Consider the following 55043-nt stretch of genomic DNA (forward strand, 5'->3'; position numbering starts at 1 on the left):
GTTTGCTTTACAGCTGCAAAGACTTAGGACGGGCCGCCGCTCAGACCACGGTCATAACGTCTAGAATCCATGCCGTTACCCACGCCGAAGAATGCAGCGGAGCAGAATTCTGCACCGTTGCAACGCTTACAGGTAACGGAATGGATTCTATGGTCTGCGCCGCGTCGCTTCGCTCCTTGCTTCGCCATAGAATGACGAAGCGATCGGCGTTTCAGCCAAACGCCAAAGCATCTGCCAACGCAAACATTTCGGCCTTAGGCCGAAATGCCCTTGGGGTGACGGTCGGCGATCAGGCCAAGCGTCAGCCCCTGTTCCAGCCATGCCTTGGCGCCGGCAAGCACCAGCGCAAAGCCTCCGGTGGATTCGACCGCCTGCTTGACCTGTTCGTCGCCGGAGCCGGCGAAGCCGAAATTGCGGACTTCGAGAAAGGTCGCGTCGTCCGGCATTTCGGTGAGCGACCAGACGACGGTGGTCGGCGGATCGCTCCATTGCATGACGATCTTCTCGTTGGGGACGATCTCGCTGACCTCGACCCTGGTCGAGACGTCATACATGCGCCACTCCCACTTTACCGTCATGCCTTCGTCCAGTCGGCCGCTCGAATGCGTGAACCAGAATTTCGTGGTGATCGCCGGATCGATGATTGCTTCGAAGACGTCGGCGACCGGCCGTCGGATCAGCATGGCGGTTTCGGCGGTGGGGGCGCGTTTCAATTCCACAGTACCCTCCTCGATGTCAGGGCAAGTTGATCTGCCAGGAGACGCCAAAGCGGTCGTTGAGCCAGGCGAAACGACGGCTGAAGCCATAATTGCCGGTCGGCATCAGGAAGCCGCCGTCCTTGGAGAGAACGCCGACGATCCGCTCCAGTTCCTGTTCGGAAGAACAGTCGACAAAGAAGGAGAAGGATGGCGTGAAGGTGAAGGCGTGATGGACGGGGCTGTTGTAGATCCTGACCTCGACGCCGCCGACCAAAGCGCGCGCCAGCTTGAGCGTTCCTTCCGCCCCGTCCTCGCCCCGGCCGTGGCGCGTGATGTCGAGGACACGGCTATCGGGAATGGTCCCGCAATAGAGGGTCATGGCCTCCTCGCCCTTTCCCTCGAACATCAGGAATGGTGTTGCTTTCGTCATCGGGCGACCTCCTCCTGCCGGATATCGGGACTTGAACGCAGGCTCAGATATCGGGACTTGAACGCAGGCTCAGATGTTGGTCTCGTTGGCCGGCTCGCCTTTCATCTCGCTGCGGTAGTAGCCGTCGCGCAGATTGATGCCGTATTCGAGATAGGCCTTCATGCAGGCGAGCATCTGCGACCAGCCCTCGCAGTTGAGGTAGGACTTCTTCAGGCCGACCTCGCCTTCGCGCCAGCCTTGCTCGGCGATGGTGACGAAGGTGCCGCCGTCCTCCAGCGGCTCGAAATTCATCTCGATGCGGGTCTTGTAAGCGGGCTTGCCGTCGGCATCGGTGGCGTCCCAGCGCAGCACGATGCGCTCGTCCTTGGTCACTTCGTCGACCTCCACCGGCACCATCTTCCACCAGGTGACGGTGGTGCCGGCGACAAGCGGAGCCGAAGCGCCGCCAATAGTGGTGAAATAACCGCTGAGCTTCGTCGGGTTGACGACGGCGTCGAAGACCTCGGCGACCGGTTTGCCGACGCGCCCGGAAATCCTGAATCCAAGGGACATATCCACAGCTCCTTCCTTGCTTGACCAAATGATATGTTATAAAAACATAACATGTCAAGTCAAACCGCGGACGATCATGTTTTCAAGGCCTTGGCGCATTCGCGCCGGCGCGAATTGCTGGATCGCCTGAAGGACCAGCCGCAGACCACCGGCGCGCTGTGCGAGGCTTTTCCGGACATGGACCGCTGCACGGTCATGATGCACCTGAAAGTGCTGGAGGAGGCCGACCTGGTCGTTGCGAAGCGTGAGGGGCGCGAACGCTGGAACCATCTCAATGCGCTGCCGATCAAGCAGATCCACGACCGCTGGATCAGCCAGTATGCCGGCCACGCCATCAGCATTCTCGATCGGCTGAAGTCCGATCTGGAGGGGTGAGCGGCCATCTTCGGCGTTGGCGTGATGGTGCGTCTGGACGAATTGAGCCGATTTATCTATAAGCCGGCCATTCCGACAAAGAGCGCCGCGCGCCTTCGCAGGCATGTCCGGGACGTTCTGAAAGATTGAATTCGAGCATTTTGCCGAAGACGAGGTGATGACACCCCGCTTCGAGATGCTCTAGCCGAACACGACAGGGGTGCCATGGCTGGCCATTCGCAGTTCAAGAACATCATGCACCGCAAGGGTCGCCAGGACGCGGTGCGGTCGAAAATGTTTTCCAAGCTGGCGCGTGAAATCACCGTCGCCGCCAAGAGCGGGACGCCTGATGTATCGATGAATCCGCGGCTTCGCCTCGCCGTGCAGAACGCCAAGGCGGTGTCGATGCCGAAGGACAACATCCAGCGCGCCATCAACAAAGCCTCCGCCGGCGACGGCGAAAACTACGAAGCCGTGCGCTACGAGGGCTACGGTCCCGGCGGCGTCGCGCTGATCGTCGAGGCGCTGACCGACAACCGCAACCGCTCGGCCTCCAATGTGCGCGCCGCCTTCACCAAGGCCGGCGGAGCGCTCGGCGAAACCGGCTCGGTGTCGTTCATGTGGAACCGCGCCGGTGAAATCTACTACCCGGCTTCCGCCGGCAGCGCCGACAAGGTCATGGAAGCCGCGATCGAGGCCGGCGCCGACGACGTGGAGTCCGACGAGGAAGGCCACACCATCTATTGCAGCTTCGAGAATCTCGGCGACGTTTCGAAGTCGCTCGAGGCCGCGCTCGGCGAGGCGGAATCGGTCAAGCCGATCTGGCAGCCGCAGAACAACGTCCCGGTCGATGAAGAGCGGGCGCAGTCGCTGATGAAGCTGGTCGCCACCCTCGAGGACGATGACGACGTGCAGAGCGTCTACGCCAATTTCGAGGTCGACGACGAGACGCTGGCCAAGCTCAGCGCGGCGTAAGATATGAGCGATGCTCAATCCGTGATGAGCGAAAAGCCGATGCCTGTCATCCGCATCACCTACTGCACACAGTGCCAATGGCTGCTCAGGGCCGGCTGGATGGCGCAGGAACTGCTTTCCACCTTCGGCACCGATCTCGGCGAAGTGACGCTGGCGCCTGGCACCGGCGGCATCTTCACCATCACCTGCAACGATCAGCTGATCTGGGACCGCAAGCGCGACGGCGGCTTTCCGGATGCGGCGAAGCTCAAGCAGCTGGTTCGCGACGTCATCGATCCCGACCGCGACCTCGGCCACGCCGATCGCAAGGATCGTAAAAAAGACCCCGCCTGATAAACTGACTCCCGAAAGTTGGATGCAACCTTCGGGAGCTTTGCATTCGCGGGCTGCCGTCTTCAGATCAATGCCATGATGAAGCAAGCCATCGCCACGATCGCGGTGACGGTACGGACGTGGTTCCACATCACCCACTCGCTCAGATGGTTTGCCCACGCGGCGGCGCCGTTGGCGCTGGCAGGATCGACGGCGGCTAAAGCATCGTTGAGCGGCACGTTGAAGACCATGGTCACGATCGGATTGCCGACGAAATAGATCACGGCGCCGGCAAGCAGCCAGTAGGAGCCTGACTGGCTCCAGCCGAAGAGAACCGCGGCAATGAGCACGAGGCAGATGAGGCCGGTGCCGAAAAGCGCCGTCATGAAGGTCGGGGTGATTACTGTGATGTTGATCGAATTCATCGCGGCGATGCCGCTTGGGACGGGCAGCCGGGCAAGCGCCGCCATGATGAAGTTCGAGAAGGCGAAGAAGACGCCGCCGACCACGCCGGAGCCGATCGCGGCGATGAAGGTGAGGGTGGGAAGAAGTTTTATCATGTCGGTTGCTCCAGATTGGTCGACGGTTGCGATAGAAATATGAGGAACACTCATGTTTGCAAAACGTGATAAACACTCATATCTTGCGAGTCAAGCCGGTTCCGAAAAATCGCCCGGAGTGAGCCATGGATGACAAAGTCGCCGCGAAGACCGACCAGGGCGCAATTGCTTCGCCGCGCCGCGCGCCGACCCAGCAGCGCAGCCGCGAGCGGGTCGAGCGCATGCTGGCCGCCGCCGCGGCGCTGATTGCCGAGCAAGGCAGCGATGCCATGCGCATGGGCGAGGTGGCGGAGCGGGCAGGCGTGTCGATCGGCTCGCTCTACCAGTTCTTCCCCGACAAGCGGGCGCTCGTCTGGGCGCTGGCCGAGCGCTACACCGCCGAAAGCCAGGCCTGCATCGCATCAGCGCTGCAGGATGTCACCGACGCCGAAGGGCTGCGGAGCGCGTTTTCGGAGCTTGTCGACATCTATTATCGGATGTTCCTGGCCGAGCCGGTGATGCGCGACATCTGGTCGGGCACGCAGGCCGACAAGGCGCTGCGCGAACTGGAGCTCGCCGACAGTCGCGCCAATGCCGACTTCCTGGTCGCGGTGCTGAAGCGGATTCGCCCCGATGCCGATCCGATCGAATTGGAGACGGCCGCGTTTCTCGTCTGGCAGATGGGCGAGGCCGCGGTGCGGCTCGCGATTTCCGTCGAACGGGAAGAGGGCGACAGGCTGGTCGCGGCTTACAAGCGCATGGCGCTGACGGAGTTGCTGGGCGAGTGACCAGCGTCGTCCCGGCGGGCGCGATCTCAAGTCACGACGTTTTAACGGCTTCGCATTAAAGTGTTTCCATGAAACTTCCTACCTTTGGCCGCAAGGTGTCATCGTCGCAGCAAACACCGCCACCTCCGCCACCAGAAGACGGAGATGGCGGAGGTCCTTCATTGTTGTCAATGCTTGCAAATCTGCGACCGCTGATGAGTACAGCAGACATTGCAGTCACCCTCGGACTTAAAGAAGCTGAAATAACTTCGAAACTTCTGCAAAAATTCGATTATGACGATGGCGTCATGATATACCGAATTCATCCTGAGAACATTATTGATCAGATCGTGTTTACGTCGAAATTTCCGGAAAGGATTTCGATATGTGGCTTGTCTATGGGGATGAGCGCCTCGATGATGTTCGGCGTCATGCCCAGTTTAAGCCTGCCGGCAGGGGCAACAGGCGAACCTAATGGGCAAGGCTGGATTAGCTATACTGCAACGATCGCTCCAGAGGGTTTCGAAATCACCGCCGGTTTGAGAAACGGCGAGCTACGCAGGATAGGTCTGACAAGACCACATTATCAGGAAGTCCTGGCGGAACGGCAGCGGCGTGAAGACGACCGAATAGAAGACCTGAAGCTGGCGCAGGAGCGAGCCAATCGTTGGAAGTCCATCGATGACCCTGGTGGGATGCTGGAGAGCTGGGCAGCACATTGTTCGCCTTTGGGAAAGCCGCCAGACAAATTTGTCGCCTATGCGAAATGGCTCAGAACATCGTCAACGCCGGATCAGCGGCATGTCGCGGCTGACCTCTGGAACTGGGATTATAGCCACGCGCCTTTGCTGTGGATGATAAGGCAAACCGACTGCGACAAGGCAACGGCCCTCAGCATCTTCTTCAAGGGCGAGCCGTTCTTTTACCTGCAATTCGCCGCGGATCGCTCGGCAGTGCCAGGTCACGCTGTGGAGGTGTTCGATCTTCTGACTGAAATCCGGCTCCGCTTTGCAAAGGGCTTCTATACAAGGTCGGAGATCGCCTTTGACGGCGAGCGCGAGATGTCAGGCGTCCACCGCTCGGGAGCGAGCCCGATGTCTATACAGGCCTTCTATCCGCCAGAGGCCGGACAGAGGTTCTCAGGCCGCGATTTCTCGTATCAAAACAATTTCGGCGGACTTCGGCTTCCTGATTTCGGTATCATCTGACTGACAGGCCGCCGGGGTCTCCTGTCACGGGAACAAGATCGGGGGTGGGCCGCGTAGGCGTCATAAAAAACCCGCCACGAAGGCGGGTTTTTTGATCTGCGACAAAGCGGAAGAAGGCTTAGAGGCCGAAGCCTTCGAAGCGCTTCTTGAACTTCGACAGGCGGCCGCCGCGGTCGAGCAGGGTCTGCTGACCGCCGGTCCAGGCCGGGTGCGTGGTCGGGTCGATGTCGAGGTTCATCGTGTCGCCTTCCTTGCCCCAGGTCGAGCGGGTCTGGTATTCGGTGCCATCGGTCATGACGACCTTGATGGTGTGGTAGTCGGGATGGATATCGGCCTTCATTGTCGTGTTCCTGGCTTGCCGGCGCTGGTGACGGGCCTAAAGGCCTGCGTCGATGCGCCCCTTTTTAAAACTCGAAGCCGCAGCTAATGAAAAGCCACGGCTTCTAAAACGGTCGGCGAGCCTATACATCAGCCGGAATTGAATCACAAGGCCGCGGCAGGCGCATATTGAAGCACGGTGCCGGCAAGCGGCCGGAGGAAACGCTTATGGCGGAAATCGGTGGCAGCGCAAGCGAGCGCACACGCTCGGTCCGGCCGCTCCGCAGCCTCTTTCCGTACGTTACCCGCTACCGGAAGCTGGTAATAGGGGCCGTCGTCTCGCTGATCGTGGCGGCGGTGACGACGCTTGCCTTGCCGATGGCCGTGCGGCGCATGATCGATCACGGTTTCCAGGCATCGGGCTCCACCTTCATCGCGGAGTATTTCGCGGCACTGGTTCTGATGGCGGCTTTGCTCGCGGCCGCGTCCGCCAGTCGGTACTATTTCGTCATCACGCTCGGCGAGCGGGTCGTCGCCGACATACGCCGCGACGTTTTCTCCCATGTCACGACGCTGTCGCCGGCGTTTTTCGATCGTTCGCATTCGGGCGAGATCGTGTCGCGGCTCGCCGCCGACAGCACGCAGGTGAAGTCGGCGGTCGGCGCCACCGCCTCGGTCGCGCTGCGCAATGTCATCCTCGGCCTCGGCGCCGTGGCGATGATGGTCGTCACCAGCCCGAAACTTTCCGGCCTGGTGATCGCGGCCATTCCGGTGATCGTGCTGCCGCTGGTCGCCTTCGGCCGCTCGGTGCGGCGCAAGTCCCGGCAAGCACAGGACACGCTCGCCGAGGCCACCGCCTATGCCAGCGAACAGATCGGCGCGGTGCGCACGCTGCAGGCCTTCACCAACGAAAAGCTGGTCACCGGCCGCTTCGCCGCGGCGGTCGACGCTGCCTTCGAGGCGGCGCGCGCCTCGGTGTTCGCGCGCTCCTTCCTCACCTTCTTCGCCATTTTCATGATCTTCTCCTCGGTGGTCGCGGTGCTGTGGTTCGGCTCGCGCGACGTGCTTGCCGGCACCATGTCGGCCGGCACGCTCGGCCAGTTCCTGCTCTATTCGGTGTTTGCCGCCGGCGCGCTCGGCGCGTTGTCGGAGGTGTGGAGCGAGCTGTCGCAGGCGGCGGGCGCCGCAGAGCGGCTGACCGAGATCCTGGCCGAGACGCCGGCGATCCAGCGGCCCGCCGACCCCATTCCGTTGCCGGCCACGGCCAAGGGCGCGATCGACTTCGACGACGTCTCCTTCTCCTATCCGGCGCGGCCGGACCGTGCCGCCGTGCATGGCCTGAGCTTCCAGGTGAAGCCCGGCGAGACGGTGGCGATCGTCGGGCCTTCGGGTGCGGGAAAAAGCACCGTCTTTTCGCTGATCCTGCGCTTCTACGATCCCGAGGGCGGGCGCATCATCATCGACGGCGTCGATGTGCGCGAGGCCGACCCCGCCGCCATCCGCGAGCGCATAGCCATCGTGCCGCAGGACGTCACCATCTTCGCGGCGAGCGCTGCCGACAACATCGGCTTTGGCCGGCCGGGCGCCAGCGAGGCCGAGATCGAGGCCGCGGCCAAGGCGGCCCTTGCCGACGAATTCATCGCCAGGCTCGACAAGGGCTATGACAGCCAGGTCGGCGAGCGCGGCGTGACGCTGTCCGGTGGCCAGCGCCAGCGCATCGCGATCGCCCGCGCCATCCTGCGCGACGCGCCGATCCTGTTGCTCGACGAGGCAACCTCGGCGCTCGACGCCGAGAGCGAGACGCTGGTGCAAAGGGCGCTGGAGCGGCTGATGCGCGGCCGCACCACCATCGTCATCGCGCACAGGCTGGCGACGGTGCTCAAGGCCGACCGCATCCTGGTCATGGACGGCGGGCGCATCGTCGAGGAAGGCACGCATCAGAGCCTAGTCGCCAAGGGCGGGATCTACACGCGGCTCGCCAAGCTGCAGTTCGAGACCGGAGCCAGCGCTTTCAAGGGCGCGGCGGAGTAAGGCCCTCGAGACAATCGAGTGAGCGGCCATCCCAGTTCATGCGCTGGATGCGCAGAAAATCGGTTGTGCTTTCGCCTCTTGTGCCGGACACACGCGGCAATTCATCCAGCATTTTCTTGAGGCGCTTGACTGCAATCGCACGCGATACCTGCTCGACTGACTTTTCCACGAAACAACCTCTTGCGTCGGCGCTGCGTCCTCAACCTCGGTCTCTATGCCTGCCTCGATAGAAAGGCAATCGAGCGCGTTATGCCTCGCCGTAACGCCGGCGCAGATGCTCGGTGAAGTAAGCTGCGTTCAGCTTCTCGCCCGTGGCACGCTCGAGCAGCTCGGGGGTGGACCACCGCGAGCCTTGCGACCAGATCCGGTCGCGCCGCCAGCCATTGATGGCTCTGAAATCGCCCTTTGCCAGGTCCTCGTCGGCGGACGGATGCTTCGTGGTCAGCGCCGCCCATTGCTGCGCGGCCATCATGGCGCCCAGCGTGTAGGAGGGGAAATAGCCGAAGGCGGCGCCCGGCCAATGCACGTCCTGCATCGGGCCGTCGGCCGGATTGTCGATGGTCGAGAGGCCGAGATAATCGCGCATCTTCGCGTCCCATGCTTCCGGCAGGTCGGCGACCTCCAACCGGCCGGACACGAGCTCCTGCTCGAGCTCGTAGCGTAGGATGACATGCAGCGGATAGGTGACCTCGTCGGCGTCGACGCGGATCAGGCCGCGCTCGACATGGTGGACGTGCGGCAGGATGTCGTCGAGCAACCAGGCTTCGCCGAGATGTTTTTCGACCACCGGCAGCGCCCAGCGCCAGAAGGCCGGATTGCGGCCGATCTGCTTTTCGACGAACAGGCTCTGGCTCTCATGCACGGCCATGCCGCGAGCCTTGCCGAGCGGCCAATGCGACCAGGCTTTCGGCAGGTTCTGCTCGTAAAGCGCGTGGCCGGTCTCGTGCAGCACGCCCATCAGCGCCGACAGGAAGTCGGAGGTCTTGTAGCGGGTGGTGATGCGCACGTCGGTCGGCACGCCGCCGCAGAAGGGATGGTGCGACGCCGATAGCGAGCCGTGGGTGAGGTCGAAGCCGACGGCCGCCATCATGGCAAGTCCGAGCTCGCGCTGGCGGTCGACGGCATAGCTGCCGGAGAGCGGCTTTCGCGGATGCCTGGCCAGCCGCGCATCCTGCACGGCAAGCGCGTGCGGCAGGAAATCGCGCAGGAAGACCTTCAGCTCGGCAAACACCGGCGTGATGTCGGCGGCGCGGTTGCCGGGATCGTACTGTTCCATCAGCGCGTCATAGGGGGCGAGGCCGAGCGCGTCGGCGCGAAGTGCTGCTTCCTCGCGCACCAGGGCCACAACGCCTTCCAGCGCCGGCAGGAAGCCGGCCCAGTCGTTCTTGGCGCGCAGGTCGCGCCAAAGCTGCTCGGAACGCATGCGCGCCACCGTCTGCCGCTCGACGAATTCGACAGGCAGGCAGGTGAGGTTGGTGTATTGGCGACGCAGTTCCCGCACCGCCGCCTGTTGCTCTTCGCCGAGCGGTTCGGCTTCGGCCGCCGAAATCCAGTCGCCGATCTCGGGCGCCGTGGCCTGGCGGTGCAGCATGCCGGCAAGCGAGGACATCGCCTCGGCGCGCTTCTCGCCGCCGCCGACCGGCATATGCGTCGCCTCGTCGGCGCCGAGGATGGCCAAAGCATGCTCCAGCGCTTCGAGCTTGTGGCCGAGTTGGTCGAGTTTCTGGAAGGACATGGCGGGTTCCGGCTGCAAATGGGCTGGCGCGAAAAGATACCAAGGCGCGAAGCTTGGCAACCCTGGTCGGCGAGGCCGGGGTCAACCTATCTTGCGCGGCGGCCTCGACGTGTGGTCAATGCTTGTCCGAACGAGCGGAGGGGACAATGATCGGCAATATCCTGGTCGGGCTGGTGGCGCTGATCCACTGCTATATCGTCTACCTTGAGATGGTGTTGTGGGACACGCCGCGCGGCTGCAAGGCGTTCAGGCTGACGCCGGAATTCGCCAGCGCCTCGAAGGTGCTTGCGGCCAATCAGGGGCTCTATAACGGCTTTCTCGCCGCGGGCCTGATCTGGGGCCTCTATCTCGGCGCCGGCGGGTTCCAGATCAAGATGTTCTTCCTGCTCTGCGTCACTATCGCCGGCCTCTATGGCGCGGCGACCATCGGCCGCAAGATACTCTTCATCCAGACGGTGCCGGCGGTGCTCGCCATCGCCGCGCTTTGGCTCGGCCTGTAATCGAAACGGCCGCTATCGAAAAAGGACGCCCTCGGTACCAGGTCCCGTTCCCACTTTCGGGAGACATGCTTCAAATCACCGTTCGGTGAGCTTCAGCTCAATGCGGCGGTTCTTGCTGCGCGCCTCGTCGGTGTCGGCGGGATCAAGCGGCTGGAACTCCCCGAAGCCGGCGGCCACCAGCCGGTTGGCCGGCACGCCGTTCTCGATCAGGAACTTCACCACCGAGGTGGCGCGGGCGGTCGACAGCTCCCAATTGTCGCGATAGCGGCCGGTGCCGGACAGCGGCTTGTTGTCGGTATGGCCGTCGACGCGCAGCACCCAGCTGATCTCGGGCGGGATTTCCTTCTGCAATTCGATGATGGCGTCGGCGAGCTTCTTCATCTCGACCTTGCCGGCGTCGTTGATCACGTCGGAGCCGGTCGGAAACAGCACCTCCGACTGGAAGACGAAGCGGTCGCCGACGATGCGGATGTTCTCGCGGTCGGCGAGGATCTCGCGCAGCCGGCCGAAGAAGTCGGAACGGTAGCGGTTGAGCTCCTGGACGCGCTGCGCCAGCGCCACGTTCAGGCGGCGGCCGAGATCGGCGATCTTGGTGTTGGAGTCGCGGTCGCGCTGCTCGGAGACGTTGAGCGCATCTTCCAGCGCGCCGATCTGCTTGCGCAGGGCCGCGATCTGCTGGTTGAGGATCTCGACCTGGCTCAGCGCCTGCTGGCTGATCTGGCGCTGGTTGCTGAGCTCGCCGGACAATGCTGTGGCGCGCTGGTTGGCGGCATCGCCGGCGCCGGCGCCTTGTTCCAGCAATTGCTGGAGCCGGCTCTTTTCCGCTTCCGCCGCCGACAGCGAGGCCTGCAGATTGGCGAGCGAGTCTTCCTTGTCCTGCGAATTCGAGCGCTCGAGCGCGAGCAACTGGGTCAGCTCGTTGATCTGCGAGTTGAGCCGGTTGAGAACCGTGTCCTTACCGGAGATCTCGCGGCTGAGCAGGAACTGCGCCAGCACGAAGACGGTAAGCAGGAACATGATCGCCAGCAACAGCGTCGACAAAGCGTCGACGAAACCCGGCCAGTAGTCGATGCGGCGGTCGGCGCGCCGTCTTGCCAGCGCCACGTCAGTGGACCCCTTGCTTCTTCAGCGCGTCGGCGATTTTTTCCAGTGTGTTGCGCATGGCCTTCTGCTCGTCGGACTGGGCTTCGACCCAGTCGCGCATGATCTGCTGCTCGGAGCGCATGTTCTTCACCAGCCCCGAGATGCCGTCGGCAAGATTGGCCATGGCGGTGGCGACCCGCGGATTGGAGCCGCCGCCATTCTCCTGCAGGCTGCGCAGCCGCTCCGACAGCAGGCGGATGTCCTCGGAGGATTCGGCTGTTTTCGACGTGTCGGACACGACGATGTCCGATGACATATCGGTGACCGAGGACAGCCAGTTTTCGAGCTCGGTGTAGAAGCGGGTCTGGGCGCGGCCGGCCTGCAGGTCGAGGAAGCCGAGCACAAGCGAGCCGGAAAGGCCGAACAGCGAGGACGAGAACGCGGTGCCCATGCCGGCGAGCGGCGCCGACAGGCCTTGCTTCAGCGCGTCGAGAACGGCGGCGGCGTCGCCGGTTCCCGGGTCCAGCGCCTCGATCGTCTCCCGGATCGAGGCGATGGTGTTGAGCAGGCCCCAGAAGGTGCCGAGCAGGCCGAGAAACACAAGCAGGCCGACCAGATAGCGCGAGGTGTCGCGGCTTTCGTCGAGGCGGGTGGCGATGGAATCGAGCATCGTGCGCATCGAAGAGGTCGAGAAGGCCATCGAGGACGAACGGCCGATCATCGCCTTCATCGGCGCCAAAAGCACCGGCTCGGTAGTCTCGGAGCCGGCACGGAAGGAATTGACCCAGCGCACCTCGCGAAACAGCCGCCCGACCTGGGCAAAAGCGAGCAGGATGCCCACCACAAGCACGCCGACGATCAATCCGTTGAGGCCCGGATTGCTGGAGAAGGCGGTCGAGATCTGGCGGGTGAGGATGGCGGCGATGAAAGCGACGATGATCAGGAAGATCACCATGGTGAGCAGGAAGACCTGCGGGCTCGACAGCTTGTGCGGATCATAGACCAGGACGTCCGATCGCCTGCCGAAGGATCTAAGAAAAGCCATCCGTGCCCCGTTTCCGATGCCACCGCCGCAGAATTGCCGCGACTCTAAACGGAATTGTGACCAAATTGAATGGCGCTTGGCAATATGGCCGATAGGCCTGCGCCCAGAGGCTTAGAGCGGTCCCCGTTTCACGGAAAACGGGGAACCGCTTTAGCTCTGTTGTTTTGCGCAATTCCGGTCGGAAGGCCACGGCGAAGGCGCCGGGCCTAACCGCTACGCACTTTTCCTGGAATTGCTCTTAGAACCGGTTGACGACCAGACAGTCGACCATGGCGGCCAGATGCAGGCCGGCGCCGGTGACGACGAAGCCGTGCCAGACGGCATTGTGGAAGCGCAGGCCCTTCCAGGCGAAGAAGATAACGCCCAAGGAATAGACGATGCCGCCGGCGATGAGGAGCGCGACCGAGGTCGTCGGCAGCGTCTCGACCAGCGGTCCGGCAAGCACCACGCCGCTCCAGCCGATGGCGAGGTAGAAGACGATGGCGAGCCGGTCGTAGCGGCCGGGCAGGAACATCTTGATGGCGATGCCGGCCGCTGCCGCGCTCCACACGACGACGATCATGGGCAGCGCCAGCGGCGAGTTGTCGAGCTGGGCGAGGAAGGGCGTGTAGGTGGCGGCGATCAGCAGATAGATCGCGGCATGATCGAAACGGCGCAGGATCCATTTCGCCGGCCACGAGACCGGCCACAGATTATAGGCCAGCGAAACCGAAAGCACGGTGAGCAACGAGACGACATAGAACACCGCGGCGACATACTCGCCCGGACCGGAATGGAAGGCGGCCAAAGCCAGGAAGGCGGAGCCGGCAGCGATCGCCAGCACGATGCCCACCGCATGGACGACACCGTCGGCGATCATTTCGGCGCGCGAATAGTGCCAGCGCCCCACAAAGGGGATCTCGATCTGGGTATCTGGCCGCGCGTCGCTCATCAAATGATCCTGCAACCCTAATCTGGGCGCTCGCGGACCAGTATTTCAAGCTTCGGTTGCGGTTTTGCGACTAAGGGCGCGCGTCCTTTCGACGCGCAAAGGGCGCCATAGTCAGTCAGCGAGCAGCCAATGGCGTCTTCACGGTCTTGAGCAAAGCGCGCTGGATAAGCTCGTTGCCGGCGACGACCTCGCCATTGTCGAGCATCTCCTGTCCGCCGCTCATGTCGGAGACGAAGCCGCCGGCTTCGCGCACCAGAAGGATGCCGGCGGCGATGTCCCAGGACGACAGGCCGGTTTCCCAGAAGCCGTCCATGCGGCCGGCCGCGACATAGGCGAGATCGAGCGCGGCGGAGCCAAGGCGGCGTACGCCGGAGACTTCGGCCATGACGTTGCGCAGCTCGATCAGGAAATTGCCGTGCTGGCCGCGGCCGAGATGCGGCATGCCGCAGCCGACTACCGCGTCGGTCAGCTTGGAGCGCCCGGCAACGCGCAGCCGACGGTCGTTCATGAAGGCGCCGCCGCCGCGCTCGGCCGTGTAGAGCTCGTCCATCGCCGGATTGTAGACGACGCCGGCGACGATCTGGCCCTGGCGCTCGAGCGCGATCGACACCGAGAAGACCGGAATGCCGTGCAGGAAGTTGGTGGTGCCGTCGAGCGGGTCGACGATCCAGCGGTGCTGGGCGTCCTCGCCTTCGACCGCGCCGCGTTCCTCCATCAGGAACGCATAGCCCGGCCGCGCCTTGGAAAGCTCGGCGAAGACGATCTCTTCGGCCTTGCGGTCGGCCTGGCTGACATAGTCGCCCGGGCCTTTCATCGAGACCTGCAGGTTCTGCACCTCGCCGAAGTCGCGCGACAGCGAGCGGCCGGCCTTCATCGCAGCCTGGACCATGACGTTGAGGAGAGCGGAACGCGCCATTTTTTCTTCCTGCTTTTTTGCCGTCAGTCCGCGCGGCGCATGTAGGTGATTTCGTTGGTGTCGACGATGATGCGCTCGCCGGCCGAGATGAAGGGCGGCACCAGCACACGGATGCCGTTCTCCAGCACCGCCGGCTTGTAGGAGGAAGCGGCTGTCTGGCCCCTAACCACCGGGTCGGCCTCGGTGATGGTCAGCGTTACCTGGTCGGGCAGCGAAATGCCGATCGGCCGCTCCTCGTAAAGCTGCACCGTGACCATCATGCCGTCCTGCAGGAAGGCGGCGCGCTCGCCGACGAAGTCCTTGGCCAGCTCGAGCTGCTCGTAGCTTTCGGTGTCCATGAACACCAGGGCGTCGCCCTGCTCGTAGAGGAACGAAAAATCCTTCAGATCGAGCCGGATCTGCTCGACGGTCTCGGCCGAGCGGAAGCGCTCGTTGAGCTTGGTGCCGTTGATCAGGTTCTTCAACTCGACCTGATTGTAGGCGCCGCCCTTGCCAGGCTTGACGGTGTTGGTCTTGACCGCCACCCACAGCCCGCCATCGTGCTCGATGACATAGCCGGGACGGATTTCGTTGCCACTGATCTTGGCCATGATGAACTGATCCGGAATGAGATTTTTCTGGCGCGGGTCGCGCTTTGGCGCCTCCAAGACCACAAATTGCACGCAGTAGCAAGGGAGGAGGCAAGGAGGGGACCCAAGCGAGCCCGGACATGGCGTCCGTGGCGCGATGCGTCAACGCAGGCGATTTGCCTTCTGCAGCGCCTGCTTGGTCTGGTCGTCGTCGAGGCCCTGCAGGAAATCGTCCATCTGCGGGTCGATCAGGCCGGCGCGGCGGGCGACGATGTACCAGGCGCCGGCAAGGATCAGGTCCGGGTCGGTGCCGATGCCGCCCATATAGAGCTTGGCGAGGCGGTTCTGGGCGGCGACGTTGCCGCCCTCCGCCGCCCGCTTCATCCAGGCAAAGCCCGATTTCAGGTCGCGCCCGCCGCCGCGTCCCTCGATCATCCAGGCGGCGAGGTCGATCTGCGCGGTGTCGTAGTTCTGTCTTGCGGCCTGCGCCAGCAGAAGACGGGCCTGGGCGTCGTCATGCGGCTTGCCGCCAGCGCCATTGGCGTAGAGCTGCGCCATCGCATACTGCGCATCGGCAAGGCCGGTGGCGGCGGCGCGCTCGTAGTAGACGGCGGCCTTCACCAGGCCGTCATCGCCGGGATCCTGCTGGACGAGCAACTGGGCGAAATTGAACTGCGCAAGCCGGTTGCCGGCCTCGGCCGAAGCCTGCATCAGCGCGAAGGCGCCCTTTTCGTCCTTCTTCACATAACGGCCGTCGAGCAGCATCAGCGCATATTGGAACTGTGCCTCCGGCACGCCCTGTTCGGCGGCCAGCGCATACCATTTGCTGGCCTCGGCCGGATTGAGCGGCACGCCCAGTCCGCGCGACAGGATTTCGGCCACCAGCGTCTCGGCCGCCGGATCGCCGTTCTTGGCGCGGTCCATGGCGAGGTTGTAGGCGGTCTTGTAAAGCCCACGCTGGAAGGCGCCGTAGGCGGCGTCCGGCTGCTTGGCGCCGAAGCGGTCGGGATTGACGGCATCGGCCGATGGCGGCGTCATGGTCGCCGGTTGCGGCAAGGTGTTTTGTATCGGCTTGTCGATATGCGGACCGCCGCCGAACCTGCTCGCATCCGGCGTGACCGTATTCGGTGTGCCGGAGTCCGGAGTGCCGGCATCCGGCCGCGGCTGCGGCAGCGGGATGGTCTCGGCCGCCATCGCGGCCTGCGCAAACGAGCCGGCCAGGACAACCAGAGAAAGGACACGCAGGCGCATGTCAGTCCTCGAAACGCGGCGCGGTTTCATCGAGCAGCGCGTTGGCGGCGGCGATCGCCGCCCGCGGGTCGCGCCCGTCGGCAAAGACGGCGCTGGACAGCGCCACGAACTCGGCGCCGGTCGCGGCCACCGTCTCGACGGAAGCAAGCTCGGAGCCGGCCATGACGATGCAGGGGATCGAGATCATCTCCGCCCACCACTCGCCGAGGGCGAGGTTGCGGTGATGCGGCTCCGGCTTGTTGTCATAGCCGAAACGGCCGAAGAACATATAGTCGGGCCGCTTCTCGCCGAGCTCCAGCGCCTCGTCGCGCGTCTTGGCGCCGCCGACGCCGACCATCATCTTGCCGGCCACGCGCTCGATCGTCTCGGCCAGTTCCCCGGGCTTCACTTCGACATGGATGCCATCGGCCTGGACGCGCCCGGCGATGCGGCTGTCGCCGGCGATGATGACGGCGACGCCGGCGCTTTGAGCGATCGGCGCGATCCGTTCGGCGAAGGCCTGGAAGGAGGCATCGTCCATGCCGTTGTCGGGCAGGATCAGCGAGGCGACGTCGCCCCCCTCGAACGCCGCGCAGATCTGCTCCACCGGCACGAGCGGCGGCGCGATCAGCACGATGCGGCAGCGGTTGGGCGGGGTTAAATCGTTCATTGGCCTTCGATCCCGGTTTCGCCTATGCCGGGCGAAGATGGTTGCATTGCGGCATAGAGCAAAGGGAGCGGCTTGAACAGCAGCCGTGCGGCGCCAGGGCCAAAATGCTTAACCGCCGCTGTGGCTTGCGTCGCCCATTCGGGTTCCGAGGATGGCGTTGGAAGCCGAGGGGAGATCCGCTGGGCCGTGATGGCGTTTCGTTGAATCGCCATCACGGCCTAGCTCTTTGTTGGAGCATGATCTTTCTCCGAAAACCGGTTCCCACTTTTCGGGATCATGCTCTAGATATGCCGGCGAAAGCAGGACAGGCACATGGCGCAAAACATCTACGACCATCCGGACTTCTTCGAGGGCTATAGCCGTCTCGGCCGCTCGGTCGCGGGCCTGGACGGCGCGCCCGAATGGCCGGCGCTGCGCGCCATGTTGCCCGACGTCGACGGCTTGAGCATCGTCGATCTCGGTTGCGGGTTCGGCTGGTTCTGCCGCTGGGCGCGCTCGCATGGCGCGAGCGAAGTCCTCGGCCTCGACCTGTCGGAAAGGATGCTTGCGCGGGCACGCGCCGCCGGCTCCGACGCTGCCATCACCTATCGGCGCGCCGACCTCGACGAGCTCAGTCTGCCGAAGGCCCGTTTCGACCTCGCCTACAGCTCGCTTGCCTTGCATTATGTCGGCGACGCCGCGCGCCTGTTCGCGACCGTCCACCAGGCCCTGGTGCCCGGCGGAACCTTCGTCTTCTCGACGGAGCATCCGATCTACATGGCGCCGACCAACCCGGGCTGGTCCATCGATGCGGCGGGCAGGAAGACATGGCCGGTCGATCGGTATCTGATCGAGGGACCGCGCGCCACAGACTGGTTCGCCAAGGGCGTGGTCAAACACCACCGCACCATCGGCACCACGCTCAATTTGCTGATCCAGGCCGGATTCAGCATCGGGCATGTCGAGGAATTTTGCCCGTCGGACGAGCAGATCGCCGCCCGGCCGGAACTGGCCGAAGAGCTCGAGAGGCCGATGTTCCTGCTGGTTCAGGCGCGACGCTAGGGCGTTCCGCCGGGGCAGTCGAGCGTCTGTTAAAGTTGCAGCTTGTAGCCGATGTGGCTGGCCTTGAAGCCAAGGCGCTCATAGAAGCGATGCGCGTCGGTCCGGCTCTTGTTGGCAGTCAGCTGGACGACCCGGCAGCCGCGCTCGCGGCATTTGTCGATCGCCCATTCGAACAGCCGCTGCCCCAGGCCCTCGCCGCGGCGGCTCAACACGACGCGCACCGCCTCGATCAGGCCGCGGCGGGAGCCGCGCAGCGACAGCCCGGCGATAAAGGTGATCTGCAGCGTGCCGATGATATCGTCGCCGTCGGTCATCACCGCGAGGAACTGGTTCGGATCGCCGTCTATCGCCGCGAAGGCGTCCAGATAGGCTTGCGCCAGCGGCAGGCCGGCGTCTTCGCGGGCCTGGCCGAGCGCATCGTCGGCAAGCATCGCGACGATCGAAGCAATGTCCGCTTCGCGCGCCTTGCGAATGCTGATGGCGCTCATTTCCATACCTCAAGACAGCGAGCCGGCCGACTGATGGCCCTTGGCCGTGCGGCCGGCCGTCGATATCGAGCCGGCAACAGCGGATGCCGGCATTAATGACTATCCCGGCGGCGCTATTCTGCGCTATGGCTGAATTCCCGCCTTCTCCAACATTTCCTTGCCGATGTCAGGCCTGCTCAGCGACCCGTGGTTTTATGCCGCCGCCATTCCGGCGGTGATCCTTGTCGGCCTGTCGAAAGGCGGCTTCGGCGGCGCCGTCGGTTTCGTCGGCGTGCCGTTGATGGCGCTGACCATCCCGCCGGTTCAGGCGGCCGCCATCCTGCTGCCGATCCTGTGCCTGATGGATGTCGTTTCCGTGTGGAGCTGGTGGGGCGTCTACGATCGCAGGATGCTGGTCGACATGATGCCTGGCGCCGTCATCGGCATCGGGCTCGGCTGGCTGACCGCGGCTTTGGTCACCGAGGAGATGGTGCGGCTGATCGTCGGCGCGGTCGCGCTGGTGTTCGTGCTGCGCTGGATCTACCTGCAGTTCCGCCACGGCGCCGACCATGCGGCGGAACCGAACCGCATTGCCGCCGCCTTGTGGGGCACGGTCGCCGGCTTCACCAGCTTCGTCGCCCATGTCGGCGGTCCGCCCTTTCAGGTCTATGCGCTGCCGATCCGGCTCGACCCGAAAGTGCTGTCGGGCACGGCGGCGATCTTCTTCGCCGCCACCAACGCGCTGAAGCTCATCCCCTATTTCGCGCTCGGCCAGTTCGACACCGCCAACCTCACAGCGTCGGCGGTGCTGATGCCGTTGGCGCCGCTGTCGACCATCGCAGGCGCCTGGCTGGTGCGCCGCATGCGGCCGGAGATCTTCTATCCGTTCACCTACGCCACCGTCGCGGTGGTCGCCGTCAAGCTGCTGTGGGATGGTATTGCCGGCTTGTGGTGAGGTGGCCATCAGGCCAGCTCACCGCAAGGATTCAGGCAGCGCTCGGCACCATTTGGCGGCTGCCGCCGAAGGCGAGCGCGGCGCCCAGCGCAACCACCATCGCCATGCCGGCAAGAATGCCGATGTCGTGCAAAGTGGGCTTCAGCACCATGTCGGCGATGATCGCCAGCATCACCGCATAATCGAGGCGCGCCCAGTTCATCATGCGCTGGCCGATGGCAAGAACGGCCGGCGTCACGCCCTGCTCGGCGATCATGACGCCCATGCGTTCGCCGGTCGGCTTGAAGACAAGCATGCCGATCGAGAAGGTCGTGGCGTAGCCGACGAGGCCGATGACGATCCACAGGTCGGCAAAGCCGACCCAGAAGCCGCACATGATGAGGCCGAAGACCAGCGTCAGCATCGACATCGGCGCGAAGAACCTGCCGCCGAGCTGTCCGCTGGCGCGCATCGCCTGCAGCTTGTCCTCGATGTTGCCGGCACGCTCGGCCAGCACCCCGAGCAGGAACAGCACGAAGCCGCCGCCGACCCACAAAACGGCCGAAACGACGTGAAGGAATTTGACGATCGAATACCAATCCATGATCTGCTCCCGGGTAACCCGCCTGATTTCAAGCGGCGCGGATCCGTGCGCCGCTTTTGTGGAGCGGCCTTTTGCGTGGCGTGTGTTTCGGAACGATGCCGCGACAGCAGCCAACATGTTACGGCCGCCACGATCGGCGTTCGAAAATCCGGTTCGCGGACGATCCCGGGCGAGAATCCGCTGTCCTGTTCCGGCACAGGAAAGCGCGTTCGCTTAAAAAATCGTCGCCGCGTTAAGGGTTCATTAAGCTTTACGGGCGTTTACTATGCGCATCCAGTTTTGCTGGATTCTTACCGAGTGGTTGGAGCCACTTTGTTTGACGCCTCCCTGTTAAACTCCTGAGAGCCGCCTTATCCGCGGCTCTTTTTTTGTCCGCAGGCGGCAAGCCGGTGCCATCCGCAAGCGGATGGCTGGAACGAGGCCGGCGTTAACCGTTTGTTAAACATGCGCTTGCCTTCATGGGCATCGAAGCGCATTTTCAAGCCTCAGTCATTTAGGGTGCGGCCGCGTCGGCAAGGATGCCGAATCGGCTTGCGGCAGTGCAGGGGCGTATCGATGAACGAGCCTTCGAAGGGCAGCGCGAAAACCATCAAATTGGCGGAGCGCCGGGTTTTCTCCCAATCCTTCAAGCCTCTCTACCAGGAAGGCATGGGGCTGGTCGAGCAGGCCGCCGAATATCTCGATGGCAAGGGCAGGCTCGAAGCCAAGAAATTGTCGCGCACGGCGGCGACGCTCTATGCGGCCGAGTCGATGCGGCTGACCACAAGGCTCATGCAGGTCGCCTCCTGGCTGCTGCTGCAGCGGGCGGCGAATTCCGGCGAGATGACGCGCGACCAGGTGGCTTCGGAGAAATCCAAGGTGCGTCTCGACACCGCGTCCGCGCATGACGAGGCGCTTGGCTGGAACGAACTGCCCAAGGATTTTCTGGACCTCGTGACGCGCTCGCTGCGCCTGCAGGCGCTGGTGCGGCGCATGGACGAGGAAATCTATGGCGGCGTCATCAACGACACGCACGCCCCCAGCCGGCGGGCCAACCCGGTTTCCGACCAGATCAGTCTCTTGAATACGGCTTTCGCGCGCGGCTGAAACCGCGTTTGCAACAAACGCCGCGATAGCGGCGCGCGGGAAGCGGGAACCCACATCGTTCAATCGAGGCGCGATCTGGCAGGCCGCGATCGTGGCCGCAAGTCGAACGCCTGCGACCTCCGACTGCTCTTCGATGCTGCGGCAACCGTCGTTGCATCGAAGGCCATGCCGGCCTTCGCGAGAAATATCGCCCTTGTCTTGAAGCGATGGCCCCCTAGTTGGAACCGTTCGCCGCAGCCGGGTCGACCCGAGCCGGTTTTGCAAGAAAATCACCGTCACTGTGACCAAAGCAGATTGCGAGGCTTGATCCGTGCATTCGCCATTGGACCGCATCCCGGTATCGATCATCATCCCCAATTATAACTATGAACAGTTTCTTGGACGCGCCATCGACAGCGCGTTGGAGCAGGACCACCGAAATGTCGAGGTCGTGGTCGTCGACGACGCATCGACGGACGCGTCGGTGTCCGTCATCGAATCCTACGGCGACAAGATCCGCTCGTGCCTCAGGCGCAGGAATGGCGGACATGCCGCTGCGTTCAACACGGGGTTCGAGGCGAGCACCGGGGAGATCGTCCTTTTCCTCGACGCCGACGATTATCTCTATCCGAACGCCGTCTCCGAGGTCCTGGACGAGTGGGACGAGGATGTCGCCCAGGCGCAATTCAGATTGCATCTCGTCGATGAGGCCCAACATATCAAGGATGTCTTTCCGCCTCCGGAACAGCCGTTCGACTCGGGCGACGTCGTCCCGGAATTGTTGCGCAAGGGGCGCTACCGTACGACGGTGACTAGCGGGCTGGCGTTCGACCGTGAGGCGCTGGACCCGATAATGCCCGTGCCCGAAAGCGATTTCCGGCAAGGCGCCGATGGCTATCTCGCAACGCTCGCGCCGCTGCACGGGGAGGTGAAATCCATCGACACCTGCCTTGGCGCCTACCGCATCCACGGTGCCAACCATTCGGTCTTCGCCGAAAAGCTTGCCGAGCGGGCGCGTTGGCGCGTGCAGCATGATTTCCGACGCCTCGAAGCCTTGTCCGGCCGGGCGGCCGAGATCGGTCTGACCGTGCCGCCGGATGCCGGCCTTCGCGACCCGGTTCATCTGGAGGAGCGGCTGGCTTCGCTCTGTGTCGACGAGCCCCAGCATCCGGTTGAAACCGACTCCCGGCTGGGACTGGCAAAAGCGGGCGCCGCCGCCAGCCTGGAAATGAACGCATCCTGGCGGCGGCGGGCTGCTCTGGCGGCTTGGTTCCTTAGCATCGGGGTCCTGCCGCGGCGCATGGGAAATGCAGTCCTGGCATGGAAGCTTGTCGCGTCGTCCAGGCCGGCATTTCTCACGCGGCTGTCGAAAACCATCCGTCGCGTGACGAATTAGGTCCCCGGCTCAGGGGTTTTGAAAGGTTGCCGTTTGTCTTGGTGTAAGATTTTCCATTCATTTGCGTGAAATCAGAGCAAACGCCGGGGGTTGGTTGAAGCCGCCCCAACGTCGTCATTCTATGGCGAAGCAAGGAGCGAAGCGACGCGGCGCGCAGACCATAGAATCCATGCCGTGACTTGGAAGCGTTGCCACGGTGCAGAATTCTGCTCCGTTGCACGCCTTGGCGAAGGTAACGGCATGGATTCTAGGGTCTTCGCGACGGAGCTTCGCTCCTGCTCCGCCCTAGAATGACGATCGCGATGGGCGTTTCGGCCAATCTCCAACGCATGCCACCTGCCAATGCAAACAGAGCCGACCGGTCAAAATCCCTGGTGCTGGAGAACGGCCTGCGAACGCCGGTCCGACGAGATTTTCAGGTGCGCTCCTGAGATCGCAATTGTTTCTGGTTTGTTCACATTTCGCTGGCATCGCTTGCCGCCGAGGTTAAACTTGGCGCATGGGGGAAACGATTCGCATCATCGGCATCGATCCGGGGCTGAGGCGCACCGGTTGGGGTATTGTCGACAGCGTGGGCAATTCGCTGCGCTTCGTCGCGTCCGGCACGGTGCGGTCCGACGAAAAGGAGTCATTGGCGACAAGGCTCTGCCAGCTGCATGACGGTTTGGCCGAGGTGCTGCACCAAGCCATGCCGCATGAGGCGGCGGTCGAGCAGACTTTCGTCAACAAGGATGCCACGGCGACGCTGAAGCTCGGCCAGGCGCGCGGTATCGCCATGCTGGTGCCGGCGCGCGCCGGGCTGGTGGTCGCCGAATATGCCCCCAATGCCGTCAAGAAGGCGGTTATCGGCGTCGGCCACGGCGAGAAGAAGCAGATCCACATGATGGTCAAGGTGCTGATGCCGAGGGCTGTCTTCGACAGCGACGACGCCGCCGACGCCTTGGCCATCGCCATCTGCCATGCACATCACCGCCAAAGCGTCGCCTACCGAATGGCGGCGCTGGCCGGGTAGTGTTGTTCTTGACTTGTTCTCATTTGCGCAGTAAGTAATACCTTGGAGGTATTACCATGCGTGTGACCACCAAGGGGCAAGTCACAATCCCAAAACAAATAAGGGACCACTTGGGCATAGGCCCGGGTTCGGAGGTCCAGTTCGTGGCTACGGACGAGGGCGCCCAGCTTGTCGCCGTCAACGAAAACATTTCGGAGGAGGAGGCTGCCCGCAAATTCAAGGAGGTCCTCGACAAGATGGAGGGGACGCTGGATTTGGGCGGCATGACGACGGACGAATATATGGAGTGGTTGAGGGGACCACGTGAAAATCTCGACGTTGATTGACACAAACGTGCTCATTGATGTCTGGGGTCCGGCCGGGCCGCTGACGGAATGGTCCTCGTCCGCGATTGTCTCCTGCCGACGCGATGGCGCATTGGTCATCAACAGCATTGTCTGGTCCGAGCTTGCGCCTCTGGTCGCTTCCGAAGCAATGCTGAGGAAAGCAGTCGAGAGACTTGAAATGGATCGCGAGTTCTTGCCCTGGGAGGCCGCATTCTTGGCCGGGGTGGCACATTCCCGCTATCGGCGTGCCGGCGGCGTTCGAGAGCGGACCTTGCCGGATTTTTTCATTGGCGCTCATGCGGCCGTTGCCGGTCACCGCCTGTTGACGCGCGACGCTCCTCGCTATCGCAGCTATTTCCCCGACCTCGACATCGTCTCTCCGGAAACGCATCCATGAAGGCCAGGCCATGATCGGCAAACTGAAAGGCACGCTGGACGAGATCGACGAGGATAGCTGCGTCGTCGACGTGCATGGCGTCGGCTACGTCGTCCATTGCTCGGTGCGCACGCTTGCCGCGCTGCCGCCCCCTGGCGAGGCGGTGGTTCTGTTCATCGAGACCTATGTGCGCGAGGACATGATCCGGCTCTACGGCTTCCAGACCGGGCTGGAGCGCGAGTGGTTCCGGCTTTTGATGAACAATGTGCAGGGCGTCGGCGCCAAGGTGGCGCTGGCCATCCTATCGACGCTGGCGCCGGCCGAGCTCGCCAACGCGATCGCTTTGCGCGACATCGCCATGGTTTCTCGCGCGCCCGGCGTCGGCAAGAAGGTGGCCGAGCGCATCGTCACCGAATTGCGCACCAAGGCGCCTGCCTATGCGGGCGCGGCCAGCGGCACGATCGGCCTCAAGCAAGAGCTCGGCGAAGGCGTCGCGGCGGCACCGATCACCGACGCGGTCTCGGCGCTGGTCAATCTCGGCTATTCGCGCGACATCGCCGCGAACGCGGTTGCGGCTGCGCTGAAATCGGCCGGCGAGGGCGCGGATGCGTCCAAGCTGATCCGCTTCGGCCTTAAGGAACTGGCGCGGTGACATTTGCCCGAAATAGGAATATGGGCGCGGATGCCAATCTGACTTCCAGGGGGCAGATGACGATTCCAAAGCATGTTCGCGACGCGCTGTCGCTCAAGGCTGGCGACAGGGTTGCCTTGACGGTCATGGACGGCCGTCTGATCGGTACGCCGCGCAATCTTGAATTCGCTGACCTTGCTGGGTTTCTGGGCGATCCGTTCGGCGGTCCGGCCACGCTGGAAGAAGTCGATGCTGCAGTAAGGGACGCGGTTGGCCGTCCGCGCAAAGAGGGCGCGACATGAACCTTTCGCCCCGCCTCATTGCCCCCGACAAGCGCGGTGAGGATGCCGACCAGACCTTGCGGCCGCAGTCGCTCGACGAGTTCGTCGGCCAGGCAGCGGTGCGCGCCAATCTCAAGGTCTTCGTCGATGCCGCCAAGGGCCGCGGCGAGGCGCTCGACCATGTGCTGTTCGTAGGGCCGCCTGGGCTCGGCAAGACGACGCTGGCGCAGATCATGGCGCGCGAGCTCGGCGTCAATTTCCGCTCGACCTCGGGTCCGGTCATCGCCAAGGCGGGCGATCTGGCGGCGCTGCTCACCAATCTCGAGGAGCGCGACGTGCTCTTCATCGACGAGATCCATCGGCTCAATCCGGCGGTGGAGGAAATCCTCTATCCGGCCATGGAGGATTTCCAGCTCGACCTGATCATCGGCGAGGGGCCGGCGGCGCGCTCGGTCAAGATCGACCTTGCCCGTTTCACGCTGGTCGCGGCGACGACCCGGCTTGGACTCCTGACCAATCCGCTGCGCGATCGTTTCGGCATTCCCGTCCGGCTCAATTTCTATACGGTCGAGGAGTTGGAGCAGATCGTGCGGCGTGGCGCCCGGATTCTCTCGATGCCGCTCGGCGACGATGGCGCGCTGGAGATCGCGCGCCGCGCGCGCGGCACGCCGCGCATCGCCGGCCGGCTGCTGCGCCGGGTGCGCGATTTCGCCAGCGTCGCGGGGGACGGCCATGTCGACAGGAAGATCGCCGACGAGGCGCTGACAAGGCTGGAGGTCGACGCGCTCGGCCTCGATGCGCTCGACCGCCGCTATCTGTCGATGATCGCGCGCAATTTCGGCGGCGGCCCGGTCGGCATCGAGACGATCGCTGCCGGGCTCTCCGAGCCGCGCGACGCCATCGAGGACATCATCGAGCCCTATCTCATCCAGCAGGGTTTCATCCAGCGCACGCCGCGCGGCCGCGTGCTGACCGCCAATGCCTGGCGCCATCTCGGGCTCGACCCGCCGAAGGATATCGCCCAGCAGCAGATCAGCCTGTTCCAGGAAGAGTAACGCATATTTGTTCGCCGTTTGGCCGTGTAACGGCCCGTCTGCGCAGAATCTGCTCGCCTTGACCTAGCTGAGGGCGCAATTGCCGCCTTTAAGGCAGCTTCCTGATAGAATCCCAAGGGGCTTGGGCCGATCCATGATCACCAGACGTGGTTTCCTGCGCCTTGTCGGCGGCTCGGCCTTCAGCCTGGTGTCGCTTGGCGCTTATGCCGTCGGCATCGAGCCGATGCTGCTGACCCACGTGAAGCGCTACACGCTGACGCCGCCGCACTGGCCGGCCGGACTCAAGTTGCGCGTCGTGGCGCTGGCCGACATCCATGCCTGCCGGCCCTGGATGACGCCGGAACGGATCGCGGCACTTGCCGAGGAGGCCAATGCGCTGCAGCCGGACGTCATCGTCATGCTTGGCGATTACCCCGCAGGAACCCGCATGGTGACCGGCTGGGTGAACGCGTCGGAATGGGCGTCCGCGCTGGCCGGGCTCAAGGCGCCGCTCGGCGTGTGGTCTATCCTCGGCAATCACGACTGGTGGGAGGATCGCTCGGCGCAAGCGGCCGGGGCCGGGCCGACCATTTCCCGCAAGGCGCTGGAGGCCGTCGGCATTCCGGTGCTGGAGAACGACGTCGTGCGCCTGGAAAAGGACGGGCAGGGTTTTTGGATCGCCGGCCTGGCCGACCAGATCGCCCTGTTGCCGGACAAGGCCAAGGGCCGCAGGGGGCTCACCGGCCTCGACGACCTTCCCGGCACGCTGGCCAAGGTTGGCGATACGGCTCCCATAATCCTGCTCGCGCATGAGCCGGATATTTTTCCGAAAGTGCCCTGGAGGGTTTCGCTGACGCTGTCCGGTCACACGCATGGCGGACAGGTGCGGCTGTTCGGCTATTCGCCGGTGGTGCCTTCCGCCTACGGCAACCGCTATGCCTATGGCCATGTCGTCGAGAACGACCGCAACCTGATCGTCTCAGGCGGGCTGGGCTTCAGCATCGCGCCGATACGTTTCGGGGTGCGGCCGGAGATCCTGCAGATCGATCTCGGCTAGCTCCACAGCACAGGGATTTTGACCGGTCGGCTCTGTTTGCGTTGGCAGGCGGCATGCCTTGGAGATTGGCCGAAATGGGGCTCACCGCAGCGACCTGATCATATCCATCACGTCCGGCTCCGCCTTCTCGCCGTCGAAGGCGTCGACGACGCCGAAGGCGCCGCCATAGTTCCACACCGACCAGGAAAAGCCATGCGCCTCGGCGCGGGCGATCATGTCGCGCACATAGGCCGCGCGGTAGGCGGCCGGCATGACGAAGCCGTTGCCGTATTCCTGGCGGATCATGCCGAATTCGCCGAGCGTGATATCCTGCGGCTTGACGCCGTTTGCCTTCGCCCAGGCGCCGACCGTCGCGAACGGCGCGTCCATCACGCCAGGCAGCTTTTCGGGGCTGTCCATCGTCGCCACCTGCTCGTCGAGATAGGCGAGCAAGCCGCTCCGTCGCGCCCAGGGCGCCTCGGCCTTGATCCGGTCGCGGATCGTGTCCAGCGTCATGTCCAGCTGCGCCTTCGGAACGGCCGTCAGCGGGTAGGGCAGGCCGGTGACATAGGGGATGAAGTCGCCGGCCCAGCTTGCGCCCTGATGCGTCAGAAGAAACGGATCGTAGGAGTGGAAGGTCCAGATGACGTTGTCATCGGCGATCGTCCTGGGATCGATTTTGGCCAGCGACTCCGCGTTCGAATAGCAGCCGCCGCTCAGCACCAGCGTGAGCCGGGTGGCGGAGGCGCGCGCGGCGGCGAACAAGCGCTTCTGCAGGTCGGGCCAAAGATTGGTGCCGCTCGCGTCGCAATCGGCCAGCGGCTCGTTCATCAATTCCAGCGCGACAAGCTTCGGATCCTCCTTGGCCAGCGTCCGCGCCATCTTGCGCACCAATTCGGCATAGGCATCGAAGACGGCCGGGTCATGCATCACCTCGCTCATGCCGATCTTGCGATTGCCGCCGGCGGGGATCAGATGCAGGTCGACGATCACCTTGAGGCCGGCGCGGTTGATCATGCGCGCCGAGTCCAGCACGCTGGCATAGAGGTCGTCGCGAAGGGCCGCGGTCTGGTCCGAGAGAAAGGGCGCGGGATCGACCGGCATGCGCAGGAAGTCGAGGCCTGCATCCTTGAGCGCCTTGAGGTCGTCCTCCTTGAGGAATTTGCGCCACTCCGGATAGGGCAGGATCGCCTGGCGGTCGCCCCATTTGTCCTCGGCCAGCCAGGTCACCCACTGGTCGAGATTGAGGCCGCGTTTCATCGAGAAGGTCGCCGCTCCGGCGGGCAACGCCAAAGCGGCAAACGCAAGCAGCGCCGCCATCAAGGTCTTGATCATCGTGCCCAACAATGCCATCCCGTTCCCGCGCGAAAACAGTGCGTGTCGCCCGAAAGTGCGCAGCGGTTTTTGGGACAACGACACGCACAGAAAAAATGCCTAAAGCCCGAGGGCTTTAGGTGCCTGTTCGGGCCTGAAAAGGAAAGCGCGATGGACGATCATGGTGAATCGGCGGCGCTGAGCGCCGGGCTTTCCGGCGCGCTGACGGATTTCGGCCATCGGCTGATGGCCCGGGTCTACTATGCCGACACCGATTTCTCCGGCGTCGTCTATCATGCGCGCTATCTCGAATTCCTCGAACGCGGGCGCTCCGACTATCTGCGGCTGACCGGCGTCCATCACACCGAGCTTCTGGACGGCAAGCATGGCGAGCGTATCGTCTGGGTAGTGCGGCGCATGGAGATCGACTTCCGTTCGCCGGCGCGCATGGACGATATCCTGACCATCGACACGCGCACCGACGATATTTCCGGCGCCCGCATCTTCATGGGCCAGCAATTGAAGCGCGGCGGCGATGTGCTGGTCGAGGCCAAGGTCGAAGCGGCGATCGTCGGCGAAAGCGGCCGGCCAAAGCGTTTCCCGAAGGAGTGGATCGCCGCCTTCATGCCTCGGGCAAGCTGATATTCAGGTGAGGCTGGCCTGCGAACGGCGGCTTCCTGCGCTTCCGGTGCTCACGTACTTAATGTACGCTCCGCTCCGGTTCTCGTAAGCCACCATTCTCGGCTCAGCCTGACCTGAATCTCAGCTTGCCCTGCGTCGCGTCTCGCCGGCCGCCGCCCCCAGCCATGCGCGGCAATGCGCCGCGCCTGATGTCCTAACCCATCCTTAACCATAACGGTTCATGAAGGAATTGGCGAAGATTGGCGCAATCCGTGCGCCTTCCTTTCACCAATATTTGCCTCGAAAAGGCCGCGGAACGGTGCATTCGGGGCTTATCCCGCAAGCTTCACGCTTCGCGCGATCGGACCAAAGGGATGCCATGGGCCAGCCGCCAGCGATGCCCGGATAATCTTAAGGACTTAAGTCATGGAAAACATCGCACTCGCCGATCCGGCAGCGCATTTATCGATCTGGGCGCTGTTCATGCAGGCCGGCTGGGTGGTCAAGCTGGTCATGATCGGCTTGCTCTGCGCCTCGATCTGGACCTGGGCCATCATCATCGACAAGCTCGTCGCCTATAGCCGGATGAAGTTGGCGCTGAACCGCTTCGAGCAGATCTTCTGGTCCGGGCAATCGCTTGAAGAACTCTATCGGACGCTGGCCGACCGCAAGACCACCGGCATGGGCGCGATCTTCGTCGCCGCCATGCGCGAATGGAAGAAGAGTTTCGAAAAGGGCGCGAAATCGGCGCTGGCGCTGCAGACCCGCATCGACAAGGCGATGGACCTGGCGCTGACGCGCGAAATGGAGAAGCTGGAGGGTCGCCTCGGCTTCCTCGCCACCACCGGCTCGGCCGCACCCTTCATCGGGCTGTTCGGCACCGTCATCGGCATCATGACGTCGTTCCAGGCGATCGCCGCCTCGAAGAACACCAGCCTCTCGGTTGTGGCGCCGGGTATCGCCGAGGCTCTGCTGGCGACCGCGATCGGCCTGCTCGCGGCCATTCCCGCGGTCATCGCCTACAACAAGCTGTCATCGGACGCGAACAAACTCGGCGTGCGCATGGAAGGGTTCGCGGACGAGTTCTCCGCCATACTCTCGCGCCAAATCGATGAAAAAGTAGCGCAGAAGACCTGAGGAACGATCATGGGGATGTCTGCAGGCGCAGGTGGCATGGGGCGAGGCGGGCGCGGCCATAGGCGGCGTGGCCGTCACCATGCCCTGATATCCGAAATCAACGTCACGCCGATGGTCGACGTGATGCTGGTGCTGTTGATCATCTTCATGGTCGCGGCGCCGCTGCTCACCGTCGGGGTTCCGATCGACCTGCCGGACACGCAGGCCAAGGCGATGAATGTCGACACGCAGCCGATCACCGTTTCGATCGACGCCGCGGGCAAGATTTTCCTGCAGGAGACCGAGATTCCGATCGAGGAACTGGTAGCCAAGCTGCAGGCGATTTCCAAGACCGGCTATGACGAGCGCATCTTCATCCGCGGCGACAAGTCGACCGACTATGGCACGGCGATGAAGGTTATGGCTCGCATTTCAGCGGCCGGCTACAAGAATATCGGCCTGGTCTCGCTGCAGGAACAGGATCAGTAGACGCCAGATGCGGACCGGCCTCACCTCTTCGGTGATATTGCATGCGGTGGCGCTGGCCTTCGGGCTGTTCACGCTGTCGTCGCCGCCGGCCATGCCTGCCAGCGACGTGGAGTCGGTGGCGGTCGACATCGTGCCGATGGAAGCCGTGGCACAGACGCTGCAGGGCGACAAGAAGGCGGTCATGCATGACAAGCCGGCGCCGCTGCCGACCAAGCGTCCCGATGTCGTGCCCGACGCCCAGAAGGTCGGCGAGAACACCGTCGATACCGACAAGCCGGTGACGGACGAAGCCAAGCCGAAGCCGGTCGAGAAGACAGCGGCGCCGCCGCCCGCGCCGACGCCGACCGAGAAGCCCGCGGTCGAGGACGTGCCGAAGCCGCAGGAGAAGCCGAAGCCGACCCCGGCGACCGAGATAGCCCCGACGCCGACGCCGAAGGAAGAAGTCAAGCCAGAGCCGGTCAAGCAGACGGAGCCGAAGCCGACGCCGGCCAAGGAACCGACGCCCGCGCCGCAGCAGGACAAGACCGCGGCCATCCAAAAGGAAGAGGTCAAGCCCGACGCCGTCGCAGAGGCGATCTCGCAGGATCAGCCGACGGAAGAGGCAAAGCTTCCGGATTCGGCGCCGGCGCCGGAAGCGCGGCCGAAGCCGCAGCCGGCCCAGGCCGAGAGCGCCAAGGCGCCGGACCGCAAGGATGCCGAAAAGCCGGTCAAGGAGGCTTCCTCGAAGCCGAAGTCAGACGAGAAGCAGTTCAACGCCGACGAGATAACGGCCCTGCTCGATAAGCAGAAGCCGTCCGGCGGCGGCGCCAAGCGCTCGACCCAGCAGGCTTCGCTCGGCGGCGAAAAGGACCAGGGCCAGAAGCTCTCCAAGTCGGAGCAGGGGGCGTTGGAGGATCAACTCGGTGGTTGCTGGACCCTTCCGGTGGGCCTCGAAGGTTCCGAGAACTTCACCGTGGTCATCCGTTTCAACCTAAATGCCTCCGGCAAGCTGGAGGGCCGCCCGACCGTTGAGAAGTCCAGCGGCAATCCTCAGTTCGACGCCAGCGCGGTTCGCGCCGTGCAGAAATGCGATGTCGCCGGACTGCAGGTTCCCGCCGGGAAGCAAGACATATGGTCCGACGTTCGCGTCAACTTCGACCCGAGAGCGATGCTCGGTCTTTAGCCTGAGCGTCCGAGAAATCAGCAAGAGAAGCGAGAAGACATGCAATCCATCCTCAAGCCGCTCCTGATGGTCGCCGCGATGGCGATGGGCATAAATGCTGCCGTCACCTTGCCTGCCCGAGCAACCCTCGAGCTCAACGTCAATAAAGGCAATGTCGAGCCGATGCCGATCGCCATCCCTGACTTTCAGGGAGGGCTTGGACCGCAGATATCGGAGATCGTCACAGCCGACCTGAAGCGGTCAGGACTATTCGCGCCGATCGACAAGGCCGCCTTTGTCGAAAAGATCACGAATCCGGATGCCCAGCCCCGTTTCGACGACTGGAAGGTCATCAATGCGCAGGCGCTGGTGACCGGCAGCGTGAGCAAGGAGGCGGATGGCCGCATTCGCGCCCAGTACCGGCTGTGGGATATTTTCGGCAATCAGCAGTTGGCCGGCGAGCAGTTTTTCGCCAACGACGCCAACCAACGCCGTGTCGCGCACATCATCGCCGATGCGATCTATGAGAAGATCACCGGCGAAAAGGGTTATTTCGATACGCGCGTCGTCTTCGTCGATGAATCCGGCGCCAAGAACGCCCGCAAGAAGCGGCTCGCCATCATGGACCAGGACGGCGCCAATGTGCGCTATCTGTCGGACGGCCGCGCGATCGTTCTGACGCCGCGCTTCTCGCCGAACCGGCAGGAAATCACCTATATGTCCTATGAAAGCGGGCAGCCGAAGGTCTATCTGCTGCAGATCGAGACCGGACAGCGCGAGCTGGTGGGCAACTTCCCCGGCATGACGTTCGCGCCGCGCTTTTCGCCCGACGGCCAGAAGGTGATCATGAGCCTGCTGCGCGATGACGGCAATTCCAACATCTTCGCCATGGATCTGAGGAGCCGTTCGACGACGCGGCTCACCGATTCGACCGCGATCGACACGTCTCCTTCCTATTCGCCGGATGGCTCGCAGATCGTCTTCACCTCCGACCGCGGCGGCGGCAGCGGCCGTTCGCAGATCTACGTCATGGGCGCGGACGGCTCCAATCCGCACCGCATCTCCTTCGGTGACGGCGTCTATTCGACGCCGGTCTGGTCGCCGCGCGGCGACCTCATCGCCTTCACCAAGCAGAGCGGCGGCGAATTCCAGATCGGCGTTATGAAGACCGACGGCTCGGGCGAGCGCATCCTGTCCTCCGGCTTCCAGCAGGAGGGTCCGACCTGGGCGCCGAACGGCCGCGTCTTGATGTTCTTCCGCGACTCCGCCGGCGGCCCCAAGCTGGTCTCGGTCGATCTGACCGGCCGCAACGAGCAACAGATCCCGACCGCGAACTATGCTTCGGACCCGGCGTGGTCGCCTCTTCTCGAGTAGGGGAACTGAGGAATTGGGGAACTGGGGAACTGGGGAATTGAAGAACTGAAGAAATGGAGAGGCAGGGGCGCTACGTTGGACGTGCAAGGGAGCTGGAGGTCTACAAGCGGGCCTACGTGGTTTCTCGCAAGGCCATCTGCGCCAATTTGGCAGAGGGCTTTGCCAAGCAGCCTCATTCCAAGGCCGAATTCGCTCGCTTCATTTCAATGGCTATGGGGTCGTGTAGCGAAGTCGAGAATGGATCTCCTTCGCCTTCGACCTCGGATACATTTCGAAGGCACAGCTAGACGAGTGGCTGCGATCCTATAACCAGATCTACGGAATGCTGGTGAATCTCAGAGGGTCGCTGAAGTGACCTGTTTCTCCAGTTCTTCAATTCTCCAGTTCCCCAATTCCCTCTTTTTTCATGTTTTGGCCGCATTTCCGCCTAGGGTCCGCGCGCAATGTCGCCCGTTGGAAAGCTTGGGGCCAAGCAGTCGCGGACGGCGGCTCGAAACCAAACATTAACCGTGTTTCTTGAATGCCGGTTAACCCAAACGTGGTTACTGGGTGATCAACGAAATCACTCGAATGCGAAGGAGAGGCGGCATGGGCCGTATCGCAGCACTTACCCGAAACCCGGCCATGATCGCGCTGGTGATGGCGCTCGCCATTACCGGTTGCGCCTCGAAGAAGACCCCGAACAGCGCGGCCGATCTGGGCCTCAACGGTGCCGGTGCCGCTACGCCGGGTTCGGCGCAGGACTTCACCGTCAACATCGGCGACCGCATCTTCTTCGATACCGATTCCGCGTCGATCCGCGCCGATGCGCAGACCACGCTGGCCCGCCAGGCGCAGTGGCTCAACCAGTATCGCCAGTACGCGATCGTCATCGAAGGCCATGCCGACGAGCGCGGCACGCGTGAGTACAATCTGGCGCTGGGCGCCCGCCGCGCCGCAGCCACGCGCGACTTCCTGGTCTCCAAGGGCGTTTCCGCCGGCCGCCTGAAGACGATCTCCTACGGCAAGGAGCGTCCGGTCGCGGTCTGCGACGACATCTCCTGCTGGTCGCAGAACCGCCGCGCCGTCACCACGCTTTCCGGCGCCGGCTCCTGATCGATTTTTCGCCAAGGGCGCCAGGCGTCCCAGGCGACAAAAATACAACATCCCAAAATGAAAGGCGGCCTCAGGGCCGCCTTTTTCATTTGCAACGGATTGAAACAAAATTTGGCCGAAGTCTCGCGTCCTGCTATGAGCGCGAGGGCGCTTCCTCCCACTGTTTGAGTTGGAAAGGCGCATCAGGCCAACACCCACGCGAGAGACAGAATGCATTTCAGAACGGTCCTGAGCGGCACGCTTGCGTTGCTGCTCGTATCAAGCCTCCCAAGCCTTGCCGCCTCGGCCGACAGTGCCGGGCGGGCCTCCGACAGCGGGTTCACCTTCCATCTGCCGACGCTCGGCATCTTCGGCGACAAGAAGAAGCCGGAACAGGCGCAGGTCGCGCAACAGGATGGCGGCGCCGGCGTGACTGGTCTGGAAGACCAGCTGCGCCAGCTGAACGGCAAGATCGAGGAGATGAATTTCCAGATCCTGCAGATGCAGGAGCAGATCCGCAAGCAGCAGGAAGACAATGAGTTCCGCTTCCAGCAACTGGAGGGCGGTCCGCAAGGCGGCGCCAAGCCGGCCGGGCAGAAGAAATCGGAAGCCGCGCCCCAGGGCGGGGACAGCAACGACGCCAACACCAATCTCGGCGATGCCGGCACCGGTCAATCCGGCACCGGCGACGCCGGAACCGACAACAGCGTCGCCCAGGCTCCGGCGACGCAGGCGCCGATCGACACCGGCGCGCAAAACGGCGGCAAAAGTGTTGGCGACGTCATCGTGGAATCGCAGACCGGCGATCCCGGCAAGCTGATCACCGGCGCGCCGCCGAAGAATTTCGGCACCATCACCGTCGACAAGAACGGCAACGTGGTCAATGCCGAGACCGGCCCGCAGGCCAGCGCGCCGGTGGAAGCTCCCGCGGCCACGGCAAGCGCTCCTTCCGCCGAAACGCCGGCCAAGAAGAGCAAGTCCGGCGGCACCGAAATGGCGGCCCTGCCGTCGACCAACGATCCCGACGAGCTCTATCGCAATTCCTATCAGTTCATCCTGTCGGGCGACTATCCGACCGCCGAGCAGGGTTTTCGCGATCATATTTCGCGCTTCCCCAAGGACGCCAAGGCGGCGGACGCGCATTACTGGCTGGGCGAGTCGCTGCTCGGGCAGCAGAAATACCGTGACGCGGCCGAAGTCTTCCTCGCCGCCAGCAAGGATTATCCGAAGGCCAAGAAGGCGCCCGACATGCTGCTGAAGCTCGGCGTTTCGCTGGTCGGCCTGAAGCAGAACGATGTGGCCTGCGCCACCTTCAGTGAAATCGGCAAGCGCTATCCCGATGTTTCCGGCGCTCTCAAGGAACGCATCAAGCAGGAAAAGGCCCTGGCGTCGTGCTGACGCCCGATACCAAACTTGACCTTTCGGACTGCCTTTTCTCTGACCTAGACCTTTCGACCGGCGCCGTTGCGGCCGTGTCCGGCGGCAGCGACTCGACCGCCCTTCTCCTTCTCCTCAAAGACCACCTCAACCGGACCGCATCGGCCGCCAGGCTGCTCGCGGTGACCATCGATCATGGCCTGCGGCCGGACTCGGCCACCGAGGCGCGGCTCGTTCAACGCTTCTGCGCCGAGCGCGGCATCGCGCATCGCATTCTTGCCTGGCGCGGCGACAAGCCCGCGACCGGTCTGCCGGCCGCCGCGCGCGAGGCACGCTACAGGCTGCTTGCCGAAGCGGCCGGCGCCGAAGGCATCAAGCTGATCGTGACCGGCCATACCGCCGACGACCAGGCCGAGACGGTGCTGATGCGGCAGGCCCGCGACGAGGAAGGCCGGGGCCTCGCCGGCATGGCGCCCGCCACGCTGCACGACTGGCGGACATGGATCGTCCGGCCGCTGCTCGGCACCAGGCGCGCGGTGTTGCGCGCCATGCTGCGGGCTCGCGACATCGGCTGGATCGAGGACCCTACCAATGTCGATATCCGGTTCGAGCGGCCGCGCGTGCGGGCAAAGCTCGGGCAGGGTGATGGCGAACGGCGGATCGCGGAAGCGTTGACGCGGTCGCAGCGGGCGGCTCTCGAGCGCCACGACATCGGCCGCCGCGCCGCCGTGCTCATCGACGCGTTTGCCGACAGGCCGGTTCCGGGTCTCATCCGCCTCGACCGCGAGCTTACCGAGCATGAGGATGGCCAAGCCGCCATCTATGCGCTGCGCATCCTGTTGGCCACTGTCGGCGGCATGTCGTTCCTCGCCGACGAGGCGCGCTGCGCCGCGCTGCTTTCCCGCCTGCGGTCGGCTCCGCTTTGCGCCACATTGTCGCGGACGGTGGTCGACGCGCGCCGAACCGGCATTTTCCTGCGCCGCGAGAACCGCAACCTGCCCGCCGCCCTGCCGCCGTCGGATAACCAGCTTTGGGACAACCGGCGACGCATCACTTTGAAAGACGGGCCGGGCGGCATGGTGATCGCGCCGCTTGGGTCCGCCGCTCCCAGGAAAGCGCCTTTGAGCGAGGATGTTCCGCAAAGCCTCTCACGCGCGGCGCTGGCTGCGGAGCCCGCGCTGTGGTCCGGAGACGAACGTCTTGATTTCACGGGCGGCGATGCCGGGCCGCGGGCGGTCTCGATGGTTCCGGTGGTAGCCCCTTTCGCCCGCTTCCTGCCGTCCTTCGATCTCGCGCCCGCCGCCGCCGTCGCGGCCCTTGTCGGCGCGCCGCCGCCGGCGCCGCCATTCCACGGCCATGATGGCGGCCGAGGGTGGGCGAAAGCTTAACCGATACGTGCTGTTCTGCTTGGCAAGGGGAGGCGCTCTCCCTATGTTAGGCCCAAGCTTCTCCACCATCGCGGGTCCGTACGCGGGACCCCAACAGGACAATAGATGAATCCGAATTATCGCAACCTCGCGCTCTGGGCGATCATAGCGGTCCTGCTCATCGCCCTGTTCAATCTTTTCCAGACGCCCCAGACGCGCGGTGCCACCACGGATATCGCCTATTCGCAGTTCCTACAGGATGTCGCGTCCGGCCGGGTCAAGAGCGTGACCATCGCCGGCGCCCGCATCCTCGGCAACTACACGGACAACGCCAATGGCTTCCAGACCTACTCGCCCGGCGACCCGTCGCTGGTCTCCAGGCTGCAGGACAAGAACGTCACCATCACCGCCAAGCCCGAAACCGACGGCTCCAATTCGCTGTTCGGCTATCTGATCTCGTGGCTGCCGATGATCCTGATCCTCGGCGTATGGATATTCTTCATGCGCCAGATGCAATCAGGCTCCGGCCGCGCCATGGGCTTCGGCAAGTCGAAGGCCAAGCTTTTGACCGAGGCGCATGGCCGCGTCACCTTCCAGGACGTCGCCGGCGTCGACGAGGCCAAGGAGGATCTCGAGGAGATCGTCGAATTCCTGCGCGATCCGCAGAAGTTCCAGCGCCTCGGCGGCAAGATCCCGCGCGGCGTGCTCTTGGTCGGCCCGCCCGGCACCGGCAAAACGCTGCTCGCCCGCTCCGTCGCCGGCGAAGCCAACGTGCCGTTCTTCACCATTTCCGGCTCGGACTTCGTCGAGATGTTCGTCGGCGTCGGCGCATCCCGCGTGCGCGACATGTTCGACCAGGCCAAGAAGAATGCGCCCTGCATCATCTTCATCGACGAAATCGATGCCGTCGGCCGCCATCGCGGCGCCGGCCTCGGCGGCGGCAATGACGAGCGCGAGCAGACGCTGAACCAGCTGCTGGTCGAGATGGACGGTTTCGAGTCCAACGAAAGCATCATCCTGATCGCCGCCACCAACCGGCCCGACGTGCTCGACCCGGCGCTGCTGAGGCCCGGCCGTTTCGACCGCCAGGTCGTGGTGCCGAACCCCGACATCGTCGGACGCGAGAAGATCCTCAAGGTGCATGTCCGCAACGTGCCGCTGGCGCCCAATGTCGACCTCAAGGTGGTTGCGCGCGGCACGCCGGGCTTTTCCGGCGCCGATCTGATGAACCTCGTCAACGAATCCGCGCTGATGGCGGCGCGCCGCAACAAGCGGCTCGTCACTATGGCCGAGTTCGAGGACGCCAAGGACAAGATCATGATGGGCGCCGAGCGCCGCTCGTCGGCGATGACGCAGGCCGAGAAGGAGCTCACCGCCTATCACGAGGCCGGCCACGCGATCCTGGCGCTCAACGTGCCGTCCGCCGATCCGCTGCACAAGGCGACGATCATCCCGCGCGGCCGCGCGCTCGGCATGGTCATGCAGCTGCCGGAAGGCGACCGCTATTCGATGAGCTACAAATACATGGTCTCGCGGCTCGCCATCATGATGGGCGGCCGCGTCGCCGAGGAGTTCAAGTTCGGCAAGGAGAACATCACGTCCGGCGCCTCCTCCGACATCGAGCAGGCGACCAAGCTGGCACGCGCCATGGTCACGCGCTGGGGCTTCTCCGACAAGCTCGGCCACGTCGCCTATGGCGACAACCAGGAAGAGGTCTTCCTCGGCCATTCGGTGGCGCGCACGCAGAACATCTCGGAGGAGACCGCCCAGATCATCGACGCCGAGGTGCGCCGGCTGATCGACGACGCCTATTCGACCGCAAAGACCATCCTGACCAAGAAGAAGAAGGAATGGATCGCACTCGCCGAAGGGCTGCTCGAATACGAGACGCTGTCGGGTGACGAGATCAAGCAGCTGATCGCGGGCAACAAGCCCGCCCGCGACCTTGGCGACGACACCCCGCCCAGCCGCGGCTCGGCCGTGCCGAAGGCCGGCACCGGCGGCCGCCGCAAGAAAGGCCCCGAGCCCGAAGGCGGCATGGAGCCGCAGCCGCAGGGGTGAGCTTCACGCCAGATTTGATTGAAAAACGCCGCGGATCAAACCGCGGCGTTTTTGCTTTAGGGGCTGGTGATTTGCGAAGGCTGGCGTGACGGCCAATCTCCCCCCTTGTGGGGGAGATGCCCGGCAGGGCAGAGGGGGGCGCTGTCCCGCCGGTATGTCGAGTCTTGGGGTTCTTCGTCCGTGCTGAAAGCGGGGAGAGGGGCCTCGAAGCGGTCGGAGAGTTGCCGTCTCAGCCTCTGCTTCATAGCCGGGGGCATAAAGAAGTCAGCATCGCGTTCCTTCGCGCCCCCCTCTGTCCTGCCGGACATCTCCCCCACGAGGGGGGAGATTAGCAGCGTCGCCGGTAGCGCTTCCTTACAGCGCGGATATGACTTCGAACCCAAACAAAAAAGGCCCGCGCATCTTGCGATGCGCGGGCCTTCGTCTGGAGATCAGAGCTAATGCATGTCGCCCAGAAGTGTGCAGCGGTTCTGGGACAACGACATGCAGCAAAACAAAGACTTAAGGCGCGTCGCCTGAATCCGGTGCAGCGCGACGCGCTTTAAGCGATCAGCTCTTCAACTTGGCATTGCACAGGCTGTAGAAGCCGCCGCCCTTCTGGATCCACTTCAGGCCGTTCAGCGTGTTGGCATCCTTGTTGGCGTAGTACTGCTCGAGGCAGGTGTGCATGCGGCCCTTGGCCGGGGTCTCGGTGGCGAATTTCGACGAAATCGCCTTCGGGAAGCTGACGCCCTTCGGCGCGGCGACAGACGGCTTCGCCGGCTCGTTGGTGTAGGTCGCTTCCGTCGGAGCCGGCACGGTGTCGTCATCGTCGGCGCTGGCGCCGCACTCGGCCTTGCGGAAGTCGTTCCACTTCATGCCCTTCAGCGTGTTCGCCGTTTTCGCAGCCTGGTACTTGGTGCTGCATTCGGCCATGCTCAGGCCCTTGCCGCCGTCGGCAGCCGCGGTCGAGGTCTTGGCCGTCGTGGCGGGTTTGGTGGCGGTGGCCGGGGCGGCAGCCGCGGCGGTTGCGCCAGGACCGCACTCGGCCTTGCGGAAGTCGTTCCACTTCATGCCGTTGAGCGTGCCGGCGGATTTCGCAGCCTGGTACTTGGTGCTGCACTCCTTGGAACTCAGGCCCTTGGCCGTATCGTCGGTAGCGGCGGCGGTCTTTGCCTTCTTGGCGGGCTTGGTGTCGGCGGCCTTCGTATCGGTCGCCGCCTTGGTGTCGGTCGCGGCCTTGGTGTCGGTCGCGGCAGAAGCGTCGCTGCCGCACTGCGCCTTGCGGTACTGGTTCCAGGTCTGGCCGGCGAGCGTTCCTGCATCCTTGGCCGCGTTATACTTGGTGCTGCACTCGGCCATGGTCAGCGCGTTGGCCGGCGCCGCCAGGAACAAGGTTGCGACGGCGATACCCGTCAAAGCTGCAAGTCTATGAATAAGCATGGCGTTTTCTCCCTTGCTGCCGCCAATAAGTGTCCCTATGCCAAATCAATAGCTCTCAATGTCCGGTTGCGCCAGATGCTTCCGGCATGGGCGCCGTCACAAAGTGTGTTGCTCCCGATAAGGTGATGAATTGCTTGCCGGTTGGCCGCCAGTCAAGCTTTGCCGGTTGATAGGGCGCCGAAGAGCCTCGCATGGGCAGGTGTAGCGCCGCCAAGTCAAAGGTGGTGATAGGCTGCCGAATCACTTGCACCGCCCGCGACAATGTTTTTCTAAGGATTGGTAATATATAATCACGAAATTTGATGATCGGATGCGGCCCAATTGTGGCAATACGGGTGGCTGAAAAACCGACGGGGACTGTAAGGCACATGACAGGTCAGTATTTCGGCACCGACGGTATCCGCGGACGCGCCAACAAATTTCCGATGACGGCCGAGGTCGCCATGCGCGTCGGCATGGCCGCCGGGCTCTCCTTCCAGCGCGGCAATCATCGTCACCGCGTCGTGCTTGGCAAGGACACGCGGCTTTCCGGCTACATGATCGAGAACGCGATGGTCGCGGGCCTGTGCGCCGCCGGCATGGACGTCTTCCTGCTCGGTCCCATACCGACGCCCGCGGTCGCGATGCTGGTACGCTCGCTGCGCGCCGACATCGGCGTGATGATCTCGGCCTCGCACAATCCCTACTACGACAACGGCATCAAGCTCTTCGGTCCCGACGGGTACAAGCTCTCCGACGAGATCGAGGAGCGCATCGAAGGCATGCTCGACAAGGACATCGAGCTGGCGCTCGCCGATTCCGACGGGCTCGGCCGCGCCAAGCGCGTCGACGGCGTGCATGACCGCTATATCGAATTCGCCAAGCGCACGCTGCCGCGCTCGATGTCGCTTTCGGGCCTGAGGATCGTCGTCGACTGCGCGAACGGCGCGGCCTACAAGGTGGCGCCCGAGGCGCTGTGGGAACTCGGTGCCGAGGTGGTGGCGATCAATGTCGAGCCCAACGGCTTCAACATCAACAAGGAATGCGGCTCGACCCATCCGGCCGGCCTGCAGAAGAAGGTGCACGAGGTGCGCGCCGACATCGGCATCGCGCTCGACGGCGACGCCGACCGCGTCGTCATCGTCGACGAGAACGGCGCGATCGTCGACGGCGACCAGATCATGGCGCTGATCGCCGAATCTTGGCACCAGAGCGGAAGGTTGGCCGGCGGCGGCGTCGTCTCCACCGTGATGTCCAATCTTGGCCTGGAGCGCTTCCTCGGCGACATGAAGCTGCAGCTGCACCGGACCAAGGTCGGCGACCGCTACGTGGTCGAGCATATGCGCGCGCACGGCTTGAATGTCGGCGGCGAGCAGTCCGGCCACATCGTGCTTTCCGATTTCTCGACCACCGGCGACGGCCTCGTCTCGGCGCTGCAGGTGCTGGCCTGCATCAAGCGGCAGAACCGCCCGGTCAGCGAGCTGTCGAAGAAGTTCGAGCCGGTGCCGCAGCTCCTGAAGAATGTCCGCATCTCGGGCGGCAAGCCGCTCGAGGAAGCGCCGGTCAAGGCGGCGATCGAGGAAGGGCGCAACCGGCTCGGCACGTCGGGCCGCCTCGTCATCCGGCCCTCGGGCACCGAGCCCCTCATCCGCGTCATGGCCGAGGGCGACGATCCGCAGCTGGTCGAAGCGGTCGTCAACGACATCGTCGGCATCCTCCAGGAAACCCGCAGCGCCGCGTGAGGGTGTGCTGATATTCAGGTGAGGCCGACCTGCAAATGGCGGCTTTCTGCCCTTCCGGTGCTCACGTACTTTGTGTACGCTCCGCTCCGGTTCTCGAAAGCCACCATTTTCGGCTCGGCCTGACCTGAATCTCAACTCGCCCTGATGCCGCAAGCCAGCCCGCCAACCCGGCGGGCTTTTCATGCGCGCGTAGCAACGGCCTACCATTAAAAATTGTATAGATTCGTGGTTAATTGGTACGGTTAAACGGCTTTTAACCTTTGCAATTCATTATCCATACCCGAGGTCAATAATCTTCGGGCGATGTCGTCCCGAGGCTTCTCAGGGGTGACAGAATGTTCAAGACAGCAAGAATGGCATTGCTTGCCGCGCTGTTCGCGGGCTTGGCCGGACCGCTCTTCGCGGCCGACCTCCCGGAACCGCAAATCGAAGAGGCGCCGCCGCCGGTCGTCGAACAGCAGCCGATCGATGTCGGCGGCTGGTACATCCGCGGCGACATCGACTATCACAAGTCGACCGTGCGCGGCATCGACTACATGACCTATGCCGTCGATCCTTGTAATTGCTCGGTGACGCCCGGCAGCAAGAGCTTCGATTTCGGCAAGCTCAAGGGCGGCTTCTCGCTCGGTGCCGGCGTCGGCTACAAGATCAACGATTACTTCCGCACGGACGTGACCGCGGACTATTGGTTCAAGTCGGACTTCAACGGCCAGACTTCGGACCTAACGACCACGCCGGCCCAGATATCGACTGAAGTGTCGAGCATGAGCGCCCTGCTGCTCTTGGCCAATGCCTATGTCGATATCGGCACCTGGCACGGCGTCACGCCCTATGTCGGCGCCGGCATCGGCGGCGCGCACGTCAAGTGGGATAGGGTTTACGATCCCACCCCAGGGGCGACAGAGACCAACCCCGGCGCATCCAACTGGCGCTTCGCCTATGCGCTCATGGCCGGCGCGTCCTACTGCCTGACCGACAGGGTGATCCTCGACGCCGGCTACCGCTTCACCCACATCCAGGGCGGGCGCATGTTCGACTGGGATGCGAGCAGCGCCGGACCGGGCTTCGATCGCGGCATCAACACCCACGAGGTGCGCGGCGGCCTGCGCTACCAGTTCGGCGGCAACAATGGCTGCGCCGCCCCGGTGGCTTACCAGCCGGAGCCGGAACCGATCTACACCAAGTAATCGTCTTCATTATCCCGAATTCGTCAGCCGCCCGGCGCCAGCCGGGCGGCTTTCGCTTTCCTATGACCGCTAAAATCCGATCGAAATCAATTCGGTAACCGGCTGTTATCCTTAACCAGCACTTAACCACTATGGTTAACAATGGCTCCTTGAAACGGCGCCCGCGTTCGCGGTTGGCGCCACTTTCAGGAGCCGGGGACCATGATATCCAGATCGCGTATCGCGTCAGCGCTTGCCGCAACCATCCTGTTGCCGATGACGCCGGCGCTGGCGGCGGACTACGATCCGCCGGTCTATGCCGACCAGGCGCCGGACTACCAGCCGGTCGAGGTCGGCTCGGGCTGGTACCTGCGCGGCGATGTCGCCTATCTGCCGCAGAAGAGCTTCAAGAACGGTGATTTCACCTTCCCGCCAACGATCACCAACGATAAGAGTTTCAGCGAGAGCGAAGACGCCGTCTTCGGCAGCATAGGCTTCGGATATCACTTCAACGATTACCTGCGCGCCGATCTCAACCTCGGCTACCTGCCCGGCAACAAAGCCAGCTTCAGCTATGACGACACAGCGACCGCGACGCCGTCGGCCATCGGGTTCGGAAACCTGAAGAACTATGCGTTCTCAGGCATACTCAACGGCTATGTCGATCTTGGCACATATGTAGGCATCACGCCTTATGTTGGCGCCGGCATCGGTGTTGTTCGCACCACGCGCAAGCTTTCGGCCAGGTACACCGATATCAATGACTCCGCCAATAACTTCACCGTCGAGGATAATAAATCTCGGTACTCTCTCGCCTATACGTTGAATGCTGGCCTTGCCTACCAGGTGTCCAAGAACGTGCTGGTCGACCTCGGGTACCAATATTTCTCTGCCCCCGATGCGGAATACGTTACCGCCGCAAGCCTTACCTCCTTCCCTGTTCACAAAGGCATTAGCAATCATCAGGTCAAGCTCGGGCTGCGCTACGATCTCTGGTAGGCGAAGTAGGCTCGGACGTATCGAACGGCGGATCCAGGGGATACGCCGTTTCATTTCGAATCTAGCTCCACGACACAGGGATTTTGAAAGGTTGCCGTTCGTCCTGGCGCGAGATTTTCCGTTCATTTGCGTGAAATCAGCGCAAACGCCGGGGATTGGCTGAAGCCGCCCCCACCTCGTCATTCTATGGCGGAGCAAGGAGCGAAGCGACGCGGCGCAGACCATAGAATCCATTCCGTGACCTTGGAGCGCCGCCACGGTGCAGAATTCTGCTCCGCTGCACGCCGTGGCGAAGGAAATGGCATGGGTTCTAGGGTCTTCGTGACGGAGCTTCGCTCCTGCTCCGCCCTAGAATGACGATCGCGATTGCGCGTTTCGGCCAATCTCCAACGCATGCCACCTGCCAACGCAAACAGAGCCGACCGGTAAAAATCCCCGGCTAGGGATCCAGGCGCCGAGTAAGGGAATATCCTGACAGCGACAAAAATTTTGCTCTTGACGCCGAAGCCTTGAGCGCATATCGCCGTCCGTGGGCCACCCCTCCCCAACGAGGGGCCACTATCTGGAAGGATAGACCACGATGACGACGCTTACCAAGCCCGGACTCCGTCCGGCAAACCCCAATTTCTCTTCAGGTCCTTGCGCAAAACGCCCCGGCTGGTCGGTCGAGGCGCTCAAAGCTGCTGCGCTCGGACGCTCTCACCGCGCCAAGATCGGCAAGGCGAAGCTCGAGCAGGCGATCAAGCTGACGCGCGAAATCCTCAAGGTTCCCGCGGACTACCGCATCGGTATCGTGCCGGCGTCGGATACCGGCGCGGTCGAGATGGCGCTTTGGTCGCTGCTCGGCGAGCGCGGCGTCGACATGGTCGCCTGGGAAAGTTTCGGCTCCGGCTGGGTGACCGATGTCGTCAAGCAGCTCAAGCTCGCCGACATGCGCAAGCTCGAGGCCGGCTACGGCCAACTGCCCGACCTGACGCAGGTCGACTTCGACCGCGACGTCGTCTTCACCTGGAACGGCACGACTTCGGGCGTGCGCGTGCCGAATGGCGATTTCATTCCCTCGAACCGCAAGGGCCTGACGATTTGCGACGCGACGTCGGCCACTTTCGCGCAGCGGCTCGATTTTGAAAAGCTCGATGTCGTCACCTTCTCCTGGCAGAAGGTGCTGGGCGGCGAGGGCGCGCATGGCATGCTGATCCTGTCGCCCCGCGCCGTCGAGCGGCTGGAGACCTACAAGCCGGCCTGGCCGCTGCCGAAGATCTTCCGCTTGACCTCGGGCGGCAAGCTGATCGAGGGCATCTTCAAGGGCGAGACCATCAACACGCCGTCGATGCTGTGCGTCGAGGATTATCTCGACGCGCTCAACTGGGCGAAGTCTATCGGAGGGCTCGAGGCGCTGGTCGCCCGCGCTGACGCGAATGCCGCGGTGCTCGACCGGTTCGCCGACAAGTCGGCGTGGCTTGGCCACCTCGCTGTCGATCCGGCGACGCGCTCGAACACGTCCGTGTGCCTTTCGTTCACCGACGCGCAAGTGGCGGCGCTCGATGCCGACGGGCAGGCGGCCTTCGCCAAGGGCATCGTGTCGGCGCTCGACAAGGAAGGCGTCGCCTACGACATCGGCTCCTACCGCGACGCGCCGCCCGGCCTGCGCATCTGGTGCGGCGCCACTGTCGAGACCGCCGATCTCGAAGCGTTGCTGCCCTGGCTCGACTGGGCCTTCGCCACGCAGAAGGCGTCGCTCAAGGCAGCGGCCTGAAATCCGTGGCGGCCTCTGGCCGCCACCATTTTCCGACACATCCAATCCCCTTCAAGGAGGCCGTGATGGCGCCCCGCGTTCTCGTTTCGGATAAACTTTCCACCACCGCCGTGCAGATCTTCAAGGATCGCGGCATCGACGTCGACTACTTGCCCGACCTCGGCAAGGACAAGGAAAAGCTCGCCGAGGTGATCGGCCAGTATGACGGCCTCGCCATCCGCTCGGCGACCAAGGTCACCGAGAAGCTGATCAATGCCGCCGGCAGGCTCAAGGTCGTCGGTCGCGCCGGTATCGGCGTCGACAATGTCGACATCCCGGCCGCCAGCCGCAAGGGCATCATCGTGATGAACACGCCCTTCGGCAATTCGATCACCACGGCCGAGCATGCGGTCGCGATGATCTTCGCGCTGGCGCGGCAAATACCGGAAGCCAATGCCTCGACCCATTCCGGAAAGTGGGAAAAGAACCGCTTCATGGGTGTCGAGATCACCAGCAAGACGCTGGGCGTGATCGGCTGCGGCAATATCGGCTCGATCGTCGCCACGCGTGGCGTCGGCCTGAAGATGCATGTGATCGCCTTCGACCCGTTCCTGTCGGACAGCCGCGCCGAGGAGCTCGGCGTCCAGAAGGTCGAGCTCGACGAGCTCTTCGCCCGCGCCGACTTCATCACCTTGCACACGCCGCTGACCGACAAGACGCGCAACATCATCGACGCGGCTGCGATCGCCAAGATGAAGGACGGCGTGCGCATCATCAATTGCGCCCGCGGCGGATTGGTGGTCGAGGCGGACCTGGTCGCGGCGCTGAAGAGCGGCAAGGTGGCGGGCGCCGGCATCGACGTGTTCGAGGTCGAGCCGGCCGAGCAGAACGCGCTGTTCGGCATGGAGAATGTCGTGGCCACGCCGCATCTCGGCGCCTCGACCGCGGAAGCGCAGGAGAATGTCGCGCTGCAGGTCGCCGAGCAGATGAGCGACTATCTGCTCAAGGGCGCGGTCTCCAACGCCATCAACATGCCGTCGATCACCGCCGAGGAGGCGCCACGGCTGAAACCCTTCGTCAAGCTTGCCGAAGTGCTCGGCGCCTTTGTCGGCCAGGTCACCGAGGATCCGATCAAGGAGGTCGAGATCCTGTTCGACGGCTCGACCGCGACGATGAACACGCGCGCGCTGGTGAGCGCGGCCCTTGCCGGCCTCATCCGGCCGCAGGTCTCCGACGTCAACATGGTTTCGGCGCCGATCATGGTGAAGGAGCGCGGCATCATCGTCGCCGAGGTCAAGCGCGACAAGTCGGGCGTGTTCGACGGCTATATCAAGCTCACCGTCACGACCGAGCACAGGACGCGCTCGATCGCCGGCACCTGCTTTTCCGACGGCAAGCCGCGCTTCATCCAGATCAAGGGCATCAATCTCGACGCCGAGGTCGGCCAGCACATGCTCTACACGACCAATGCGGACGCGCCCGGCATCATCGGCCTGCTCGGCACCGTGTGCGGCGAGAACGGCGTCAACATCGCCAACTTCCAGCTCGGCCGCAACCGGCCGGGCGGCGATGCGATCGCGCTGCTTTACCTCGACGCGCCCTTCCCGGAAAAAGTGCTGGAGCAGGTGCGCGCGCACAAGTCGATCGACTCGGCGAAGCGGCTTCGCTTCGACGTCGGCGGCGAGTAAGCGTCCGGATATCAAAACGCCCCGCTTGCACCAGCAGGCGGGGCGTTTCGATAGATCAGATCCCGTCCGATTTCACTTGCAGGGGAAGCCGGGCGCGATCTTGCATTGCGGCTTGTGAGGCCTCGGCGGCTTGGGCGGGCGCGGCCGGTGCGGCTTATGCGACCAGTGCGGCCTGTGTGGACGGTAATGCGGCGGGCGAATGACGATTTGCGGCTGCACGATCACCGGCCGCACGACATGGGAGCGTTCGAGATAGCTCGCGCTCGCCCAGCCATGGATGCCGGCGGCGCGTATCGAGCACCAGCTGTCCTCGCAATGGTAGAGCTCGACCCTATGGCCGGCCGGCAAGGTTGCGATCCTGGCGTAATGCGCGCCCGGACCGCTGCGGACATTCAGCGACGTCGTGGTGTGGGCGACGGTGGCCGCCGACGCCGGTGCGGAAAGGGCGGCAAGGCCGACGAAAGCGCCGATCAGCGCCAAAAACATCCGGAAATTCATGGTCCCCTCTCTGGTCGATGAAATACGCATCTGTCCGCCGAAAGTTGAGAGAGTCAATGGCGCCGCAGCTTCTGGTATATCGAAAATATCAATATCCTTAATAGGATAGAAGTTGTTGGCGACTGCTTGGCATATGATGAGAGGGATATCATCCCGTCTGCAGCGCTGCTCGGCTGCCGCTGTACTCGGCAAGCGCAATGCCGCCGAGGACAAGCGCCAGCGCGAAAGCCTGATAGGCCTGAAACTGCTCGCCGACGATCAGCACCGAAAGCAGCGTGCCGAAGATCGGCACCAGGTTGATGAACAGGCCGGCGCGGTTGGCGCCGATCAATTCGTTGCCCTTGATGTAGAGGACCTGCGAGACGACCGAAGCGCCGAGCGCCGTGTAGAGCGTGAGCGCCCATCCACGCGCGTCCGGCACGATGACGCGGCCAGACGCGACCTCCCAGACGAAGAAGGGCAGGGAGACCAGCAGCGCGGCGATCGACAGCGCCAGCATGAAACTTTGCCAGCGGATTGCCGGCTTGAGGCGCAGTCCCACCGAATAGAGGCTGTAGCAAAGCACCGCGACAAGCATGATGGCGTCGCCGAAGTTGAGATCGAGCTTCAAGAGCTGGCCGAGATCGCCATGGCTTGCGGTCAGCGCGACGCCGGCGATGGTGAGGACGACGCCGACGACCTGCAGAGGCTGCACACGCAGCCTGAACAGCACGAAATTGGCAAGGATGATGACGATCGGGATGGCTGCCTGCTCGATCGAGACGTTGATGGCGGTGGTGTAGTTGAGCGCCGTGTAGAAGATGACGTTGAAGATGGTGAAGCCGCAAGCGCCGAGGCCGGCAAGCAGCTTCCAGTGCCTGCGCACTTCAGGCCAATCCTCACGCAGCGTCCGCCAGCCGACGGGCAGCAGGATCAGCACCGCCATCACCCAGCGCAGGAACACCAGCGTCATCGGCGAGACATGGCCGACGGCAAGCTTGCCCGCCACCGAATTGCCGCCCCACAGGAGCATGGTCGACAGAAGGAACAGATAGGCGGCTCGGTGCATGGAGGTTCCGGCCCTGCAGGTATTCGAGGGTTCAGGCCTGCCTAGAGTGGCGGCGGTGGCAAGTAAATGATGCGAAAGCCGGAATTTGTTGTGCCTGGATCAGGTTGACGTTTCGCCGGCGGCGTCATTTTGATCCAACTCCTGTATGGGGGGCATGGTCACTTGCGAAAGCCGGTTCCCGCTTTTTGGGTTCGCTGACCTTCGGTTCGGGGTCATGCTCCAAGGATGGTTTCGGCGGCAAAGAAAGGGTCGCGCCCGCCTGCGCTAGACGCTATAGAGGCCTGTCGTTTCAGGCTGCCCGCGCGGCATTTCAAGGGAAAAGAACATGGCCAATGTGGTGGTCGTCGGCTCGCAATGGGGCGACGAAGGCAAGGGCAAGATCGTCGACTGGCTGTCGGAACGGGCCGATGTGGTCGTGCGCTTCCAGGGCGGCCACAATGCCGGCCATACGCTGGTCGTCGACGGCAAGGTCTACAAGCTGTCGCTGCTGCCCTCGGGCGTGGTGCGGGAAGGCAAGCTTTCGATCATCGGCAATGGCGTGGTGTTCGATCCGCATGCCTTCGTCGCCGAAGCCAAGAAGCTCAAGGAGCAGGGCGTGGAGGTCACGCCGGAGCGCCTGAAAATAGCCGAAAACACCGCGCTTATCCTGTCGCTGCACCGGGAGCTGGACGGATTCCGCGAAGACGCCGCCTCGAATTCCGGAACCAAGATAGGCACGACCCGCCGCGGCATCGGCCCCGCCTATGAGGACAAGGTGGGACGGCGCGCGGTGCGGGTGATGGATTTGGCGGATTTGGAAACGCTCCCCTTGAAGGTCGACAGGCTGCTGACGCACCACAACGCGCTGCGCCGCGGGCTCGGCCATGCGGAAGTGACGCATGAGGCGATCATGCAGGAGCTGACCTCGGTGGCCGCCGAGATCCTGCCCTACATGGACCGCGTCTGGAAGGTGCTCGACGACAAGCGTCGCGCCGGCGAGCGCATCCTGTTCGAGGGCGCGCAGGGCACGCTACTCGACATCGACCACGGCACCTATCCCTTCGTCACCTCGTCCAACACCGTGGCCGGACAGGCGGCTGCCGGCTCGGGCGTGGGCCCCGGCGTCATCGGTTATGTGCTCGGCATCACCAAGGCCTACACGACGCGCGTCGGCGAGGGACCGTTCCCGACCGAACAGAAGAACGAGATCGGCGAGTTCCTCGGCACGCGCGGCCATGAGTTCGGCGTGGTCACCGGCCGCAAGCGCCGCTGCGGCTGGTTCGACGCCGTGCTGGTGCGCCAGGCCGTCGCCGTCAACGGCATCAAGGGCATCGCTCTGACGAAGCTCGACGTGCTCGACGGGCTGGACGAGATCAAGGTCTGCACGGGCTATCGCCTCGACGGCGAGACGATCGATTACCTGCCGGCCAGCCAGGGCGCGCAAGCGCGGGTCGAGCCCATCTACGAGACGCTCGAAGGCTGGAAGGGAACCACGGCCGGCGCCAGAAGCTGGAACGATTTGCCGGCGCAAGCCGTCAAATATGTCCGCTATATCGAGGAGCTGATCGGCGCCCCGGTGGCGTTGCTCTCCACCAGCCCCGAGCGGGACGACACAATACTTGTGACCGATCCGTTTCAAGACTAGTTTCACAGCCCTTCCCGGCGTTACGGCTGATTTGCGGCCGGCGGGAAAAGAATGCAGGTCACCTGACGCATGGCAGATTTCGTTAGTGTTCTGAAAAAGCAGATCGACAAGAAGGTGGACCCTTCGTTCGAGGTGCGCAAGCAGATATACGATGGTGCCCGCGCGGTGCTGGCGAAGAAGCTCGCCGAGTATTCCCCGCCGCTTGCGCCCGATGTCGTCAGCAAGCAGAAGCGCTCGCTGGAAGATGCAATCTCCAGCGTCGAGCGCGAATATGCCAAACGCGTTCCGGCCGAGGATCCGCTGGCGGAGCTGGAGCATATTTTCTCCTCCATCGACCGCAACAAGAACCAGCCGAGCCATTCCCGCCAGCCGGCGGCGCCTGAGCCTGCCAAGCCCGATTCGTTCAGATCCGAACCGTTCAGGCCGGCGCCCGCGCCCGCCAGGACGGAACCAAGCTGGCAAAGCGCGCCGAAGGCGGAGCCCGCGCGGCAAAACCCCGTGAAAGCCGAGCCGGCGTGGCAGAACACGGCAAGGACGGAGCCGAACTGGCAGACCGCGCCAAAGGCCGAACCAGCCTGGCAGAAGGCGACGCCGCCGATGCCGTCGCCGCGCGAGGACGATGTAGGCCTGGCGGGCATGGACGATGCCGATGACGGCGGCGATGTCTTTGCCAATGACGAGCAGCCCGCGGCCGATACCTTCCAGCGCCTGCGGCCACAGCGGCAGGAACGCAAGCGCAGCTATGGCGGCTTGATCGCAGCCGTCATCGCGCTCCTGGTGCTGGCCGGCGGCGGCTACGGCATATGGCTGAACAAGAATGCATTCGGCTCGCTTTTCGGCCCCGGCGGCGGTGGCAGCAAGACGGTCTCGACCGAGCCGCTGGTCAAGCCGGCTCCGGCCAAGCCGGCGACGGAGACGGCGGCCGCGCCGGCTGCGCCCGGCGCCAGCGAGCCGGCCGACACCGCCAAGTTCACGCAACGCCTGACGCCCGAAGGCAAGGAGACCGATCCCGGCCCGGCCGGCGGACAGGCCACGATCGGCGAAGGCGAATCCGTCGCGGCGCTGACCTCGCGGCCACCGACGGCGCCGGTGACGACACCGCCTGCTCCGGCCACGCAAACGCCCGAGGCGCCTGCCGCAACGCCGGCTCCGACCGGCGCCGCCAATTCGACGCCGCCCGCGGCTGACGCGGCAACGCAGCCCGCGGCCGGCGCCACGCCACCGGCGGCGGGGACAACGCCGCCGGCCGCAGGCACGACACCGGCCGCGCCCGCGCCGACGACTGCCGAGGCGACCGTGCCGGTCGGTCAGAAGGCGATCTTCTATGAGGAGCGCACCAGCACGCAGCAGGGCACGGCCGAGCCCGGCAGCATCGTCTGGTCGCTGGTGCAGGAATCGCCCGGCGGCGATCTGCCGCCCGAACCGGCGATCCGCGCCGAGGCGACGATCCCCGGCAAGAATATCCAGCTGCGCATGACGATCCGGCGCAACACCGACCAGACGCTGCCGGCCAGCCACATCATCGAGATGATCTTCCTGACGCCGAAAGACTTCGACGGCGGCGGCGTCGACGGCCTTCTGCGCATCGCCATGAAGAGCTCGGAGCAAGACGCCGGCAGCCCGCTGATCGGCCTCCCGGCCAAGATCGGCGACGGCTTCTTCCTCGTGGCGCTCAACGACAACAAGGCCGACCAGGACGCCAACCTGACACTGCTTCGGGGCCAGGACTGGATCGACGTGCCGGTGGTCTACAAGACCGGACGCCGTGCGCTGCTCACCATGGAAAAGGGCATTCCCGGCGAGAAGGTGTTCGACGAGGCGCTGAAGGCCTGGGCGGCGAAGACGTCGGGGTGAGGAACAGCGGCGGTCTTGAGCTACCGCTCAGAAGCCCTGAAAGAGCATGTCGAGAGCGGCGACGATCTCATCGTGATGTCTTGCGAGGTTTCCTTCTGCCGCCCGCAATTCCGAAGCCATTACAGCCGAAATGAATTGGGTGACCATCACGTGGTCTTTGCCATCGATTCTGAAGATCGGATTTAGCCTGCGCGCCGGCAACGGTGCGATGTTGGGCGGCAGAAGCGGAACGACGACGCTGGTGTCGAGGTGTTCCAGTATGTCGGACTGGATATCGAGGAGATAACCGTCGCTTCCTGCGCTCCGATAGAAATCATAACGGGCCATCAAAACAGCCGGTGCTTGGCTAAAGGCAGACCGTTGCGTTTGACATATTCGTTGGAGCTTTCAAGCGCTTCCTTGTTTTCTTCCTGCCAGCGACGCGTTTTCTCGGCAGAAATTGCCTTGGCGATCCCTTGCTCGGCAGCACGGGACATGTTGATGCCCAATGCCTTGGCCTCCTCGATCAATCTGGAATCAATCGAGGTGTTGACCGATTTGCGTTGCGGTTTTGCAGTTGAATGGAGCATGGCCTACCTCTTCATGCGCATAAAATAGGCGCATACCTGCGTGCAAGCAAGCTCCTCAGCCCTCCATCTCTTCCCGCAGCATCTCCAGCTCCAGCCACTCTTCCTCGAGCGCGGCCAGCGTTGTCCGCTCCTTGTCGAGCGCGGCGATGGTCTTCTGGAACGAGGCCGGGTCGCGCTCGTAGAAGGACGGGTCGGCGATGTTGTTCTCCAGCCGCGAGATTGAGGCCGTCACCGCCTCGATCTTCTTGGGCAGCGAGTCCAGCGCGAATTTCTGCTTGAACGAGAGCTTTTTGGCGGGGCCTTTGGGTGCTGCCTGTTCGGCTTTCGATCCAGCCTCACTCGCCTCGGCTTTCGACCTCGCCTTGCGGTCTTCCAGCTTCGAGCCGCCGCGCTGCGTCAGCATATCGGTATAGCCGCCGGCATATTCGATCCAGCGCCCGCCGCCGTCCGGCGCGATCACGCTGGTGACGGTGCGGTCGAGGAAGTCGCGGTCGTGGCTGACCAGGATCACGGTTCCGGCAAAACCGGCGACCAGTTCCTGCAGCAGCTCCAGCGTCTCCATGTCGAGATCGTTGGTCGGCTCATCGAGCACCAGAAGGTTCGCCGGCCGCGCCAGAACGCGGGCCAGAAGCAGCCGCGCGCGCTCGCCGCCGGAAAGCTCGCGCACAGGCGTGCGCGCCTGCTCCGGCTTGAACAGGAAATCCTTCATGTAGGAGACGACGTGGCGCTGCTCGCCATTGACAACAAGGTTCTCACCGCGCCCGTCGGTCAGGTAATGCGCCAGCGTCTCCTGCGGGTCGACGGCCTCGCGCTTCTGGTCGAGCGTCGCGATCTCAAGATTGACGCCGAGGCGCACCATACCCGCGTCCGGCGCCAGCTCGCCGGTCAGCATCTTCAACAATGTCGTCTTGCCGGCGCCGTTCGGGCCGACCAGGCCGACGCGGTCGCCGCGCTGGATGCGGGTCGAGAAACCCTTGACCACGGTGAGGTCGCCAAAGCTCTTGTCGATGCCCTTGGCCTCGATCACCAGCTTGCCGGATTCGGCTGCATCGCTGGCCACCATGGTGGCGGTTCCCTCGGCGCCGCGATGGCCGCGGAAGCGCTGGCGCATGGTCTGCAGTTCGCCAAGGCGACGCATGTTGCGCTTTCGCCTGGCGGTCACGCCATAGCGCAGCCAGTGCTCCTCGCGCACGATCTGGCGGCCGAGCTTGTGCTGCTCGCGCTCTTCCTCTTCCAGCACCTGGTCGCGCCATTCCTCGAAATGGGCAAAGCCCTTGTCCAGCCGCCGTGTCTGGCCGCGGTCGAGCCAGACGGTGGCGCGCGTGACGCGCTCGAGAAAGCGGCGGTCATGCGAGATCAGGATGACGGCCGACGAGGTGCGGGCGAGCTCTTCTTCCAGCCATTCGATGACCGACAGGTCGAGATGGTTGGTCGGCTCGTCGAGCAGCAGGATATCGGGCTCCGGCGCCATGACGCGGGCAAGCGCGGCGCGCCGCGCCTCGCCGCCGGAAAGGTCGTTCGGCCGTTCCTCGCCGGTCAGGCCGAGATGCTCCATCAGATAGGTGGCGCGATGCGGATCGTCGGCCGGGCCGAGGCCGGCCTCGACATAGGCGCGCACGTCGGCGAAGCCGTCCATATCCGGCATCTGCGGCAGATAGCGGACGGTCGCCGAAGGCTGGCGGAACACCTCGCCGTCCTGCGGCTCGATCATCCCGGCGG

General features: G+C 63.8%; 58 protein-coding genes (1 of these 58 running past the window's edge). 35 read left to right on the forward strand and 23 right to left on the reverse strand.

The features are described from left to right. Nucleotides 1-254: 254 nt before the first annotated feature. The 3 genes from FJ956_RS21040 to FJ956_RS21050 form a co-directional block, all read right to left on the reverse strand. Nucleotides 255-719, reverse strand: a complete 465-nt coding sequence (locus tag FJ956_RS21040) for an SRPBCC family protein (protein ID WP_140678826.1) — start codon at nucleotides 717-719, stop codon at nucleotides 255-257. Between the two features lie 16 nt (nucleotides 720-735). Continuing rightward, the gene (locus FJ956_RS21045; protein ID WP_140678828.1) at nucleotides 736-1128 is read right to left on the reverse strand and encodes a VOC family protein; all 393 of its coding nucleotides are present in this window, start codon (nucleotides 1126-1128) and stop codon (nucleotides 736-738) included. A 69-nt stretch (nucleotides 1129-1197) separates the two neighbouring features. Continuing rightward, nucleotides 1198-1680 carry an SRPBCC domain-containing protein gene (locus FJ956_RS21050; RefSeq protein WP_140678830.1) on the reverse strand — a complete coding sequence of 161 codons (483 nt, stop codon included), beginning with the start codon at nucleotides 1678-1680 and terminating at the stop codon, nucleotides 1198-1200. 51 nt (nucleotides 1681-1731) lie between these two features. Here FJ956_RS21050 and FJ956_RS21055 point away from each other — a divergent pair, with 51 nt between their 5' ends. From FJ956_RS21055 to FJ956_RS21065, 3 genes are all read left to right on the forward strand, one after another. After that, nucleotides 1732-2055: a helix-turn-helix domain-containing protein gene (locus FJ956_RS21055; protein WP_140678832.1), complete on the forward strand. Its 324-nt coding sequence runs from the start codon at nucleotides 1732-1734 to the stop codon at nucleotides 2053-2055. Nucleotides 2056-2259: 204 nt separating this feature from the next. Next, nucleotides 2260-3009 (forward strand): YebC/PmpR family DNA-binding transcriptional regulator, encoded by a 750-nt coding sequence (locus FJ956_RS21060; protein ID WP_140678834.1) that lies wholly within the window; start codon nucleotides 2260-2262, stop codon nucleotides 3007-3009. Nucleotides 3010-3033: 24 nt separating this feature from the next. Continuing rightward, on the forward strand, nucleotides 3034-3342 hold the full coding sequence (locus FJ956_RS21065; RefSeq protein WP_140679011.1) for a SelT/SelW/SelH family protein: 309 nt from the start codon (nucleotides 3034-3036) through the stop codon (nucleotides 3340-3342). Nucleotides 3343-3404: 62 nt separating this feature from the next. On the opposite strand, the gene FJ956_RS21070 is transcribed toward FJ956_RS21065, so the two are convergent. Next, a complete protein-coding gene (locus tag FJ956_RS21070) occupies nucleotides 3405-3881 on the reverse strand; it encodes a DUF1772 domain-containing protein (protein ID WP_140678836.1) in 477 nt (158 codons plus the stop codon). Between the two features lie 125 nt (nucleotides 3882-4006). Here FJ956_RS21070 and FJ956_RS21075 point away from each other — a divergent pair, with 125 nt between their 5' ends. Together FJ956_RS21075 and FJ956_RS21080 are read left to right on the forward strand one after the other, a co-directional pair. Further along, the gene (locus tag FJ956_RS21075; RefSeq protein WP_140678838.1) at nucleotides 4007-4648 is read left to right on the forward strand and encodes a TetR/AcrR family transcriptional regulator; all 642 of its coding nucleotides are present in this window, start codon (nucleotides 4007-4009) and stop codon (nucleotides 4646-4648) included. Between the two features lie 68 nt (nucleotides 4649-4716). After that, entirely contained in the window at nucleotides 4717-5835 is a 1119-nt protein-coding gene (locus tag FJ956_RS21080) for a DUF4274 domain-containing protein (protein ID WP_140678840.1), read from the forward strand. 118 nt (nucleotides 5836-5953) lie between these two features. Here FJ956_RS21080 and rpmE read toward each other — a convergent pair whose 3' ends face one another. Continuing rightward, nucleotides 5954-6175, reverse strand: a complete 222-nt coding sequence (rpmE, locus tag FJ956_RS21085) for a 50S ribosomal protein L31 (protein ID WP_027166741.1) — start codon at nucleotides 6173-6175, stop codon at nucleotides 5954-5956. A gap of 206 nt (nucleotides 6176-6381) precedes the next feature. Between rpmE and FJ956_RS21090 the strand changes: the two genes are divergently transcribed. Next, nucleotides 6382-8184: an ABC transporter transmembrane domain-containing protein gene (locus FJ956_RS21090; protein WP_140678842.1), complete on the forward strand. Its 1803-nt coding sequence runs from the start codon at nucleotides 6382-6384 to the stop codon at nucleotides 8182-8184. On the opposite strand, the gene FJ956_RS21095 is transcribed toward FJ956_RS21090, so the two are convergent. Both FJ956_RS21095 and FJ956_RS21100 read right to left on the reverse strand, forming a co-directional pair. Next, nucleotides 8165-8353: a hypothetical protein gene (locus FJ956_RS21095; protein WP_140678844.1), complete on the reverse strand. Its 189-nt coding sequence runs from the start codon at nucleotides 8351-8353 to the stop codon at nucleotides 8165-8167. The genes FJ956_RS21090 and FJ956_RS21095 overlap by 20 nt on opposite strands. Nucleotides 8354-8431: 78 nt before the next feature. Continuing rightward, complete coding sequence (locus FJ956_RS21100; protein WP_140678846.1) at nucleotides 8432-9919, reverse strand: carboxypeptidase M32; 1488 nt, start codon at nucleotides 9917-9919, stop codon at nucleotides 8432-8434. 146 nt (nucleotides 9920-10065) lie between these two features. Here FJ956_RS21100 and FJ956_RS21105 point away from each other — a divergent pair, with 146 nt between their 5' ends. Further along, nucleotides 10066-10419, forward strand: coding sequence for a DUF1304 domain-containing protein (locus FJ956_RS21105; protein WP_140678848.1), 354 nt, complete (start codon nucleotides 10066-10068; stop codon nucleotides 10417-10419). 75 nt (nucleotides 10420-10494) lie between these two features. Here the strand turns inward: FJ956_RS21105 and FJ956_RS21110 are convergent, their stop codons facing one another. The 7 genes from FJ956_RS21110 to FJ956_RS21140 form a co-directional block, all read right to left on the reverse strand. Then, a complete protein-coding gene (locus tag FJ956_RS21110) occupies nucleotides 10495-11523 on the reverse strand; it encodes a peptidoglycan -binding protein (RefSeq protein ID WP_140547078.1) in 1029 nt (342 codons plus the stop codon). A 1-nt stretch (nucleotide 11524) separates the two neighbouring features. Next, nucleotides 11525-12547, reverse strand: a complete 1023-nt coding sequence (locus tag FJ956_RS21115) for a MotA/TolQ/ExbB proton channel family protein (RefSeq protein WP_140678850.1) — start codon at nucleotides 12545-12547, stop codon at nucleotides 11525-11527. A gap of 238 nt (nucleotides 12548-12785) precedes the next feature. Continuing rightward, nucleotides 12786-13478: a hemolysin III family protein gene (locus tag FJ956_RS21120; RefSeq protein WP_140678852.1), complete on the reverse strand. Its 693-nt coding sequence runs from the start codon at nucleotides 13476-13478 to the stop codon at nucleotides 12786-12788. Between the two features lie 115 nt (nucleotides 13479-13593). Next, nucleotides 13594-14394, reverse strand: a complete 801-nt coding sequence (locus tag FJ956_RS21125) for an inositol monophosphatase family protein (protein ID WP_140678854.1) — start codon at nucleotides 14392-14394, stop codon at nucleotides 13594-13596. Nucleotides 14395-14417: 23 nt separating this feature from the next. Beyond that, entirely contained in the window at nucleotides 14418-14984 is a 567-nt protein-coding gene (gene efp / locus FJ956_RS21130; protein WP_140645868.1) for an elongation factor P, read from the reverse strand. 141 nt (nucleotides 14985-15125) lie between these two features. Further along, nucleotides 15126-16214 carry a tetratricopeptide repeat protein gene (locus FJ956_RS21135; RefSeq protein WP_140678856.1) on the reverse strand — a complete coding sequence of 363 codons (1089 nt, stop codon included), beginning with the start codon at nucleotides 16212-16214 and terminating at the stop codon, nucleotides 15126-15128. A 1-nt stretch (nucleotide 16215) separates the two neighbouring features. Next, nucleotides 16216-16863, reverse strand: coding sequence for a thiamine phosphate synthase (locus FJ956_RS21140; RefSeq protein ID WP_140678858.1), 648 nt, complete (start codon nucleotides 16861-16863; stop codon nucleotides 16216-16218). A 312-nt stretch (nucleotides 16864-17175) separates the two neighbouring features. Here FJ956_RS21140 and FJ956_RS21145 point away from each other — a divergent pair, with 312 nt between their 5' ends. After that, on the forward strand, nucleotides 17176-17904 hold the full coding sequence (locus FJ956_RS21145; protein WP_140678860.1) for a class I SAM-dependent methyltransferase: 729 nt from the start codon (nucleotides 17176-17178) through the stop codon (nucleotides 17902-17904). A gap of 29 nt (nucleotides 17905-17933) precedes the next feature. Here FJ956_RS21145 and FJ956_RS21150 read toward each other — a convergent pair whose 3' ends face one another. Further along, complete coding sequence (locus FJ956_RS21150) at nucleotides 17934-18392, reverse strand: GNAT family N-acetyltransferase (protein WP_140678862.1); 459 nt, start codon at nucleotides 18390-18392, stop codon at nucleotides 17934-17936. Nucleotides 18393-18555: 163 nt separating this feature from the next. On the opposite strand from FJ956_RS21150, the gene FJ956_RS21155 reads away from it, so the two are divergent. Beyond that, entirely contained in the window at nucleotides 18556-19326 is a 771-nt protein-coding gene (locus FJ956_RS21155; protein ID WP_140679013.1) for a sulfite exporter TauE/SafE family protein, read from the forward strand. Nucleotides 19327-19357: 31 nt separating this feature from the next. On the opposite strand, the gene FJ956_RS21160 is transcribed toward FJ956_RS21155, so the two are convergent. Continuing rightward, nucleotides 19358-19909: a DUF2269 family protein gene (locus tag FJ956_RS21160; RefSeq protein WP_140678864.1), complete on the reverse strand. Its 552-nt coding sequence runs from the start codon at nucleotides 19907-19909 to the stop codon at nucleotides 19358-19360. A 555-nt stretch (nucleotides 19910-20464) separates the two neighbouring features. Between FJ956_RS21160 and FJ956_RS21165 the strand changes: the two genes are divergently transcribed. The 9 genes from FJ956_RS21165 to FJ956_RS21205 all read left to right on the forward strand — a co-directional run bounded on the left by FJ956_RS21165 (nucleotide 20465) and on the right by FJ956_RS21205 (nucleotide 27087). Then, entirely contained in the window at nucleotides 20465-20995 is a 531-nt protein-coding gene (locus FJ956_RS21165) for a DUF1465 family protein (RefSeq protein WP_140678866.1), read from the forward strand. Nucleotides 20996-21305: 310 nt separating this feature from the next. Continuing rightward, nucleotides 21306-22370 (forward strand): glycosyltransferase family 2 protein, encoded by a 1065-nt coding sequence (locus FJ956_RS21170; protein WP_140678868.1) that lies wholly within the window; start codon nucleotides 21306-21308, stop codon nucleotides 22368-22370. Nucleotides 22371-22869: 499 nt separating this feature from the next. Continuing rightward, nucleotides 22870-23382 carry a crossover junction endodeoxyribonuclease RuvC gene (gene ruvC, locus FJ956_RS21175; RefSeq protein WP_140678870.1) on the forward strand — a complete coding sequence of 171 codons (513 nt, stop codon included), beginning with the start codon at nucleotides 22870-22872 and terminating at the stop codon, nucleotides 23380-23382. Between the two features lie 56 nt (nucleotides 23383-23438). After that, a complete protein-coding gene (locus FJ956_RS21180) occupies nucleotides 23439-23708 on the forward strand; it encodes an AbrB/MazE/SpoVT family DNA-binding domain-containing protein (RefSeq protein WP_140678872.1) in 270 nt (89 codons plus the stop codon). After that, the gene (locus FJ956_RS21185) at nucleotides 23686-24105 is read left to right on the forward strand and encodes a type II toxin-antitoxin system VapC family toxin (protein WP_140678874.1); all 420 of its coding nucleotides are present in this window, start codon (nucleotides 23686-23688) and stop codon (nucleotides 24103-24105) included. Before FJ956_RS21180 ends, FJ956_RS21185 begins: the two co-directional genes overlap by 23 nt. A gap of 10 nt (nucleotides 24106-24115) precedes the next feature. Beyond that, on the forward strand, nucleotides 24116-24736 hold the full coding sequence (ruvA, locus tag FJ956_RS21190) for a Holliday junction branch migration protein RuvA (protein WP_140678876.1): 621 nt from the start codon (nucleotides 24116-24118) through the stop codon (nucleotides 24734-24736). 20 nt (nucleotides 24737-24756) lie between these two features. Beyond that, a complete protein-coding gene (locus FJ956_RS21195) occupies nucleotides 24757-25017 on the forward strand; it encodes an AbrB/MazE/SpoVT family DNA-binding domain-containing protein (protein WP_140678878.1) in 261 nt (86 codons plus the stop codon). After that, nucleotides 25014-26051: a Holliday junction branch migration DNA helicase RuvB gene (gene ruvB / locus FJ956_RS21200; RefSeq protein ID WP_140678880.1), complete on the forward strand. Its 1038-nt coding sequence runs from the start codon at nucleotides 25014-25016 to the stop codon at nucleotides 26049-26051. Before FJ956_RS21195 ends, ruvB begins: the two co-directional genes overlap by 4 nt. Nucleotides 26052-26184: 133 nt before the next feature. Beyond that, on the forward strand, nucleotides 26185-27087 hold the full coding sequence (locus FJ956_RS21205; RefSeq protein ID WP_140678882.1) for a metallophosphoesterase: 903 nt from the start codon (nucleotides 26185-26187) through the stop codon (nucleotides 27085-27087). Nucleotides 27088-27168: 81 nt separating this feature from the next. On the opposite strand, the gene FJ956_RS21210 is transcribed toward FJ956_RS21205, so the two are convergent. Beyond that, complete coding sequence (locus FJ956_RS21210) at nucleotides 27169-28419, reverse strand: cellulase family glycosylhydrolase (RefSeq protein ID WP_140678884.1); 1251 nt, start codon at nucleotides 28417-28419, stop codon at nucleotides 27169-27171. Between the two features lie 132 nt (nucleotides 28420-28551). Here FJ956_RS21210 and ybgC point away from each other — a divergent pair, with 132 nt between their 5' ends. The 10 genes from ybgC to ftsH all read left to right on the forward strand — a co-directional run bounded on the left by ybgC (nucleotide 28552) and on the right by ftsH (nucleotide 39000). Next, the gene (gene ybgC / locus FJ956_RS21215; protein ID WP_140678886.1) at nucleotides 28552-29022 is read left to right on the forward strand and encodes a tol-pal system-associated acyl-CoA thioesterase; all 471 of its coding nucleotides are present in this window, start codon (nucleotides 28552-28554) and stop codon (nucleotides 29020-29022) included. Between the two features lie 405 nt (nucleotides 29023-29427). Further along, nucleotides 29428-30138 carry a protein TolQ gene (gene tolQ, locus FJ956_RS21220; protein WP_140678888.1) on the forward strand — a complete coding sequence of 237 codons (711 nt, stop codon included), beginning with the start codon at nucleotides 29428-29430 and terminating at the stop codon, nucleotides 30136-30138. Between the two features lie 9 nt (nucleotides 30139-30147). Continuing rightward, the gene (gene tolR / locus FJ956_RS21225; RefSeq protein ID WP_140645854.1) at nucleotides 30148-30606 is read left to right on the forward strand and encodes a protein TolR; all 459 of its coding nucleotides are present in this window, start codon (nucleotides 30148-30150) and stop codon (nucleotides 30604-30606) included. 7 nt (nucleotides 30607-30613) lie between these two features. Then, nucleotides 30614-31768, forward strand: coding sequence for a TonB family protein (locus tag FJ956_RS21230; protein ID WP_140678890.1), 1155 nt, complete (start codon nucleotides 30614-30616; stop codon nucleotides 31766-31768). A 66-nt stretch (nucleotides 31769-31834) separates the two neighbouring features. Then, nucleotides 31835-33121: a Tol-Pal system beta propeller repeat protein TolB gene (gene tolB / locus FJ956_RS21235; RefSeq protein ID WP_246672106.1), complete on the forward strand. Its 1287-nt coding sequence runs from the start codon at nucleotides 31835-31837 to the stop codon at nucleotides 33119-33121. Between the two features lie 53 nt (nucleotides 33122-33174). Further along, a complete protein-coding gene (locus tag FJ956_RS21240; protein ID WP_348641078.1) occupies nucleotides 33175-33408 on the forward strand; it encodes a four helix bundle protein in 234 nt (77 codons plus the stop codon). 301 nt (nucleotides 33409-33709) lie between these two features. Next, complete coding sequence (gene pal / locus FJ956_RS21245) at nucleotides 33710-34216, forward strand: peptidoglycan-associated lipoprotein Pal (RefSeq protein WP_140678895.1); 507 nt, start codon at nucleotides 33710-33712, stop codon at nucleotides 34214-34216. A 210-nt stretch (nucleotides 34217-34426) separates the two neighbouring features. Then, nucleotides 34427-35593 carry a tol-pal system protein YbgF gene (gene ybgF / locus FJ956_RS21250; RefSeq protein ID WP_140678897.1) on the forward strand — a complete coding sequence of 389 codons (1167 nt, stop codon included), beginning with the start codon at nucleotides 34427-34429 and terminating at the stop codon, nucleotides 35591-35593. Beyond that, on the forward strand, nucleotides 35590-36960 hold the full coding sequence (gene tilS, locus FJ956_RS21255) for a tRNA lysidine(34) synthetase TilS (RefSeq protein ID WP_140679015.1): 1371 nt from the start codon (nucleotides 35590-35592) through the stop codon (nucleotides 36958-36960). The genes ybgF and tilS overlap by 4 nt, the downstream gene beginning before the upstream one ends. Nucleotides 36961-37065: 105 nt before the next feature. Further along, nucleotides 37066-39000 carry an ATP-dependent zinc metalloprotease FtsH gene (gene ftsH, locus FJ956_RS21260; RefSeq protein WP_140678899.1) on the forward strand — a complete coding sequence of 645 codons (1935 nt, stop codon included), beginning with the start codon at nucleotides 37066-37068 and terminating at the stop codon, nucleotides 38998-39000. Between the two features lie 549 nt (nucleotides 39001-39549). On the opposite strand, the gene FJ956_RS21270 is transcribed toward ftsH, so the two are convergent. Beyond that, entirely contained in the window at nucleotides 39550-40422 is an 873-nt protein-coding gene (locus FJ956_RS21270; protein ID WP_140678903.1) for a hypothetical protein, read from the reverse strand. Between the two features lie 368 nt (nucleotides 40423-40790). Between FJ956_RS21270 and glmM the strand changes: the two genes are divergently transcribed. The 5 genes from glmM (at nucleotide 40791) to serA (ending at nucleotide 47731) form a co-directional block, all read left to right on the forward strand. Beyond that, nucleotides 40791-42143, forward strand: coding sequence for a phosphoglucosamine mutase (gene glmM, locus FJ956_RS21275; protein ID WP_140678906.1), 1353 nt, complete (start codon nucleotides 40791-40793; stop codon nucleotides 42141-42143). A gap of 335 nt (nucleotides 42144-42478) precedes the next feature. Then, nucleotides 42479-43330, forward strand: coding sequence for an outer membrane protein (locus FJ956_RS21280; protein WP_140678908.1), 852 nt, complete (start codon nucleotides 42479-42481; stop codon nucleotides 43328-43330). A 201-nt stretch (nucleotides 43331-43531) separates the two neighbouring features. After that, nucleotides 43532-44308: an outer membrane protein gene (locus FJ956_RS21285; RefSeq protein WP_140678910.1), complete on the forward strand. Its 777-nt coding sequence runs from the start codon at nucleotides 43532-43534 to the stop codon at nucleotides 44306-44308. 580 nt (nucleotides 44309-44888) lie between these two features. After that, a complete protein-coding gene (locus tag FJ956_RS21290; protein ID WP_140678912.1) occupies nucleotides 44889-46064 on the forward strand; it encodes a phosphoserine transaminase in 1176 nt (391 codons plus the stop codon). A 65-nt stretch (nucleotides 46065-46129) separates the two neighbouring features. After that, nucleotides 46130-47731 carry a phosphoglycerate dehydrogenase gene (serA, locus tag FJ956_RS21295; RefSeq protein WP_140678914.1) on the forward strand — a complete coding sequence of 534 codons (1602 nt, stop codon included), beginning with the start codon at nucleotides 46130-46132 and terminating at the stop codon, nucleotides 47729-47731. Between the two features lie 72 nt (nucleotides 47732-47803). Here the strand turns inward: serA and FJ956_RS21300 are convergent, their stop codons facing one another. Next, a complete protein-coding gene (locus FJ956_RS21300; RefSeq protein ID WP_140678916.1) occupies nucleotides 47804-48229 on the reverse strand; it encodes an SH3 domain-containing protein in 426 nt (141 codons plus the stop codon). Nucleotides 48230-48377: 148 nt separating this feature from the next. Beyond that, the gene (locus tag FJ956_RS21305; protein WP_140678918.1) at nucleotides 48378-49277 is read right to left on the reverse strand and encodes a DMT family transporter; all 900 of its coding nucleotides are present in this window, start codon (nucleotides 49275-49277) and stop codon (nucleotides 48378-48380) included. A gap of 325 nt (nucleotides 49278-49602) precedes the next feature. Between FJ956_RS21305 and FJ956_RS21310 the strand changes: the two genes are divergently transcribed. Together FJ956_RS21310 and FJ956_RS21315 are read left to right on the forward strand one after the other, a co-directional pair. Beyond that, complete coding sequence (locus FJ956_RS21310; RefSeq protein ID WP_140678920.1) at nucleotides 49603-50901, forward strand: adenylosuccinate synthase; 1299 nt, start codon at nucleotides 49603-49605, stop codon at nucleotides 50899-50901. Between the two features lie 69 nt (nucleotides 50902-50970). Next, nucleotides 50971-52755: a hypothetical protein gene (locus tag FJ956_RS21315; RefSeq protein ID WP_140678922.1), complete on the forward strand. Its 1785-nt coding sequence runs from the start codon at nucleotides 50971-50973 to the stop codon at nucleotides 52753-52755. A 27-nt stretch (nucleotides 52756-52782) separates the two neighbouring features. Here the strand turns inward: FJ956_RS21315 and FJ956_RS21320 are convergent, their stop codons facing one another. The 3 genes in view from FJ956_RS21320 to FJ956_RS21330 are tightly spaced (at most 55 nt apart) and all read right to left on the reverse strand, a layout consistent with a single transcriptional unit that may run on beyond the window. Next, a complete protein-coding gene (locus FJ956_RS21320) occupies nucleotides 52783-53082 on the reverse strand; it encodes a CcdB family protein (protein ID WP_140678924.1) in 300 nt (99 codons plus the stop codon). Beyond that, a complete protein-coding gene (locus tag FJ956_RS21325; RefSeq protein ID WP_140645840.1) occupies nucleotides 53082-53324 on the reverse strand; it encodes a type II toxin-antitoxin system CcdA family antitoxin in 243 nt (80 codons plus the stop codon). The genes FJ956_RS21320 and FJ956_RS21325 overlap by 1 nt, the downstream gene beginning before the upstream one ends. Nucleotides 53325-53379: 55 nt before the next feature. Then, nucleotides 53380-55043, reverse strand: partial view of an ABC-F family ATP-binding cassette domain-containing protein gene (locus tag FJ956_RS21330; protein WP_140678926.1) — the 3' portion only. The gene runs 151 nt beyond the window's last position; 1664 of the gene's 1815 nt are visible here — the last part of the coding sequence; its start codon lies beyond the right edge, outside the window — the gene reads right to left on this strand; it ends in the stop codon at nucleotides 53380-53382.

The organism is Mesorhizobium sp. B2-4-3, from assembly GCF_006442815.1.
Taxonomy (GTDB): domain Bacteria; phylum Pseudomonadota; class Alphaproteobacteria; order Rhizobiales; family Rhizobiaceae; genus Mesorhizobium.

Bases quoted from the DNA above. Each gene is read 5' to 3' on its own strand.
- FJ956_RS21150 (WP_140678862.1), bottom strand. From the start codon at position 18,392: ATGAGCGCCATCAGCATTCGCAAGGCGCGCGAAGCGGACATTGCTTCG.
- FJ956_RS21135 (WP_140678856.1), bottom strand. From the start codon at position 16,214: ATGCGCCTGCGTGTCCTTTCTCTGGTTGTCCTGGCCGGCTCGTTTGCG.
- ruvB (WP_140678880.1), top strand. From the start codon at position 25,014: ATGAACCTTTCGCCCCGCCTCATTGCCCCCGACAAGCGCGGTGAGGAT.
- FJ956_RS21165 (WP_140678866.1), top strand. From the start codon at position 20,465: ATGAACGAGCCTTCGAAGGGCAGCGCGAAAACCATCAAATTGGCGGAG.
- FJ956_RS21070 (WP_140678836.1), bottom strand. From the start codon at position 3,881: ATGATAAAACTTCTTCCCACCCTCACCTTCATCGCCGCGATCGGCTCC.
- FJ956_RS21240 (WP_348641078.1), top strand. From the start codon at position 33,175: ATGGAGAGGCAGGGGCGCTACGTTGGACGTGCAAGGGAGCTGGAGGTC.
- efp (WP_140645868.1), bottom strand. From the start codon at position 14,984: ATGGCCAAGATCAGTGGCAACGAAATCCGTCCCGGCTATGTCATCGAG.
- FJ956_RS21290 (WP_140678912.1), top strand. From the start codon at position 44,889: ATGACGACGCTTACCAAGCCCGGACTCCGTCCGGCAAACCCCAATTTC.
- FJ956_RS21285 (WP_140678910.1), top strand. From the start codon at position 43,532: ATGATATCCAGATCGCGTATCGCGTCAGCGCTTGCCGCAACCATCCTG.
- ybgC (WP_140678886.1), top strand. From the start codon at position 28,552: ATGGACGATCATGGTGAATCGGCGGCGCTGAGCGCCGGGCTTTCCGGC.
- FJ956_RS21315 (WP_140678922.1), top strand. From the start codon at position 50,971: ATGGCAGATTTCGTTAGTGTTCTGAAAAAGCAGATCGACAAGAAGGTG.
- FJ956_RS21090 (WP_140678842.1), top strand. From the start codon at position 6,382: ATGGCGGAAATCGGTGGCAGCGCAAGCGAGCGCACACGCTCGGTCCGG.
- ruvA (WP_140678876.1), top strand. From the start codon at position 24,116: ATGATCGGCAAACTGAAAGGCACGCTGGACGAGATCGACGAGGATAGC.
- tolQ (WP_140678888.1), top strand. From the start codon at position 29,428: ATGGAAAACATCGCACTCGCCGATCCGGCAGCGCATTTATCGATCTGG.
- glmM (WP_140678906.1), top strand. From the start codon at position 40,791: ATGACAGGTCAGTATTTCGGCACCGACGGTATCCGCGGACGCGCCAAC.
- FJ956_RS21145 (WP_140678860.1), top strand. From the start codon at position 17,176: ATGGCGCAAAACATCTACGACCATCCGGACTTCTTCGAGGGCTATAGC.
- FJ956_RS21065 (WP_140679011.1), top strand. From the start codon at position 3,034: ATGAGCGAAAAGCCGATGCCTGTCATCCGCATCACCTACTGCACACAG.
- FJ956_RS21140 (WP_140678858.1), bottom strand. From the start codon at position 16,863: ATGAACGATTTAACCCCGCCCAACCGCTGCCGCATCGTGCTGATCGCG.
- pal (WP_140678895.1), top strand. From the start codon at position 33,710: ATGGGCCGTATCGCAGCACTTACCCGAAACCCGGCCATGATCGCGCTG.
- FJ956_RS21050 (WP_140678830.1), bottom strand. From the start codon at position 1,680: ATGTCCCTTGGATTCAGGATTTCCGGGCGCGTCGGCAAACCGGTCGCC.
- FJ956_RS21105 (WP_140678848.1), top strand. From the start codon at position 10,066: ATGATCGGCAATATCCTGGTCGGGCTGGTGGCGCTGATCCACTGCTAT.
- FJ956_RS21075 (WP_140678838.1), top strand. From the start codon at position 4,007: ATGGATGACAAAGTCGCCGCGAAGACCGACCAGGGCGCAATTGCTTCG.
- FJ956_RS21300 (WP_140678916.1), bottom strand. From the start codon at position 48,229: ATGAATTTCCGGATGTTTTTGGCGCTGATCGGCGCTTTCGTCGGCCTT.
- FJ956_RS21195 (WP_140678878.1), top strand. From the start codon at position 24,757: ATGGGCGCGGATGCCAATCTGACTTCCAGGGGGCAGATGACGATTCCA.
- FJ956_RS21125 (WP_140678854.1), bottom strand. From the start codon at position 14,394: ATGGCGCGTTCCGCTCTCCTCAACGTCATGGTCCAGGCTGCGATGAAG.
- FJ956_RS21210 (WP_140678884.1), bottom strand. From the start codon at position 28,419: ATGGCATTGTTGGGCACGATGATCAAGACCTTGATGGCGGCGCTGCTT.
- ftsH (WP_140678899.1), top strand. From the start codon at position 37,066: ATGAATCCGAATTATCGCAACCTCGCGCTCTGGGCGATCATAGCGGTC.
- FJ956_RS21205 (WP_140678882.1), top strand. From the start codon at position 26,185: ATGATCACCAGACGTGGTTTCCTGCGCCTTGTCGGCGGCTCGGCCTTC.
- rpmE (WP_027166741.1), bottom strand. From the start codon at position 6,175: ATGAAGGCCGATATCCATCCCGACTACCACACCATCAAGGTCGTCATG.
- tolR (WP_140645854.1), top strand. From the start codon at position 30,148: ATGGGGATGTCTGCAGGCGCAGGTGGCATGGGGCGAGGCGGGCGCGGC.
- FJ956_RS21305 (WP_140678918.1), bottom strand. From the start codon at position 49,277: ATGCACCGAGCCGCCTATCTGTTCCTTCTGTCGACCATGCTCCTGTGG.
- FJ956_RS21060 (WP_140678834.1), top strand. From the start codon at position 2,260: ATGGCTGGCCATTCGCAGTTCAAGAACATCATGCACCGCAAGGGTCGC.
- FJ956_RS21320 (WP_140678924.1), bottom strand. From the start codon at position 53,082: ATGGCCCGTTATGATTTCTATCGGAGCGCAGGAAGCGACGGTTATCTC.
- FJ956_RS21155 (WP_140679013.1), top strand. From the start codon at position 18,556: ATGTCAGGCCTGCTCAGCGACCCGTGGTTTTATGCCGCCGCCATTCCG.
- FJ956_RS21055 (WP_140678832.1), top strand. From the start codon at position 1,732: ATGTCAAGTCAAACCGCGGACGATCATGTTTTCAAGGCCTTGGCGCAT.
- FJ956_RS21310 (WP_140678920.1), top strand. From the start codon at position 49,603: ATGGCCAATGTGGTGGTCGTCGGCTCGCAATGGGGCGACGAAGGCAAG.
- serA (WP_140678914.1), top strand. From the start codon at position 46,130: ATGGCGCCCCGCGTTCTCGTTTCGGATAAACTTTCCACCACCGCCGTG.
- FJ956_RS21230 (WP_140678890.1), top strand. From the start codon at position 30,614: ATGCGGACCGGCCTCACCTCTTCGGTGATATTGCATGCGGTGGCGCTG.
- ybgF (WP_140678897.1), top strand. From the start codon at position 34,427: ATGCATTTCAGAACGGTCCTGAGCGGCACGCTTGCGTTGCTGCTCGTA.
- FJ956_RS21280 (WP_140678908.1), top strand. From the start codon at position 42,479: ATGTTCAAGACAGCAAGAATGGCATTGCTTGCCGCGCTGTTCGCGGGC.
- FJ956_RS21120 (WP_140678852.1), bottom strand. From the start codon at position 13,478: ATGAGCGACGCGCGGCCAGATACCCAGATCGAGATCCCCTTTGTGGGG.
- tolB (WP_246672106.1), top strand. From the start codon at position 31,835: ATGGTCGCCGCGATGGCGATGGGCATAAATGCTGCCGTCACCTTGCCT.
- FJ956_RS21325 (WP_140645840.1), bottom strand. From the start codon at position 53,324: ATGCTCCATTCAACTGCAAAACCGCAACGCAAATCGGTCAACACCTCG.
- FJ956_RS21100 (WP_140678846.1), bottom strand. From the start codon at position 9,919: ATGTCCTTCCAGAAACTCGACCAACTCGGCCACAAGCTCGAAGCGCTG.
- FJ956_RS21270 (WP_140678903.1), bottom strand. From the start codon at position 40,422: ATGCTTATTCATAGACTTGCAGCTTTGACGGGTATCGCCGTCGCAACC.
- FJ956_RS21160 (WP_140678864.1), bottom strand. From the start codon at position 19,909: ATGGATTGGTATTCGATCGTCAAATTCCTTCACGTCGTTTCGGCCGTT.
- FJ956_RS21080 (WP_140678840.1), top strand. From the start codon at position 4,717: ATGAAACTTCCTACCTTTGGCCGCAAGGTGTCATCGTCGCAGCAAACA.
- ruvC (WP_140678870.1), top strand. From the start codon at position 22,870: ATGGGGGAAACGATTCGCATCATCGGCATCGATCCGGGGCTGAGGCGC.
- FJ956_RS21115 (WP_140678850.1), bottom strand. From the start codon at position 12,547: ATGGCTTTTCTTAGATCCTTCGGCAGGCGATCGGACGTCCTGGTCTAT.
- FJ956_RS21180 (WP_140678872.1), top strand. From the start codon at position 23,439: ATGCGTGTGACCACCAAGGGGCAAGTCACAATCCCAAAACAAATAAGG.
- FJ956_RS21045 (WP_140678828.1), bottom strand. From the start codon at position 1,128: ATGACGAAAGCAACACCATTCCTGATGTTCGAGGGAAAGGGCGAGGAG.